46 protein-coding genes (1 of these 46 running past the window's edge) are annotated in these 57,671 nt (G+C 65.1%); 26 read left to right on the top strand and 20 right to left on the bottom strand.

The window, feature by feature from the left end; all coding sequences use genetic code 11:
• Together AWC31_RS02140 and AWC31_RS02135 are read left to right on the top strand one after the other, a co-directional pair.
• Positions 1-511, top strand: the 3' portion of a protein-coding gene (locus AWC31_RS02140; protein WP_085142322.1) for a succinic semialdehyde dehydrogenase. It extends 1,043 nt beyond the left edge of the window; only the last 511 of its 1,554 coding nucleotides appear in the window; the start codon falls outside the window, past its left edge; it ends in the stop codon at positions 509-511.
• Positions 508-1,017, top strand: a complete 510-nt coding sequence (locus AWC31_RS02135) for a DinB family protein (protein WP_085142320.1) — start codon at positions 508-510, stop codon at positions 1,015-1,017. Before AWC31_RS02140 ends, AWC31_RS02135 begins: the two co-directional genes overlap by 4 nt.
• Before the next feature lie 3 nt (positions 1,018-1,020).
• On the opposite strand, the gene AWC31_RS02130 is transcribed toward AWC31_RS02135, so the two are convergent.
• Positions 1,021-2,142 carry an NAD(P)H-dependent flavin oxidoreductase gene (locus tag AWC31_RS02130; RefSeq protein ID WP_067847006.1) on the bottom strand — a complete coding sequence of 374 codons (1,122 nt, stop codon included), beginning with the start codon at positions 2,140-2,142 and terminating at the stop codon, positions 1,021-1,023.
• Positions 2,142-3,794 (bottom strand): medium/long-chain-fatty-acid--CoA/3-oxocholest-4-en-26-oate--CoA ligase, encoded by a 1,653-nt coding sequence (locus AWC31_RS02125; protein WP_067846778.1) that lies wholly within the window; start codon positions 3,792-3,794, stop codon positions 2,142-2,144. Before AWC31_RS02125 ends, AWC31_RS02130 begins: the two co-directional genes overlap by 1 nt.
• A 69-nt stretch (positions 3,795-3,863) precedes the next feature.
• On the opposite strand from AWC31_RS02125, the gene AWC31_RS02120 reads away from it, so the two are divergent.
• The 3 genes from AWC31_RS02120 (at position 3,864) to AWC31_RS02110 (ending at position 6,047) form a co-directional block, all read left to right on the top strand.
• Complete coding sequence (locus tag AWC31_RS02120) at positions 3,864-4,664, top strand: crotonase/enoyl-CoA hydratase family protein (RefSeq protein WP_067846781.1); 801 nt, start codon at positions 3,864-3,866, stop codon at positions 4,662-4,664.
• 114 nt (positions 4,665-4,778) lie between these two features.
• Positions 4,779-5,351, top strand: coding sequence for an HD domain-containing protein (locus AWC31_RS02115; RefSeq protein WP_234816684.1), 573 nt, complete (start codon positions 4,779-4,781; stop codon positions 5,349-5,351).
• 42 nt (positions 5,352-5,393) lie between these two features.
• Entirely contained in the window at positions 5,394-6,047 is a 654-nt protein-coding gene (locus AWC31_RS02110; protein ID WP_085142318.1) for a nitroreductase, read from the top strand.
• A 444-nt stretch (positions 6,048-6,491) separates the two neighbouring features.
• Here the strand turns inward: AWC31_RS02110 and AWC31_RS02105 are convergent, their stop codons facing one another.
• From AWC31_RS02105 to AWC31_RS02095, 3 genes are read right to left on the bottom strand one after another with little or no spacing between them, the layout of a single operon-like run.
• A complete protein-coding gene (locus AWC31_RS02105; protein WP_085142316.1) occupies positions 6,492-7,703 on the bottom strand; it encodes a cytochrome P450 in 1,212 nt (403 codons plus the stop codon).
• Entirely contained in the window at positions 7,700-8,416 is a 717-nt protein-coding gene (locus AWC31_RS02100; protein WP_085142314.1) for an acetoacetate decarboxylase family protein, read from the bottom strand. The genes AWC31_RS02105 and AWC31_RS02100 overlap by 4 nt, the downstream gene beginning before the upstream one ends.
• Before the next feature lie 43 nt (positions 8,417-8,459).
• A complete protein-coding gene (locus AWC31_RS02095) occupies positions 8,460-9,491 on the bottom strand; it encodes an LLM class F420-dependent oxidoreductase (RefSeq protein ID WP_085142312.1) in 1,032 nt (343 codons plus the stop codon).
• 57 nt (positions 9,492-9,548) lie between these two features.
• Here AWC31_RS02095 and AWC31_RS02090 point away from each other — a divergent pair, with 57 nt between their 5' ends.
• Genes AWC31_RS02090 through AWC31_RS02070 form a run of 5 tightly spaced genes read left to right on the top strand, consistent with a single transcriptional unit; the run spans position 9,549 to position 14,113 of the window.
• Complete coding sequence (locus tag AWC31_RS02090) at positions 9,549-10,550, top strand: Zn-ribbon domain-containing OB-fold protein (protein ID WP_067846799.1); 1,002 nt, start codon at positions 9,549-9,551, stop codon at positions 10,548-10,550.
• A 12-nt stretch (positions 10,551-10,562) separates the two neighbouring features.
• Positions 10,563-11,633: a thiolase family protein gene (locus AWC31_RS02085; protein WP_067846802.1), complete on the top strand. Its 1,071-nt coding sequence runs from the start codon at positions 10,563-10,565 to the stop codon at positions 11,631-11,633.
• Positions 11,633-12,808, top strand: coding sequence for a thiolase family protein (locus AWC31_RS02080; protein WP_067846804.1), 1,176 nt, complete (start codon positions 11,633-11,635; stop codon positions 12,806-12,808). Before AWC31_RS02085 ends, AWC31_RS02080 begins: the two co-directional genes overlap by 1 nt.
• Before the next feature lie 5 nt (positions 12,809-12,813).
• On the top strand, positions 12,814-13,692 hold the full coding sequence (locus tag AWC31_RS02075; protein ID WP_085142797.1) for a TIGR03619 family F420-dependent LLM class oxidoreductase: 879 nt from the start codon (positions 12,814-12,816) through the stop codon (positions 13,690-13,692).
• A 1-nt stretch (position 13,693) separates the two neighbouring features.
• Entirely contained in the window at positions 13,694-14,113 is a 420-nt protein-coding gene (locus AWC31_RS02070) for a nuclear transport factor 2 family protein (protein ID WP_085142311.1), read from the top strand.
• Here the strand turns inward: AWC31_RS02070 and AWC31_RS02065 are convergent.
• A complete protein-coding gene (locus AWC31_RS02065; RefSeq protein WP_085142309.1) occupies positions 14,110-14,643 on the bottom strand; it encodes a gamma carbonic anhydrase family protein in 534 nt (177 codons plus the stop codon). The genes AWC31_RS02070 and AWC31_RS02065 overlap by 4 nt on opposite strands.
• Positions 14,644-14,705: 62 nt before the next feature.
• Between AWC31_RS02065 and AWC31_RS02060 the strand changes: the two genes are divergently transcribed.
• The 11 genes from AWC31_RS02060 to AWC31_RS02010 all read left to right on the top strand — a co-directional run bounded on the left by AWC31_RS02060 (position 14,706) and on the right by AWC31_RS02010 (position 28,569).
• Positions 14,706-15,335: a hypothetical protein gene (locus tag AWC31_RS02060; RefSeq protein WP_085142307.1), complete on the top strand. Its 630-nt coding sequence runs from the start codon at positions 14,706-14,708 to the stop codon at positions 15,333-15,335.
• Positions 15,336-15,439: 104 nt separating this feature from the next.
• Complete coding sequence (locus AWC31_RS02055; RefSeq protein WP_067846816.1) at positions 15,440-16,582, top strand: 3-ketosteroid-9-alpha-monooxygenase, oxygenase component; 1,143 nt, start codon at positions 15,440-15,442, stop codon at positions 16,580-16,582.
• Positions 16,579-17,076 carry a hypothetical protein gene (locus AWC31_RS02050; protein ID WP_085142304.1) on the top strand — a complete coding sequence of 166 codons (498 nt, stop codon included), beginning with the start codon at positions 16,579-16,581 and terminating at the stop codon, positions 17,074-17,076. Before AWC31_RS02055 ends, AWC31_RS02050 begins: the two co-directional genes overlap by 4 nt.
• Positions 17,077-17,622: 546 nt before the next feature.
• Positions 17,623-19,956, top strand: a complete 2,334-nt coding sequence (locus AWC31_RS02045) for a UDP-glucuronate decarboxylase (RefSeq protein ID WP_207626279.1) — start codon at positions 17,623-17,625, stop codon at positions 19,954-19,956.
• 34 nt (positions 19,957-19,990) lie between these two features.
• On the top strand, positions 19,991-21,436 hold the full coding sequence (locus AWC31_RS02040) for a sugar transferase (protein ID WP_085142301.1): 1,446 nt from the start codon (positions 19,991-19,993) through the stop codon (positions 21,434-21,436).
• Positions 21,437-21,462: 26 nt separating this feature from the next.
• Entirely contained in the window at positions 21,463-23,619 is a 2,157-nt protein-coding gene (locus AWC31_RS02035) for an acyltransferase family protein (protein WP_085142299.1), read from the top strand.
• Entirely contained in the window at positions 23,616-24,887 is a 1,272-nt protein-coding gene (locus AWC31_RS02030; protein WP_085142297.1) for an O-antigen ligase family protein, read from the top strand. The genes AWC31_RS02035 and AWC31_RS02030 overlap by 4 nt, the downstream gene beginning before the upstream one ends.
• Positions 24,881-26,074, top strand: a complete 1,194-nt coding sequence (locus AWC31_RS02025; protein ID WP_085142295.1) for a lipopolysaccharide biosynthesis protein — start codon at positions 24,881-24,883, stop codon at positions 26,072-26,074. The genes AWC31_RS02030 and AWC31_RS02025 overlap by 7 nt, the downstream gene beginning before the upstream one ends.
• 88 nt (positions 26,075-26,162) lie before the next feature.
• Positions 26,163-27,218 (top strand): glycosyltransferase, encoded by a 1,056-nt coding sequence (locus AWC31_RS02020; RefSeq protein ID WP_165765885.1) that lies wholly within the window; start codon positions 26,163-26,165, stop codon positions 27,216-27,218.
• Positions 27,219-27,289: 71 nt separating this feature from the next.
• Positions 27,290-27,715, top strand: a complete 426-nt coding sequence (locus AWC31_RS38105) for an acyltransferase (RefSeq protein WP_272937904.1) — start codon at positions 27,290-27,292, stop codon at positions 27,713-27,715.
• A gap of 38 nt (positions 27,716-27,753) precedes the next feature.
• A complete protein-coding gene (locus AWC31_RS02010; protein WP_165765884.1) occupies positions 27,754-28,569 on the top strand; it encodes a polysaccharide lyase family 20 protein in 816 nt (271 codons plus the stop codon).
• Here the strand turns inward: AWC31_RS02010 and AWC31_RS02005 are convergent.
• The 5 genes from AWC31_RS02005 to gmd are packed head-to-tail and all read right to left on the bottom strand — an operon-like array spanning position 28,504 to position 34,757.
• Positions 28,504-29,631: an FAD-dependent oxidoreductase gene (locus tag AWC31_RS02005; protein WP_085142288.1), complete on the bottom strand. Its 1,128-nt coding sequence runs from the start codon at positions 29,629-29,631 to the stop codon at positions 28,504-28,506. The two genes, AWC31_RS02010 and AWC31_RS02005, sit on opposite strands and share 66 nt — an antisense overlap.
• 3 nt (positions 29,632-29,634) lie before the next feature.
• A complete protein-coding gene (locus AWC31_RS02000) occupies positions 29,635-30,564 on the bottom strand; it encodes a Gfo/Idh/MocA family protein (protein WP_133060064.1) in 930 nt (309 codons plus the stop codon).
• A 10-nt stretch (positions 30,565-30,574) separates the two neighbouring features.
• Positions 30,575-32,779, bottom strand: coding sequence for an acyltransferase family protein (locus tag AWC31_RS01995; RefSeq protein WP_085142284.1), 2,205 nt, complete (start codon positions 32,777-32,779; stop codon positions 30,575-30,577).
• Between the two features lie 15 nt (positions 32,780-32,794).
• The gene (locus AWC31_RS01990; protein ID WP_110774873.1) at positions 32,795-33,760 is read right to left on the bottom strand and encodes a GDP-L-fucose synthase family protein; all 966 of its coding nucleotides are present in this window, start codon (positions 33,758-33,760) and stop codon (positions 32,795-32,797) included.
• Positions 33,753-34,757, bottom strand: a complete 1,005-nt coding sequence (gmd, locus tag AWC31_RS01985) for a GDP-mannose 4,6-dehydratase (RefSeq protein WP_085142281.1) — start codon at positions 34,755-34,757, stop codon at positions 33,753-33,755. The genes AWC31_RS01990 and gmd overlap by 8 nt, the downstream gene beginning before the upstream one ends.
• Before the next feature lie 247 nt (positions 34,758-35,004).
• On the opposite strand from gmd, the gene AWC31_RS01980 reads away from it, so the two are divergent.
• Both AWC31_RS01980 and AWC31_RS01975 read left to right on the top strand, forming a co-directional pair.
• Positions 35,005-36,528 carry a tyrosine-protein kinase domain-containing protein gene (locus AWC31_RS01980; protein WP_165765883.1) on the top strand — a complete coding sequence of 508 codons (1,524 nt, stop codon included), beginning with the start codon at positions 35,005-35,007 and terminating at the stop codon, positions 36,526-36,528.
• A gap of 5 nt (positions 36,529-36,533) precedes the next feature.
• The gene (locus AWC31_RS01975; protein ID WP_085142278.1) at positions 36,534-37,775 is read left to right on the top strand and encodes a glycosyltransferase; all 1,242 of its coding nucleotides are present in this window, start codon (positions 36,534-36,536) and stop codon (positions 37,773-37,775) included.
• Here the strand turns inward: AWC31_RS01975 and AWC31_RS01970 are convergent.
• The 5 genes from AWC31_RS01970 to AWC31_RS01950 all read right to left on the bottom strand — a co-directional run bounded on the left by AWC31_RS01970 (position 37,772) and on the right by AWC31_RS01950 (position 43,032).
• Positions 37,772-38,704, bottom strand: coding sequence for a CE1 family esterase (locus AWC31_RS01970; protein WP_133060063.1), 933 nt, complete (start codon positions 38,702-38,704; stop codon positions 37,772-37,774). The genes AWC31_RS01975 and AWC31_RS01970 overlap by 4 nt on opposite strands.
• A gap of 58 nt (positions 38,705-38,762) precedes the next feature.
• Entirely contained in the window at positions 38,763-39,872 is a 1,110-nt protein-coding gene (locus AWC31_RS01965) for a DegT/DnrJ/EryC1/StrS family aminotransferase (protein ID WP_165765882.1), read from the bottom strand.
• A 102-nt stretch (positions 39,873-39,974) separates the two neighbouring features.
• Entirely contained in the window at positions 39,975-41,123 is a 1,149-nt protein-coding gene (locus AWC31_RS01960; protein WP_085142272.1) for a sulfotransferase family protein, read from the bottom strand.
• Complete coding sequence (locus tag AWC31_RS01955; protein ID WP_085142270.1) at positions 41,120-41,902, bottom strand: SDR family oxidoreductase; 783 nt, start codon at positions 41,900-41,902, stop codon at positions 41,120-41,122. Before AWC31_RS01955 ends, AWC31_RS01960 begins: the two co-directional genes overlap by 4 nt.
• Before the next feature lie 2 nt (positions 41,903-41,904).
• Positions 41,905-43,032, bottom strand: coding sequence for a hypothetical protein (locus AWC31_RS01950; protein ID WP_085142268.1), 1,128 nt, complete (start codon positions 43,030-43,032; stop codon positions 41,905-41,907).
• Positions 43,033-43,129: 97 nt separating this feature from the next.
• Between AWC31_RS01950 and AWC31_RS01945 the strand changes: the two genes are divergently transcribed.
• Positions 43,130-44,047 (top strand): IclR family transcriptional regulator, encoded by a 918-nt coding sequence (locus tag AWC31_RS01945; RefSeq protein WP_085142266.1) that lies wholly within the window; start codon positions 43,130-43,132, stop codon positions 44,045-44,047.
• A gap of 20 nt (positions 44,048-44,067) precedes the next feature.
• On the opposite strand, the gene AWC31_RS01940 is transcribed toward AWC31_RS01945, so the two are convergent.
• The 3 genes from AWC31_RS01940 to htpG all read right to left on the bottom strand — a co-directional run bounded on the left by AWC31_RS01940 (position 44,068) and on the right by htpG (position 48,753).
• On the bottom strand, positions 44,068-44,871 hold the full coding sequence (locus AWC31_RS01940; RefSeq protein ID WP_234816683.1) for an alpha/beta fold hydrolase: 804 nt from the start codon (positions 44,869-44,871) through the stop codon (positions 44,068-44,070).
• Positions 44,872-44,921: 50 nt separating this feature from the next.
• The gene (locus AWC31_RS01935; protein WP_165765881.1) at positions 44,922-46,667 is read right to left on the bottom strand and encodes an AMP-binding protein; all 1,746 of its coding nucleotides are present in this window, start codon (positions 46,665-46,667) and stop codon (positions 44,922-44,924) included.
• Positions 46,668-46,803: 136 nt separating this feature from the next.
• Complete coding sequence (gene htpG, locus AWC31_RS01930) at positions 46,804-48,753, bottom strand: molecular chaperone HtpG (RefSeq protein WP_085142262.1); 1,950 nt, start codon at positions 48,751-48,753, stop codon at positions 46,804-46,806.
• Between the two features lie 520 nt (positions 48,754-49,273).
• Here htpG and pks2 point away from each other — a divergent pair.
• Together pks2 and AWC31_RS01920 are read left to right on the top strand one after the other, a co-directional pair.
• Complete coding sequence (pks2, locus tag AWC31_RS01925; RefSeq protein WP_085142260.1) at positions 49,274-55,603, top strand: sulfolipid-1 biosynthesis phthioceranic/hydroxyphthioceranic acid synthase; 6,330 nt, start codon at positions 49,274-49,276, stop codon at positions 55,601-55,603.
• A 73-nt stretch (positions 55,604-55,676) separates the two neighbouring features.
• Positions 55,677-56,480: a GAP family protein gene (locus AWC31_RS01920; RefSeq protein WP_085142259.1), complete on the top strand. Its 804-nt coding sequence runs from the start codon at positions 55,677-55,679 to the stop codon at positions 56,478-56,480.
• Positions 56,481-56,627: 147 nt separating this feature from the next.
• Here AWC31_RS01920 and AWC31_RS01915 read toward each other — a convergent pair.
• Positions 56,628-57,671, bottom strand: a 1,044-nt coding sequence (locus AWC31_RS01915) for a thioesterase domain-containing protein (RefSeq protein ID WP_085142257.1), incomplete at its 5' end; no start/stop codon positions are given.

Raw genomic sequence — 57,671 nt, 5'->3', positions numbered from 1 at the left:
CAAGGGCGCCAAGGTGATCGCGGGCGGCAACGCCCGGCCCGACATCGGGCCGCTGTTCTACGAGCCGACGGTGCTGTCGGGCGTCACCGACGAGATGGAATGCGCACGAAACGAAACCTTCGGCCCGCTCGTCTCGATCTACCCGGTCGATTCGGTCGACGAGGCCATCGAGAAGGCCAATGACACCGAATACGGGCTCAACGCCAGCGTGTGGGCGGCCAGCAAGGCCGAAGGTGAGGCGATCGCGACCCGGATCAACTCCGGCACCGTCAATGTCGACGAGGGTTACGCACTCGCGTTCGGCAGCACCGCGGCGCCGATGGGCGGCATGAAAGCCTCCGGCGTCGGCCGCAGGCACGGGGTCGACGGCATCCTCAAATACACCGAATCCCAAACGGTCTCGACGGCTCGCGTCCTCAATCTCGATCCGCCGCTGGGTATATCGCAGACGTTGTGGCAGAAGGCCCTCACGCCGATGATCCAGGCCGTGCAGAAACTGCCCGGGCGGTGAGCACGGTCGAACGCAGCACACCGCCGCTCGCCGGCGACGAACGCGCCACGCTGGAGAGCTGGCTCGACTTCTACCGCGCGACCCTCGCGGCGAAGTGTGCCGGACTGTCCGAACAGCAGTTGCGCACGGCCGCGGTGCCGCCGTCCTCGTTGACCCTCATGGGCATCGTGCAGCACGAGACCGAGGTCGAGCGGAACTGGTTCCGCCGGGTGCTGATCGGTGAAGAGGTGCCGTCGATCTACGGTCCGCGCTCGACGGAAGGCCATGACGGCGGCTTCGATCCCGCCATCGACATCGACTTCGAAACCGCATACGCCCGATGGCAATCCGAGATCGAGCAGTCGAAAGCCAACTGCGCCGGCCGCGCGCTCGACGACACGAGCCCGTTCATGGGCAGTGAGGTGACGCTGCGCTGGATCTACACCCACATGATCGCCGAATACGCCCGCCATTGCGGGCACGCCGACCTCATCCGCGAAAGCATCGACGGCGCGACCGGCGTCTGAACCTCAGCTTCCCGCGATTCCGTCCAGCCGCTTGGTGGCTTGCTCGAACCCGGCCACGAGTTCGCCGATGATGTCGGCGACCGGGCGGATCTCGTTCATGCGGCCGACGATCTGGCCCACCGGCATCGAGACGGTGTCGGGGTTGTCCGACTCGTTCATGCGCTGGTGTGCCTCGCTGACGAGGATGTTCTGCAGCGGCATCGGCAGCGGCTCAGGCGCGTCCGGGGCATCCCAGGCGTCGGTCCACTTGGTCTTGAGCAGCCGGGCCGGCTTGCCGGTGTAGATCTTGCGGCGCACGGTGTCGGCGGTGCCTGCCCGCAGCAGCGCCTCCTGGATCGTGGAGGTCCCGCCGGGCAGCCGGTGGCCGAGGTCGTACTCGGCCGAGGTCAGGAACGCCGATCCCATCCACACCCCCGACGCACCGAGCGCGAGCGCCGCCGCGACCTGCTTGCCGGTACCGATGCCGCCCGCCGCCAACACGGGCGCCTTACCGTCAAGAGCGTCAACGATTTCCGGCCACAGGACCATCGAGCCGATCTCACCGGTGTGCCCGCCGGCCTCATGTCCCTGTGCGACGACGATGTCCACACCGTTCTCGACGTGGCGCAGTGCGTGCTTGGCGCTGCCTGCCAGCGCCGCCACCGGGACACCGGCCGCGTGTGCCTGCTCGATGACGTCGTTGGGCGGTGAGCCAAGCGCGTTGGCGATCAGCTTGATCGGATGCTTGAGCGCGACCTCGACATGGCTGCGGGCCACCGAGTGCAGCCAGCCCAGCACGCCCTCGTTGCGTTCCTCGTCCTCGGGAAGCGGCGGAACACCAAGATCGGCAAGGGTTTTCGCGACGAAGTCGCGATGGCTCTGCGGGATGAGTTTGTTGATGTCGACGGCCGTGCCCTCGGTCGGCACCTTGGCGGGCATGACCACGTCGACGCCGTAGGGCTTGCCGTCGGTGTTGGCATCCATCCACTGCAGGACGTTCTCGAGGTCGTCGGCGTCGTTGAACCGCACGCAGCCGAGCACGCCGAGCCCGCCGGCCTTGCTGACCGCGGCGGCCACCTTCTCCGACGGGGTGAAGACGAAGATCGGGTATTCGATCCCGAACCGGTCGCAGAGTTCAGTACGCATTACGAATTCGCTCCCACGTGATTGGCGTGCACCTCATCGGCGGGGCGCTCCTCGGTGGTGTCCTTGGCCCACCGGTAGTCGGGCTTGCCCGCGGGCGAGCGCTTGACCTCGTCGACCAGCCAAAGGCTGCGCGGCACTTTGTATCCCGCGATCTCGGTGCGCACGAACGCGTCGAGCTCGGCCAGCGACGGGCGGGTGCCCTCCCTGGCCTGGACGACGGCTGCGACGTGCTGGCCGAACCGCGGATCCGGCACACCGACCACAAGCGCGTCGAACACGTCGGGATGCCCCTTGAGCGCGGCCTCGACCTCTTCGGGGTAGATCTTCTCGCCACCGGAGTTGATCGAAACCGAGCCACGGCCCAGCATCGTCACGCTGCCGTCGGCTTCGACCTCGGCGTAGTCGCCGGGAATCGCATAGCGCACACCGTTGATCGTCTTGAACGTCTCGGCAGTCTTCTTCTCGTCCTTGAAGTAGCCGACCGGAATGTGGCCGCGCTTGGCGATCACACCACGCACGCCCGAGCCGGGCTTGACCTCGTTGCCGTCCTCGTCGAGTACGACGGTGTTCTTGTCGATGGTCACGCGCGGGCCACCGGTGTGCGACTGCCCCTTGGCGACGATGCTCGTGCCGCCGAAGCCCGTCTCCGACGATCCGATCGAGTCGGTGATGACGCGGTTGGGCAGCAGCTCGAGGAACTTCTCCTTGAGGCTCGTCGAGAACAACGCGGCCGTGCTCGCGAGCAGGAACAGGCTCGACAGGTCGTACTCGGTGCCGTTGGCCTGCGCGGCGAGCAGCGCGTCCAGCAGCGGGCGGGCCATCGCGTCGCCGGTGAAGAACAGCAGGTTGACCTTGTGGTCGTGGATGGCCTGCCAGACCTCTTCGGCGTTGAATTCCGGTGTCAGCAGCACGGTTCCGCCGGAGAACAGTGCCATCCAGGTCGCCGACTGCGTCGCGCCGTGGATCATCGGCGGGATCGGGTAGCGGATCATCGGCGGCCCGGCGGCGGCCTGCTTGGCCAGGCCGTACTCGTCGGCGACCGGTTCACCGGTCGCGAAGTCGGTCCCGCCGAACAGCACCCGGTAGATGTCCTCGTGGCGCCACATCACGCCCTTCGGGAATCCGGTGGTGCCACCGGTGTAGAGCAGGTAGATGTCGTCCTCGCTGCGCGGTCCGAAGTCGCGCTCGGGCGAGCTGTCGGCGATGGCGGAGTAGAACTCGACGCCGCCGTAGCGCTGATAATCGTCATCCGAACCGTCTTCCACGACCAGGATCGTCTTGACGTTCGGGGTCTCGGGCAGGACGTTGGCCACCCGGTCGGCGTAGCGACGCTCGTGCACGAGCGCGACCATGTCCGAGTTGTCGAACAGATACTTCAGCTCGCCCTCGACGTAGCGGAAGTTGACGTTGACCAGAATCGCGCCGGCTTTGACGATGCCCAGCATCGCGATCACGATCTCGATGCGGTTGCGGCAATATAGGCCGACCTTGTCGTCCTTCTTGACGCCCTGCTCGATCAGGTAGTGGGCGAGGCGGTTGGCTTTCTCCTCCAACTGCCCATACGTCAGCTGTTCGTCGCCCGAGATCAGCGCGACACGGTCAGGCACCGCGTCGATGGCGTGCTCGGCAAGATCCGCAATGTTCAGAGCCACGGAACCTAAACTAGAACGTGTTACATTTCGTGACAAGTCTGGGGTTGGAAAGCATGGAGGCAGGTACCTGTGAGCGAGGCGAAAAAGGAGCCCGACGCACTCATTGAGCAGCGCGGACACACTCTGATCCTGACGCTGAACCGGCCAGAGGCGCGCAACGCGCTTTCGACCGAGATGCTCTCGATCATGGTCGCGGCGTGGGACCGTGTCGACAACGACCCGGAGATCCGAACCTGCATCCTCACCGGGGCAGGCGGGTACTTCTGCGCGGGCATGGACCTCAAAGGCGCGACCAAGAAGCCGCCGGGCGATTCGTTCAAGGACGGCAGCTATGACCCGTCGCGCATCGACGGCCTGCTCAAGGGCCGTCGGCTCACCAAGCCCCTGATCGCCGCCGTCGAGGGGCCCGCCATCGCGGGCGGCACCGAGATCCTGCAAGGCACCGACATCCGCATCGCGGGTGAGAGCGCGAAGTTCGGGATCTCCGAGGCCAAGTGGAGCCTGTACCCGATGGGCGGGTCGGCCGTCCGGCTGGTGCGCCAGATTCCCTACACCATCGCGTGCGATCTGCTGCTGACCGGACGCCACATCACCGCGGCCGAGGCGCTGTCCTACGGGCTGATCGGGTACGTCGTTCCCGACGGCACCGCGCTGGACAAGGCGCTCGAGATCGCCGAGGTGATCAACAACAACGGGCCGCTGGCCGTGCAGGCGATCCTCAAGACCATCCGCGAGACCGAGGGCATGCACGAGAACGAGGCGTTCAAGCCCGACACCGCCAACGGCATTCCGGTGTTCCTGTCCGAGGACGCCAAGGAAGGTCCGCTGGCCTTCAAGGAAAAGCGCGCGCCCAAGTTCCAGATGAAGTAGCCGACGATCGACTGGGGCGCCCCGACCAACACACCGCAGCGAACGTCCGAACGTCGCGCGACAAGTTGCTGAACCCGGCGGCGCCGCCAGTTTCCCGCGCGTAGTTTGGCGATTGTGTCGGGGACGCTCGCGGACAAAGCCCGCGGCCTCGCGACCTGTCTCATGCATGAGCAACCCGACCGCCTGAGCCACCTCACGGGCGTCGCGGCTCGGTGCGAAGCACTCAGCGCGGCGGTCCCGCCCGCCGCGGTCGATGCGCTCGTCGCCGCCGGTTGGTTGCACGACATCGGCTATCTGCCCCTCCTTGGCCGAACCGGATTCCATCCGCTCGACGGTGCGCTGTACCTCCGCGAGCACGGCTGGCGTGACGATATCTGCGCGTTGGTCGCTCACCATTCCGGCAGCCGGTTCGTGGCCCGTGTACGCGGTCTCGACGAAACGTTGGGCGTATTCGAGTTCGTCGAAGACGAGTCGTCCGATGTGTTGACCGTCGCCGACAACACCGCACTACAGGACGGGTCCTTCATCACCGTGTCCGAGCGGCTCCGCGAGAAGCTGGCCCGCCACGGACCGAACTCGCCGGGCGCACTCGCCAACCCAGCCCGCGATGACTACATCCGTGCCGCGTCGGTCCGGGTGCGCAGTCGCCTCGCGGGCCACGGCCGCAGCGATCCGTACCTCGCGTAAATGAGTGGGCATCGCGACGCGGTGTCGATACCGTGCTGACCCATGTACGACCTCGAAGAGGCCATCAACGAGCGACACACGACCCGACTGTTCCTGCCGGACAAACCAGTCCCGCGCGAACTCGTCGACGAAGCGCTCTCGCTCGCCATCCGCGCCCCGTCCAATTCGAACGTGCAGCCATGGAAGGTGCTGTTCACGTCAGGGGCGGCGCGCGACCGGCTGGTAGCCACCCTGCTCACGCAGGCCCAAGCCGCTGAACCTCAAATCCCGCCACTGCCCGAGCAATTCGAACACCACCGATTCGAGGTCGGTGCAGCGCTATTCGGCGCACTCGGCATCGCACGTGGGGACACCGAGGCGCGACGCACCGTGGTGCTGCGCAATTGGGAGTTCTTCCGCGCGCCGCTGGCCGGCATAGTCTGCATGCACCGCGACCTCGACTATGTCGACGCGATGGGTGTCGGGATGTTTCTGCAGACCCTGCTGCTGGCACTGACCGCCCGCGGTCTCGACACGTGCGTGCAGGTCTCCATCGCGGGGTATCCCGACGTGGTGCGCTCTCAACTCGGCATCGGCGAAGACCTGCGCATCCTGTGCGGCCTGGGCGTCGGGTATGCCGACCCCGACTTCCCGGCGAATTCCATACATACGCCACGAAATCCCCTCAGCGCCAATGTGGTGTTCATCGAGGACTGAGCATTGAGGCCGGCCGCGGCCTGACGTCAGGCTCACCGTGGTGTCGTTGCGCCCGCCTATGAGCGACAAAGTCGCGGAAATCGCCTCAGGCGCAACGGCGTGAGCCCGCGATTGTCACGCTGGCGTGGCTCTCGAGGCCCACAGCCACTCTGGCGTGACAATGGGGTGGCCGGCGACGACGCGACTGCCGCGCCAGTAACGCAGTGGCGGAAAGACGCGTCAGACCGCCGCCTCGTTACTCAGCGGCTAAGCTGCTCAGCGACAATGTCGCTCATAGTCGGGCACCCCGAATTACGTTGCGGAAGAGGAAATTGCGACACAAGCGACCGATGATGTCGCCAGCCTGGGGCCGAAGTGCCCGAAGGGCAACATGAGGCGATTTCCGCGACATTGTCGCTAACAGGCGGGCAGAACCACACCCACACACCTGCCTGGTAGCGGCGCCTAGTCCCCCACGCGAGCCGTCGGCGTGAACACCACCGGCATGGACTCCGGCCCGCTCACGAAGTTCGCCGGACGCAGCGGAACCGCGGCGTCGTCGGCAAGACGCAGGTCGGGCAAGCGCCGCAGTACCCGCTCGGTCATGAGCTTGAGCTCAAGGCGGGCCAGTTGATTCCCCAGGCAGAAGTGCGAGCCGAAACCAAAAGCCATGTGACCGTTGGGGTTACGGTTGATCCGGAAGTTGTCGGGATCGCCGAACACCGCCTCGTCGAAGTTGGCCGATTCGAACATCAGCATGATCTTCTCGCCGGCCTTCAACTCGGTGCCGTGGAACACGGTGTCCGCCGTGAGCGTGCGGCACATGTTCTTGACGGGCGAGGTCCAGCGCAGCATCTCCTCGATCGCGCCGGGCAGCAACTCCTCATCCGCAACAAGGGCATCCCACTGATCCCGGTGCCGCAGAAGCTGTTCGGTGCCACCCGACAACGTGTGCCGGGTGGTCTCGTCGCCGCCGATGAGGATGAGCAGCGTCTCGAAGACGATCTCGTCGTCACTCATCCGCTGGCCCTCGACCTCGGCGTTGACCAGGACCGAGAACAGGTCATCGGTCGGCTCGGCGCGGCGTTTGGCGATCACGTCCATCGTGAACGCGGTGTAGGCCGCGAACGTCTCCATGAGCTTCTGGATGGTCTGGTCGTCGACGTGTGACGACAGCCCGCACACGAGGTCGTCGGACCACTGCAGCAGCATCTCCCGCTCGGACGGCAGCACACCGAGCATGTCACCGATCACCGCCATGGGCAGCGGCGCGGCGATGTCGCGCACGAAGTCGCACTCGCCGCGCTCACACACGTTGTCGATCAAGGTGTCGCACAGCTTGCCGATCGAGGGCACCTTGTCCATGACGCGCTTGCGGGTGAAGCCCGCGTTGACGAGCTTGCGCCGCAACAGATGTTGCGGATCGTCCATGTCGATCATGTACGGCATGCCGGGCTGGTCGGGACGGATGCCACCGGTCGACGAGAACAGTTCGGGGTTGCGTTCGGCGTCGATGACGGCCTGATAGGTGGTGGCCGCCGCGAGTCCGTTGCGGTCCCGGAACACCGGTTCGTTGGCCCGCATCCATCGGTAGGCCTCGCGAGCCCCGCCGTCCGCGTAGAACACCCCGTTCACCAGATCGACGTCCGGCTTGGTCGCGGGCAGAACCTGGGTCATGCGATCTCCTTGGCGTCGCCGAACGTCATCTGCACATTGGCAGCGGAACTGGAGATGAATGCCCGCTTGGGCAGCCCCAGCGCCGCGAGTTCCCTCGCATAGGGGTGGTCGCCGAGCGTCAGCCGCGCGCCGCCCAGCCGATATCGCACCCCGGAAAGCCGCATCTGCCCGGCAGTTTCGCGGGTGACACCGTCGAGGTGCGAGTACGTCGGGTGCACCTGGGGTTTGGAGGTGAACACCGACGGCACCGGCAAACCGGGCCGGAACTCCATGCCCACCGCGAGCCGGCCGTCGATGCTCACGTCGAACCCGAACTGGCGTCCATCACGAACGGTGAAGTCCGCCATCACCTTTGGGTAACCCCAGATCTTGCGGCCGGCCTCGAGCGTGAAGGCCTGATCGACCGGAAGATGATGGATGAACGCACCCGCCGACTGCAGCGCACGCAACCCGGATGCAGTCGACCCGGGCGGGTTGACCATGACATTGGTCCCGTACTCGAGGTACTGGCCCAGATCGCCGTCCACGTACCGCATGAGCATCAGAATCACGACGGCCTTGCCGGGCCGGTAGCGGCACACCTGCAGGCCGCTGTAGTCGATCATCCGCTGCGCGGCGTCGGCATCCACGGAGAACATGGCCATGTGCTGGTCCGCAGTGCGGATCTGCACCGGCATGGTCACCGCCTGGCCGGCGATGGTGTGCTGGGTCACAGGCCAAATCTAGAACCTGTTCTAAACACTTTGCAAGAAGTGTCTACACGAGCGCGGCGAGCTCCTGGATCTGCTCGGCGCTGCGCCCACTGACCACCATGGTGGTGACGCCCGCCGCCTCCCACACCTTGATCTGCTCACGCACGTAGTCGACATCGCCGACGATCGCGGCGTCATCGACGACCTCGTCCGGGATGACCTTGGCCGCGTCGTCCTTTCGGCCGGACCGGAACAGCGCGGTGACCTCATCGACCACCTCGCCGTAGCCCATCCGCCGGTAGACGTCGGCGTGGAAGTTGGTGTCCTCGGCCCCCATGCCGCCCATGTAGAGCGCCAGGTAGGGCTTCATCGCGGCGAACGCGGCCGCGCGGTCCTCGGTGATGACGATGTTGGCCGTCGCGCAGATCTCAAAATCCTCGCGCGAGCGTCGCGCGCCCGGCCGCGCGAATCCCTCGTCGAGCCAGGAGTTGTAGGTGTCGGCCATACGCGGGGTGTAGAAGATCGGCAGCCAGCCGTCACAGATTTCCGCGGCCAGCGCGACGTTCTTGGGCCCCTCGGCGCCCAGCATGATCGGGATGTCGGCCCGCAGCGGATGGGTGATCGGCTTGAGCGCCTTGCCCAGCCCGGTCGTGCCCTCGCCGGAGACCGGAAGCGGATAGTGCGGTCCGGCGCTGGTCACCGGGGCCTCGCGCGCCCACACCTGGCGGATGATGTCGATGTACTCACGCGTGCGGGCAAGCGGTTTCGGGAACTTCTGCCCGTACCAGCCCTCGACCACCTGCGGACCCGAAACACCCAGGCCGAGGATGTGGCGCCCGCCCGACAGGTGATCCAGCGTCAGCGACGCCATCGCGCACGCGGTCGGCGTACGGGCCGAGAGCTGCACGACCGAGGTGCCCAGCCGCATCCGGCTCGTCTCGCGTCCCCACCAGGCCAGCGGGGTGAACGCATCCGACCCCCACGCCTCGGCCGTGAACACGGTGTCGAACCCGGCCGCTTCGGCAGCCGCCACCAATTCCGCGTGATTGGCGGGCGGCTGCGCGCCCCAATATCCGAGCTGCAGTCCCAACTTCATTAGCTGTCCTCTCGACCGCTTCTTGCCACGATTCTTAGAACCTGTTCTACTCGATGTGTGACAGCCAGCCAAAGCAGCCCGGCCTCGATAGATCGCCGCGAGCCGCCACTTTCTGCGCCACTGAAACTGTCTTTTGACTACACCCGTTCAGTTGGCCCTCTGCTGAGTCAGTTCTTCACCGCCCTGCGTGAGCGCCGCATCGTCGGCGTGCGGGGTTCGGACGGGCGCGTGCATGTGCCACCCGCTGAGTATGACCCGGTCACCTACGAAGCACTGACCGAGGTCGTGCCGGTCGCGAGCGTCGGCACCGTGATGTCCTGGACCTGGCAGCCCGAGCCGCTCGAGGGCCAGCCGCTTGACCGCCCGTTCGCCTGGGCGCTGATCAAGCTGGACGGCGCCGACACCCCGATGCTGCACGCGATCGACGCGGCGGAAGGCGCGGTGAGCACCGGCATGCGGGTGCACGCGCACTGGGTCGACGAGCCCGTCGGCGCGGTCACCGACATCGCCTACTTCGTGCCAGGCGAAACCCCGGAACCCGTGCCGGACACCGCCGATGACCGCGATCCGGTGACGATGCTGGTGGTCCCGACGGCGATCGAGATCCAGCACACCGCGTCACTCCCGGAGAGCACGTTCCTGCGGGCGTTGCAGGAGGGCAAGCTGCTGGGCGCGCGCACCGTGGGCAAGAACGGCGAGAAGGGCAAGGTCTACTTCCCGCCCAAGGAAGCCGATCCCGCGACGGGCAAAGAACTCACCGAGTACGTCGAACTGCCCGACAAAGGCACGGTCACGACGTTCGCGATCATCAACATCCCGTTCGCCGGGCAGCGCATCAAGCCGCCCTACGTCGCGGCGTACGTGCTGCTCGACGGTGCTGACATCCCGTTCTTGCATCTGGTGACCGAGATCGATGCATCCGAGGTCCGGATGGGCATGCGTGTGGAAGCGGTGTGGAAGCCCCAGGAGGAATGGGGTCTCGGCATCGACAACATCTCGCACTTCCGGCCGACGGGTGAGCCCGACGCCGACTACGACACCTACAAGCACCACCTGTAAAGGGATTTCGCAATGACTTCGGGGTCAAACAGACAAGTTGCAGTGGTGGGCTTCGCGCACGCCCCGCATGTTCGCCGCACCGACGGCACGACCAACGGCGTCGAGATGCTGATGCCGTGTTTCCATCAACTCTACGAAGAGCTCGGCCTGCAGCAGACCGACATCGGCTTCTGGTGCTCCGGCTCGTCGGATTACCTTGCCGGCCGGGCGTTCTCGTTCATCTCGGCGATCGACTCGATCGGCGCGGTACCGCCCATCAACGAATCGCATGTGGAGATGGACGCCGCGTGGGCGCTGTACGAGGCCTACATCAAGATCCTGACCGGTGAGGTCGAGACCGCGCTGGTGTACGGGTTCGGCAAGTCGTCGGCCGGCATCCTGCGCCGCGTGCTGTCCCTGCAGACCGACCCGTACACGGTGGCGCCGTTGTGGCCCGACGCCGTGTCGATGGCGGGGCTGCAGGCCCGCTTCGGGCTGGACGCCGGGAAGTGGACGGCCGAGGAGATGGCCCAGGTCGCGCTGGATTCCTTCGCCGTATCGGAACGAACCGACAGCGAGAAGCCGGCGAAGACGATCGAGGAACTGCTGGACCGGCCGTTCTTCGCCGATCCGCTGCGCCGCCACGACATCGCACCGATCGCCGACGGCGCGTCGGCGATCGTGCTGGCCGCCGGAGACCGGGCCCGCGAACTGCGGGAGAACCCAGCCTGGATAACGGGATTCGAGCATCGCATCGAGACCCCGGTCTTAGGTGCCCGCGATCTGACCACGTCGCCGTCGACCGCCGCGTCGGCACAGGCGGCAACCGGCGGCGACACCGGTTCCATCGAGGTCGCCGAGCTCTACGCGCCGTTCACCCACCAGCAGTTGATCCTCACCGAGGCGATCGGCCTTGGCGAATCGACCAAGATCAATCCGTCGGGTGGGGTGCTGGCCGCCAACCCGATGTTCTCGGCGGGACTCGAACGGATCGGCTTCGCCGCACAGCACATATTCGACGGATCAGCGGGGCGCGTGTTGGCTCATGCCACGAGTGGCGCTGCGCTGCAACAGAATCTGGTTGCAGTCCTGGAGGGCAAGTGATGGCTCAGAAAGCCGCGGTACTCGGTACCGGACAGACGAAGTACGTGGCCAAGCGCCAGGACGTTTCCATGAACGGTCTGGTGCGTGAGGCCATCGACCGGGCCCTGGCCGACGCAGGCGCCACGATGGCCGACATCGACGCCGTTGTGGTCGGCAAGGCACCGGACTTCTTCGAGGGCGTGATGATGCCCGAGTTGTTCATGGCCGACGCCGTCGGTGCGACGAACAAGCCGCTGATCCGCGTGCACACCGCCGGTTCGGTGGGCGGGTCGACGGCCGTGGTCGCCTCGAGCCTGGTGAAGTCGGGCAAGTACCGCCGGGTGCTCACCATGGCCTGGGAGAAGCAGTCCGAGTCGAATGCCATGTGGGCGTTGAGCATTCCGGTGCCGTTCACGAAACCGGTCGGTGCCGGTGCGGGCGGTTACTTCGCCCCGCACGTGCGGGCCTACATCCGTCGCTCGGGTGCGCCGAACCACATCGGCGCGATGGTCGCGGTCAAGGACCGGCTCAACGGGGCGAAGAACCCGCTCGCGCATCTGCATCAGCCCGACATCACGCTCGAGAAGGTGATGGCGTCGCAGATGTTGTGGGATCCCATTCGTTTCGACGAGACCTGCCCGTCCTCGGACGGCGCGGCCGCCATGGTGATCGGTGACGAGCAGGCCGCGGACGCCCGCGTCGCCGAAGGCCACCCGGTCGCCTGGATCCACGCGACCGCGCTGCGCACCGAACCGCTCGCCTACTCCGGGCGCGACCAGGTCAACCCGCAGGCCGGGCGCGACGCCGCGGCCGCGCTGTGGCGCGATGCCGGCATCACGAGCCCGATCGACGAGATCGACGTCGGCGAAGTCTACGTGCCGTTCTCGTGGTTCGAGCCGATGTGGCTGGAGAACTTGGGCTTCGCCCCCGAGGGTGAGGGCTGGAAACTGACCGAGGCCGGCGAAACCGCGATCGGCGGGCGCATCCCGTTCAACCCGTCCGGCGGCGTGCTGAGCTCGAACCCGATCGGCGCCTCGGGCATGATCCGGTTCGCCGAATCGGCCATCCAGGTGATGGGCAAGGCCGGCGACCATCAGGTGCCCGGTGCCCGCAAAGCACTCGGCCACGCGTATGGCGGTGGCTCGCAGTACTACTCGATGTGGGTTGTGTCGTCCGACAAACCGGGCAAGCCATGACCCGCATGAAGTACACCGTCAGCGTGGCCATGGGCCCGGTCGAGGAATTGGTGGATCTCGCCAGAACCGCCGAAGAGGTCGGGTTCGATTCCATCGCACTGCCGGATTCGCTGTTCTACATGGAGAAGCAGGCCGCGGACTACCCGTACACCCCGGACGGTTCGCGCATGTGGAATGCCGATACGCCGTGGGTGGATCCGCTGATCGCCGCGGCCGCGATGGGCGCGGTCACCTCGACGCTGCGCTTCTACACCAACGTCATGAAACTGGGTTCGCGCAATCCGCTGCTGCTGGCCCGCCAGGTCGGTTCAGTCGCGAATCTGACCGGGAACCGGTTCGGCTTCGGCGTCGGGATCGGCTGGGCACCAGAGGAATTCGAGTGGTGCGGCCAGGCCTATGCCAAACGCGGCGCACGCGTCGACGAGATGATCGAGGTCATCAAGCTCGTGCTCGGCGGTGGCATGGTCGAATTCCACGGCGAGTTCTACGATTTCGAACGGCTGCAGATGAGTCCGGCACCGAGTGAGCCGGTGCCGTTCTACGTGGGTGGCCACACCCCCGTCGCGCTCAAACGCGCGGCACGGGTTGGCGACGGCTGGACGAGCGCCATGATGACGGGCGCACAACTGGCCGAGACCGTATCCACGCTCAACAAGTTGAGAGCCGAATACGGCAGGGCCGACGAGCCTTTCGAGTTCCAGGCGGTGTGCATCGACAAGTTCGGGGTGGACGGCCACCGCGAGCTGGCCGCAGCGGGCATCACCGACAACATCGTGATCCCGTGGATCTTCGACGGCCTCGGTTTCGACGCACCGCTGGAGAAGAAGAAGGATTCGATGAAGCGGTTCGCCGACACCTACATCCATTCGGGTTGGCAGGACTGACATGCCCATCACCGATCCCCAGCACCCAGCCCACCTGGCAGGCAAGCGCTCCCGCGCGGCGGTGGCCGCGCGGGACAAGGAGGCCTGGCTCTCGGTGTTCGCCGACGACGCGGTCGTCGAAGACCCCATCGGCCCGTCGTTCTTCGATCCGGACGGCACGGGACATCGCGGCAAGGAGGCGATCGCGGCGTTCTGGGACAAGGCGATCGCGCCGACCGACAACCTCGAGTTCAACTTCGTCGACACGTTCCAATGCGGCAACGAGGAAGCCAACGTGGGCAGCATCGTCATCACGATGGGCGGGCATCGAATCACCACCGAAGGGGTGTTCACGTATCGCGTTGACGACGCGGGCCAGATGATCGCGCTGCGCGCCTTCTGGGAGGTCGACCGGGCTGCGGCGACCGCCAAGCCGGTCTAGGCGTCGGGCAGCGCCTCGAGCCCGCGCAGGTACCGCTCGGCCAGATCCCGGTAGGCCCGCGGGTTCGAGTTGACCCACATCTCGGCGCCGGTCCCGGCGATCGGGCCCCGAACCTTCGCGGGCGAACCCGTGACCAGCACCTCGTCGGGAATCTTTGTACCGCCGACGACGAGCGAGTGCGCCGCGATCAGACTGCGACGCCCGATCACGGCGCCGTCGAGCACTGTGCAGTGGTTGGCGATCAGCGCTTCGGCCCCGACATGTACGCCGTGTACGACACACATGTGCGCGATCGTCGCGCGCGGCCCGATGTCGACGGGGATCCCCGGCGGTGCGTGGAGTACCGAGCCGTCCTGCACGTTGGCGCCTTCGCGGATCACGATCGGCGCGAAGTCACCGCGCAGCACCGTGTTGAACCACACCGAGGCGCCCGCCTCGATCGTGACGTCACCGATCAGCGTGGCGGTCGGGGCCACGAACGCGGTCGAGTCGACTTTCGGCGTATGACCCTCGAACGAGTACAACGGCATCGTTCACATATACCGCAGCCGGCGCGGTCGCATCGCCGCGGCGCGTACGGTAACCAGTAACTATGTCGTTCACGTCAGCCGGTCGGCTGAAGTCCCTGCTCACCACCGCACTCGCTGCTGTCGTCGTCGTCACTGCCGGCGCCTGCGACGCAACCCAGACCCCGCCTGCGAGCGCCCCGGCCCCGGGGCTGCCCGCGGCGGCGCCGACGACGACATCACCGAAACCGCAGGCTTCCGATTACAGCCACCTGCTGCTGCAGGCCGAGGACGTCAGCATTCCGCCGAACACCTTCACCGCACGTTCGACGACGGTCAATCCCGACGGCCAGGACGGGGCCAGCGCGCTGTTCGTGAACGCCGACGACACCCGGGCGATCGCGGACACCATCCTCATCTACCCGGACGTCGCGACGGCGTCGGCGACCCTGCGTCAGGCCTCGGCGGCCGTGAGCACGATCGTGACCGGCGGACCGCCTCAGCCCGTCCCCGTCGGCACCGGCGGGACCGTGATATCCGGCACTGCCCCGGACGGGTCAAAGGCCGTCACGCTGTTGATGTTCACGCAGGGCCGAGCGTTGGTGCGGCTCGAATTCGACAGCACTCCGCAGGACCCGGTGTCGCCGCAAACGGTGGCCAGCGTGGGCCGCATGCAGCAGATCGCGCTGCGGATCGGCCTTCCCGAGCGGGAGTAATCGCCACCAGGCGTGGGTATGCCGCAGGTCACGTGGCTCGCGTTGCCAGACCTGACCCGAAAACTGTAACGTGTTCTAGTTAGAGAGCAAGGACTGGAGGCGTCATGGCTACCGAGAATGTCGGAGTTCGCGAGATCGACACCGGCGCACTGCCGGATCGATATGCGCGGGGCTGGCACTGCCTTGGCCCGGCGAAGGACTTCCTGGACGGCAAGCCGCATTCGATCGAGGCGTTCGGCACCAAGCTAGTGGTGTTCGCCGATTCCAAGGGCGAGTTGAAGATCCTCGACGGCTACTGCCGGCACATGGGTGGCGACCTGTCGCAGGGCACCATCAAGGGCGACGAGGTGGCCTGCCCGTTCCACGACTGGCGCTGGGGCGGCGACGGCAAGTGCAAGCTCGTTCCGTACGCCAAGCGGACGCCGCGGCTGGCACGCACGCGAGCCTGGCACACCGATGTGCGCGGGGGCCTGCTGTTCGTCTGGCACGACCATGAGGGCAATCCACCTCAGCCCGAGGTGCGGATCCCCGACATCCCCGAGTTCGCCGACGACGGGTGGACGGACTGGCGGTGGAACACGATGCTCATCGAAGGCAGCAACTGCCGCGAGATCATCGACAACGTCACCGACATGGCGCACTTCTTCTACATCCACTTCGGCCTGCCGACGTACTTCAAGAACGTCTTCGAGGGCCACATCGCGTCGCAGTACCTGCACAACGTCGGCCGGCCCGACATCGGCGACATGGGCACCGCGTACGGCGAGGCCCATCTCGATTCGGAGGCTTCGTATTTCGGGCCGTCGTTCATGATCAACTGGCTGCACAACAACTACGGCGGTTTCAAGGCCGAGTCGATCCTGATCAACTGCCACTACCCCGTCACGCAGGATTCGTTCGTGCTCCAGTGGGGTGTCATCGTCGAAAAGCCCAAGGGCATGGACGATGCGACCACCGACAAGCTGGCGAAGGCGTTCACCGACGGCGTCAGCAAGGGCTTCCTGCAGGACGTCGAGATCTGGAAACACAAGACGCGCATCGACAATCCGCTGCTCGTGGAGGAAGACGGCGCCGTGTACCAGATGCGGCGCTGGTATCAGCAGTTCTACGTCGACGTCGCCGACATCACGCCGGACATGACCGATCGTTTCGAGATGGAGATCGATACGACGGCTGCCGTCGACAAGTGGAACGTCGAGGTCGAGGAAAACCTCAAGCGGCAGAAGGCAGAGCAGTCGAGCTCATGACCAAGCGCGACGAGCGGGCACAGGCGCCAGACTCAGTTCAGATTGTCGGCCCCGCCGACGTCGACAGTCTGGCCCGCTCGATGCTGCAACTACTCGGCCACGACGAGGACGAGGAGCACGCCTCCAGTGGCGGGCGGAGCTCTGGAAGTTGGTCCAAGGCACCGGACTTCGCATCCGATCCGCAACGCGCCGCCGCGGTGCGGGAGGCCACTCAGCGCGATCGGGAACGCTATCTGACGTCGGGGCTGGTGTCGGTGGACTGCCGGTTCTGCCATGTGGCCGTTCAGGTGAAGAAGCTGGGTCCGCAGCACACGTCGGTGCAGTGGAACTCCGAGGCGACACAACGGTGTGCGGTGTTCAACGAGATCCGGGAATCCGGGGGCGATCCGGCCCGCGCCCGGTCGTGCCCACGACTGGCCGACAGCATCAAGCACGCCATCGCCGAGGGCTGCCTCGAGGAAGTCTCGAGTGCCCCGTCCCCCGGCGACGGCTGATTCCGCGGCACAACAATTTGTGACATTGCAATTTATCGTTCTTGATAAATAGCTGCACGCCCTGAATCACAGGCCAGTGATTACGTTTAGTCGGTAGTCGCACCGTCCGAGGGATCGCTGGACGAGACGCCAGCGAACAAACCGAGAACTCTGCGACCGGTTGTCGGCCGATCGGCCAGCCGTGGTCGATCCGGATGGGCTGCCCTGACCGGCACGATTTTCAACCAGATCTAGCCGCCGCGATGACCGTGAACCGCGCGCACATCGAGCCGATACAGCGACATAACAGCTGGTCATACGACATGGCCCCATAGGCGGTTCGTTCGATTTACCCCACACCGGGGAAATCAAGATATTTCATAAGTGAACCAACCGCCCTTCGCACCTCTCGCAAAGCCGTTCACCAGCTGCGGATACCAGCTACCTGCGGTAAATTTCCCTCAGCCGCGTCACAGTGGCCCGACAGCAACCACCAAGATTTCAACTCATTTCTGTTAATTCCCCGGGGGTATGCCGGGGTTTATTCGGCGTGCGCAGGAGGAGAAATTGCGTAAAAGAGCCGTACTGACAGGGGGTGCGGGGTTCGTCGGCTCGCATCTCGCGGAGCGTCTGCTCGCAGAGAACATCGACGTCATATGCCTCGACAACTTCGTGACAGGCTCCGCCGACAACGTGCTTCACCTACTCGACCATGACGGTTTCCGGCTTATCAAGGTCGACGTGAACGACTACGTCTCGATTCCGGGACCGGTCGACTATGTATTGCACTTCGCCTCGCCCGCGTCACCGATCGACTACGCGGAACTGCCGATTCAAACGATGAAGACGGGGTCTCTCGGCACGCTGCACACACTCGGCCTCGCCAAGGAGAAAGGTGCGCGCTATCTGCTGGCGTCGACATCCGAGGCCTACGGCGACCCGCTTGTCCATCCGCAACGCGAAGACTACTGGGGAAACGTCAACCCGGTCGGGCCGCGCGCGTGCTACGACGAGGCGAAGCGGTTCGCCGAGGCGCTGACGACGTCCTACCGGACGAAACACGGCGTCGACACCACGATCATGCGGATCTTCAACACGTACGGCCGGCGAATGCGCCCGAACGACGGACGGGCGATACCGACGTTCATCACCCAGGCGATCGCCGGAGTGCCGATCACCGTACATGGCGACGGCAGCCAGACCCGATCGGTGTGTCATGTCGACGACCTGGTGGAAGGTGCTGTGCGACTGCTCTTTTCGGACATGACCGGACCGGTCAACATCGGCAATCCGCACGAGATGACGACGCTGCAGCTCGCCGAACTGATCCGCGAACTGGCAGGCTCGACGTCGCCCATCGTGTTCACCGAGCGGCCGCAGGACGATCCTTCACAGCGCCGACCCGATATCGAGCTCGCGCGCACACGCCTGGGCTGGACGCCGGGTATCGACGTCGGCGACGGGCTGCGCGACACCATCGAATGGTTCCGCACTCAGTCGTCTGGTGCCGAATCCCGCTGGCCCGAGGCGCTTTCCGGGGGAACGCGGGCCCGCGTCGAGGTGCAGCGGACCAGACACAAGGTCGCGGTCATCGGCACCGGCTATGTCGGCGCGGTCACCTCGGCCTGCCTGGCCTCGCTCGGCCATGTCGTGTGCGGCCTCGACAGCGACCCGACGCGGGCCGGGCAGCTCAACGACGGACAGACGCCGTTCCACGAACCCGGGCTACCGGAGTTGCTGACCGAGACCTTGGCGACCGGGCGGCTCCGATATACCGAACATCCGGCCGAGGCGCTCACCGACGCCGACTTCGTCTTCCTCTGTGTGGGGACCCCGCCCGGGCCCGACGGGTCCCCTGACCTGACCCAACTGGAAGGTGCCATCCAGTCCCTGGCCGCGCATCTGCGGCCCGGGGTCATCGTCGTCAACAAGTCCACGGTGCCGGTCGGATCGGGGAACTGGGCTCGCACGATTCTCGAAGACGCGCTGGCCGGTTCGCGCCAACTCACCTTCCACGTCGTATCCAACCCCGAGTTCCTGCGGGAAGGTTCGGCCATCGAGGACTTCCTGTACCCGGACCGCATCGTGCTGGGCGGGGCACCGTCCGACGTCGCCCGAGTCGCCGAGCTCTACCAGCCGGTCCTCGAGCAGTCGTTCGAGGGCGGACGCCGCACGCGTCGGCCGGTGCTGATCAACACCGAACTCGCATCGGCCGAGATGATCAAGTACGCCGCCAACGCGTTTCTCGCGACCAAGATCAGTTTCGCGAACGAGATCGCGCAACTGTGCGAGGCGGTCGGCGCCGACGTGCGCGAAGTGCTGCCCGCCATCGGAGCGGACAGCCGGGTGGGCGCGGCGTTCTTGAATCCCGGTGTCGGATGGGGCGGTTCGTGCTTCGGCAAGGATCTCGCCGCCCTGATCTCGACCGGCCAGGAGTACGGGTACACGCCGACGATGTTGCAGGCGACCGTGCAGATCAACAGTGCTCAGCGCGCCACGGCGGTGCGCAAGCTGCAACGCGAACTCCACGTGCTCAAGGGCCGCAGAATCGCGCTGCTCGGCTTGACGTTCAAGCCCAACACCGACGACCTCCGAGACGCCCCCGCCCTCGATATCGCAAAGCGTCTCGTGTCTGCTGGCGCCGTGGTATCGGCATACGACCCCGCGATCAAGTCCCTTCCGCGCGAGTACGCCGCAGTGCGCGTCGCAACAGACGTCTACGGCGCCGCGGACCGGGTGGACGCCGTCGTACTCGTCACCGAATGGCCCGAGTTCCGCCAGATCGACGCGCCGGCACTTCGCCGGGTGATGCGTGGCGATCTGGTGGTTGACGGCCGAAACTTCCTGTCCGCAAGCGCCTTTGCCGGTTCGGGGTTACACATCGTCGGTTTCGGCTGCTGAAGCCGATCGCAGTCCAGCCATTCGAGGGGTCACCATGACCAACAGCACAACGACCTCCATTCCGCATCGCACACCGTCGACCGAGATCGCCCGCTTGCAGGCTGAGCCAGCCCCGGAGTTCGACCTGCGTCAGCGCAGCCTGCTGCGGCTCGCCGACGTTCTGGCACTGAGCGTTTCGGCAGTGCTCGGCGCCGTGCTCATCAACTTCATCAGCCCGATCCGAGCCGGCGACCTCGGCGCCCGTGAAGTCCTGCTCGCCGTGATCGCCATGATCGTGGCGCTTCACCTGCACGGTCAGTACCGCAGGCCGGCATCGGTGCTCCGCCCGAGTTCGTGGTGGCGTCCCACGATGGTCGCGCGCTGCCTGCCGACCGCAGCCCTCCTGGCACTCGGAATCGACGCGCTGATATCGCCTGACCGGAAGATGACCCTCACCGCCGCGGTCGCGATGACCCTGCCTGCCGTGTTGCTCGTACCGTTCGGGCGGCGTGTGGTGGTGCGAATCCTGGACGGGCCCACCGTGACCCGGATACTGATCGTGGGTAAGGGCCCGATCTCGGACCGGCTGACATCGCGGTTGCACCGGTGCAGGGACACCCTCATCGTCGGCACGGTCGACGACACGCCCGCACCGGACAGTTCGGTGCTCGGGCGTATCGCCGAACTTCCCGAGGTATGCGCCAGGCACCGCGTCGACCGCGTCATCATCGCCTACCCCAACGGCACCGACGCCGATGTCCAGGACGCAGTGCGTCACCTGAGCAGCCATGTTCCGGTGTCGATCGTCCCGCGGTTCTTCGAACTCCTGAACTGGCGCAGCGACGTCGAGGAGCTCCACGGGCTCACGCTCATGCATGTGCCGACGCCGTCGCTCGCTCAGACCGACCGGATCGTCAAACGTGCCATGGACATCGTCCTCGGTTCGTGTGCGGTCATCGCGGTGGCTCCGCTGTGGCTCATCATCGCCGCGGCGATCAAGCTCGACAGCCCAGGTCCGGTGTTCTTCCGTCAAGAGCGGATCGGCCGGGGCGGAAAGCCGTTCCAGATCTACAAGTTCCGGTCGATGACCGCCGACGCCTGGGAGCTCCGCAGCGCCGTCGCCCAGTACAACAAGGTCGACGGCCCGTTGTTCAAGGCCGAGCACGATCCGCGGGTCACGCGCGTGGGCGCACTCATCCGTAAGACGAGCCTCGACGAACTCCCCCAGTTCCTCAACGTGATCCGCGGCGAGATGTCACTGGTCGGCCCACGGCCCCTGCCGACGGAGATGGCCGACGGACTCGACGGTGTCGCGCTCACCCGCCTCGGCGTATCACCGGGCATCACAGGGCTCTGGCAGGTCTGCGGACGTAGCGACCTCACGTACGCCGATTTGCAGCACCTCGACTCCGTTTACGTCAGGTCGTGGTCGCTGATGTGGGACCTACGGATCATGTTGCAGACGCCCGGCGTCGTGCTTCAGCGCAAAGGCGCCTACTAACCAACCAGACGGGACCCGGGACACACATGACACAAGCAGCAACCGTCGAGAGACACCGCTCTTCACCGCAGGCCCCGGCGGGCTACCGTCCCGACGTCGAAGGGCTGCGCGCGGTCGCGGTACTGCTCGTGATGCTCACGCACGCCGGATTGCCGTGGACCGACGGTGGATTCGTCGGCGTGGACGTCTTCTTCGTCATCTCGGGATTTCTGATCACGCGCATGCTCGTCAACGAGGCCCGCACGAGCGGTCGGCTTCGGATGCGCCGGTTCTACGCGCGCCGGGCACGCAGATTGCTGCCTGCTGCCGCCGTGGTCCTGGTGGCCTCGGCAGTCCTCACGTGGGCGTTTCTACCCCAGAATCGATGGGTCTCCACCGGGCAGGACATCATGGCGAGCGCGGTCTACGCGATCAACTGGCGCTTGGCCGCGGAGAGTGTCAACTACCTGCGGGCGGACAGCGCGCCCTCTATCGTGCAGCACTACTGGTCGCTGGCGGTCGAAGAGCAGTTCTACATCCTCTGGCCGTGTTTGATGGCCGCCGCGGTTCTGTTCGCCAGGCTCGGCAAACGCCGAAACCTCAACGGCTCGATCACGTTCGCCCTCGCGCTGGTCGGGCTGCCGTCGCTGCTGTGGTCGATTTACTACACCCAGACCAGTCCCGAGCGCGCGTACTTCGTGACCACCACCAGGATGTGGGAGCTGGCGCTCGGCGCCGTCGTCGCGATGCTCGCCGTGAACCGGCGTTTCCTTCCGCGTGGACTCGCAGTCGTCACCGGCTGGCTTGGCCTCGCCGCGATCATTGCCGCCGGCGTGCTCTTCACCCCCGAGATCGCGTATCCGGGTTGGCACGCGCTGGTGCCCACCGTCGGTGCTGCCGCTGTCATCTGGGCAGGTCTGCATGCCGAGGCCCGGCCGAAGGGCTCGGCGGGTTGGGTGTTGGGCCAACCGGCGATGGAATGGATCGGCCGCCTGTCGTACTCGATCTACCTGTGCCACTGGCCGGTACTCATCGTCGCGATCGCGGTGATGGGCCCCCTCACCCCGGTCGAGGGTCTGATCGTCGTGTTCTCCTCGATCGTCCCGGCATACCTGCTCCACCACCACATCGAGAATCCCATCCGGTTCTCGAAATCGAGGCTGCAGCAATCGGTGCCGATGCTGCAGTTCGGCGCCATCACGATGGTCATCTCGCTCACCGCGGGAATCGCTCTGTGCCTTGCCAAATGGCCTCCGGCCCCGCCGTTCGTGCCCCCGGCCATCTCACAGCTGGCCGCCGGAACAGCAGACGCCGCCGTCGACGGCGCGTCGGCGGCGAAAACCGACCCGAACGCGATCCTCGGCGCGACGGCACTCGGCCCGAAACCGCTCGGCAACGAGGCCGGAAGCCCCAAGGACACCTCCCCGAAGATCGTGCCCGCACCCGACGTCGCCGAACAGGACTTCACGAATTGCACTCAGACGCAGGAGAACAGCGAGATCATGTCCTGCACCTACGGCAAGACGGACTCGCAGACGGTCGTGGTGCTTGTCGGCGACTCGCACGCCAATCAATGGGTGCCCGCGTTGTCGGAGATCGCCACCCGCCGGGGCTGGAAGCTCGTCGAGTACACGAAAGCCGCGTGCTCGTTCGCCGATGCGTTGATCACCACGAACGAGGGACATCCGTATCCGTCGTGCCATCAATGGGGCACGGCGCTTCGAGAACGGCTGATCGCCGAGAAGCCGACGCTGGTGGTCACGAGCCACATCAAGAAGCGTGTGATGCTCGGCGGCAAGGCGGAATTCGATGCGGCGAACGTCACCGCGCTGGCCGAGGGACTTCGCCGCAACTACGAAGCCCTCAACAAGGCAGGCATCCCGGTCCTCGTCATTCAGGACACCCCACGTCCGACGGTGAACATTCCCGAGTGCGTGCAAACCAATCCGACGAAACTCACCGAGTGCGCGGGTGACCGGTCGGTCATGGTTCCCGGCGACCTGGGTGCCGAGCAGTTCGAAGCCAAGGCGGGTCTCCCGGATGTCCGGATCGTCGATCTCAACGGCGCGATCTGCCCAACGGAGAAGTGCGCGGCGGTGATCGGCAATGTTCTGGTGTACCGCGACGCCAGCCACCTCACCGGGACATACGTCAGAACGCTCGGCCCGCGCCTGGAGGCAGAACTGGGACCGGCTCAGCGATGAGCCGACGCGCGCAGACAAGTCCGACCGACGACGGCATGCTCGCGGTCGGTCGAGCGCTGCTTTACCCCGGTCTCGCGCTGACCTCTCTACTCGTCCTGCGCGGGCCGATGGCATTGCCGTACGGCGACATGTTGATGGCGGGCGCAGGATTCTGCGCCTTGCTGTCGATGAACCGGCCGGCTCGGTCGCTTCCGGTGGCGTTGTACGTCGCCGCTCCGCTGCTCGTGGTGGGAACGCTGATCTCGTCGGCCGTGAGCATTGATCCGGTCGGCAGCGTCAGCATCGCCGTCCGGCTCATCTATCTCGTGGTGCTCGTCCCATGGATCCTGGTGAACCTGCTGACCGAGCGCAGACACGTGGTCACCGCGTTGGCGTGGTTCATGTCCGGCGCCGCATTGTGCGCTGTCGGCGCTGTCGCACAGCTGATCTGGGGTGACGTCATCCCCGGCGGCGCCATCACCGTCGACGGCCGGTTCACCGGCATGACGACGCATCAGAACGACCTCGCGGGCATCTCCTGCATGGCGGCCGCCGCGATGCTTGCGGCAGTGGGTGCGACGATCCCCCGCGGCGTCCGTATCGGCGCGCTGGCGATATTGTCGGCCAGCCTGGTGGGCCTGGTCCTCAGCGGCAGCGTCAGCGGTCTGTTGGGGCTGGGCGCCGCGGTCGCCTACCTGCTCATCAGGGGTACGGTCCGCGTCGGCAGGGCATTGGGCATCACCGCTGCCGGTGCACTGCTGTTGGCGATTCTGCTGCCCCAGCTGGACAGCATCGGTGCCCTCAATCCGATCGAGCGTTTGACCCGGACCACCGGATTCAGCGCCTCACAGTCCGAATACGACACCGCAGGAACGAGACTCGAGCTGATGCGGCTGGCTGTCGACGCGATCGGAGATTCGCCGTTCGTCGGCCGCGGCATGCTGATCGCCGACAACGTCCTGATGAAGCGGTTCACCGTACACAACAACTTTCTCGGCACCTGGACCGCGGGCGGCGTGCTGGTGTTCCTCGGCGTGGTCATCGCGACAGCCATCGCATTGCGGTTCTGTCTGAGCGGGCGATCCCGGCGCGATCCGCTGCACAACGCGATCGCCACCTCCGTCATCGCGGCGCTGGTCTTCGCCCAGACCGCTCCTGGGTTCTACAACCGCTACTACTGGATCCCGGTCGCCTTCGCGATCTATCTCGTGGTCGACTTGCGTTACACCCGTTCGGCTTCCGAACCAAGCCCGGCGTCGACGGAAACATTCGGGGTGGCGCGATGCTGAAGGCACTCGGCCAAGTCGGTGGTGCCCGGATGCTTGCCACCGCCGCACAGGCCATCACCATGTTGATCATGGCGCGCGGGCTCGGGCCATCGTCGTTCGCCCAATTCGCCGCGGTACTCGGCACACTCATGGCGTTGATCATGATCGCCGACGGTGGCGCCACCTACGCCGTCGGGCGTCATCACGAATCTGTGCAGACCGTGGCCGAGGTGTTCCGGGCCAACCGCCTTCTCACCTACGGTGTGCTGGCGATCTCGCTGCCGGTGCTGGCGGGGCTGGCCGGGGCTACGCAATCAACCGTCCTTGCGGCGTGCATTCCGCTGTGTTTCTGGGCTCCGCTCGAACGGCAGCTCGAGGTGATCAGCGCCTACCTCATCGCACGAGGCCGCCAGCAGATGGTCGGATTCGGATACTTCGTGCGACGGATGCCCACGTTGGCCGTGGTCCTGGTCGTCCCGGCGAATACCGCTCTGGTGTGGGCGTTCTCGTTGTCGATGTTGGTCGCTGCCATAGCGGCGCGGTTGATGTTCGCGCGGCATCTGTCGGGTTCGGGGCTCGCGTTGCCGGGTCGAGCACTGCCCGACCGCGCTACCTGGGCGATGCTGGCGCCGTTCTGGGCTGCGCTAGCGGGTCAAGGTATCCGGCAGGCAGACGTTGCGGTACTGACCATTTCGGCCGGCACGCCGGTCGCCGGCATCTTCGCCCCCGCGAGCCGACTCACGCCGGCGTTGATGTTGGTGCCGTGGACATACACCCAGCTTCTGCTACCGAGGCTGGCCACGACCAAGGAACGGCTGCCGCTGGTGACCATCCTGGTCGTCGGCGCGCTGTCGGGCGCGTTCTTCGTGCCGTTGGCGATCACCGCACCCTGGTGGATAGCGCTGCTCCTGGGAGAGGCATACGCACCGAGCACCGCGGTCGTCCGGATCATCGTCGTAAGCCTTGTTTTCGCGGCCGTGGCCTCGGCGATCGCGAGTGGTCTCAACGCCGTCGACCGGGCGTCGCTCGTGGCGGCGGTCGTCTGGACGAGTTCGATCGTCACCCTCGCCCTCATCGCGACCTTCGGACCACTGTTCGGCGCCGTCGGCGCGGCCTGGTCCGTCGCATTCGGATATGTCCTCCAATGCTCGCTGATGGGCGCGGCGTACCGGTTCAAAGTCAAGCCCGCTTCTGTCGTCAACGTCTGAGAGGTCCACCATGGTTGCCGAGGCGGTATCAACAAGCTGGCGCAGTCACACGACACGGCACTCCTGGCCGCGGCGACATGCGTTGGTCGTGCCCCAGCTCGCGATGCCCTCATACCGCCAGGAGTTCGTCCGCGCCCTCGCCGAATCCGGTGAAGACGTCCTGTTCCTGGTCGGCGACAGACAATTCGGTGACGGGGTGGTCACCGACGTCGACTCGCCGATAGTTCGCAAGACCGGCCACAACATCTATCTGATGGGCCGCAAGCTGGTGTGGCAACCGGGTTGCCTCATGCTCGGATTCCTCGCCAAGAACCTGGTCATCGAACTCAATCCGCGCAATCTCACGTCCTGGCTGCTGTTGATCAGTCGTCTCCTGACCTTCCGGCAGGCCTCGGCATGGGGTCATGCGCACTCACGGCGCGGATCGAAGCCCGAGTTCAACCGCCCACGCCGGTTCATGCAGGGGCTGTGCTCCGAATTGATCACCTATACCGAAACCGAAGCCGCCGAACTGAAGACGTGTTTTCCCGACAAGCCGGTCATCCCGGCCCGCAATTCGCTCTATTCGTCGGCGCAGTTGTCGGCGTACGACATTCGCGACGTCGCTCGATGCACCGATCTGATCATGATCGGTCGGCTCGTCGCCGACAAGAAGCCGTTGCTCGGCCTGGCGGCGTTCGAGCAGGCGCTTCCTCACCTGCCCGATCAGACCTCGCTGCACGTGGTCGGAGCCGGACCACAGGAAGACGACGTGCGCGCCTACCTCAGCGCCGCCGAGTTGACGGACCGGGTGCGGCTTCACGGTTGGGTGAGCGACCTCGCCGTGCTGGCCCCGATCTTCCAGCGGTGCCGGGCATTGTTGTCACCCGGCTACGTCGGCCTGAACGTCACGCAGGCACTGGGGTTCGGCCTGCCCGTCATCTACCCGAGGGATGATCCGCATGCGCCGGAGATCGAGGCCCTCAACCCGACGAACAGCATCGTGTTCGACACCGACGACGTCGACCAGTGCAGTCGCGCGATCGTCGCTGTCTACCAGGGCGACTGGCCGTTCGATTCGCGCCGTATGGCCGACGAGATCCGGTCGCAGTACTCGACGGAGCGAATGATCCAGCCATTCGTGGCGTTGGCGAGGCGCAGTTGACGACGACGGGTGAGAGGCGAATAGCGCATTGGCTCACACCGCTTCGCGCTGCCGTACGCAAGGTGCGCCTGTTGCGGCTTCAGGTCATGAGCGGTGGGAAAGTGCATGTCGGCCATCGGTTCTCGGTCGGCGCAAACGCCAGGATTCTGAGCCCCAATTTCTTCCGCGCCGGCAATGACGTCAGGATCGGCAGCGATCTGTTGTGTGAGGTCGATCTGACGGTCGGGGACGGAGTGCTGATATCGAGCCGAGTGTGCTTCATCGGCAACGATCACGTCATCCCGCCGGCCGGGCAACCGATCTACCCGGGCGGCGGGATGCCGGAGACACATATTCGGCTGGCCGGCGACAACCTGATCGGCAATGGAGCCATCATCCTGGGCTCCGTCGTGATCGGCTACGGGGCTGTGGTCGGCGCCGGAAGCCTGGTGCTACACGATGTCGCACCTGACACGATCGTCGCCGGCCGGCCGGCGCGGGTGATCCGGACCCGGTGATGCGCTTGCCGACGGCGATCGCCGCAACCGTTGCAGTTGTGTCGATTTCGGCCTCGACCGCATGTGGCGGCAACTCATCGGCAACACCGGTTGCCACGTCCTGTCCCATCTCGGTCCCGACCGCCGCAGGCACGTGCCCGGTCTCGCTGGACTCCGAGGTGGTATTCACCGGTGACTATGACACCGGCGATCTCACTCAGTGGGCCACGCTGCAGACTCGCGGATGGAACAATTTTCCGGGCAAGTACTGCGGCTACAACGCCTGTGTGCGCGACGGCGGGTCCGGCCACGCCACGGCCGCGCGGTTCGAGATCCGCGACGGAGACGTTCCGCCGTTCGGCGGCGGAATCCGTTCGGAGGTACGCACGGCAGGCGATCCGGCAGGCGGCGCATCGGTCCGCGAAGGCGACGAACGATGGTATGAGCTGTCGGTCAAGTTCGACGCGGACTTCCGCAACCCGAGAACCGGCGCGCACGACTGGTTCGTCATCATGCAGTGGCTTCCGGCCGACGATTCGATACCGGCACTGACGCTGCAGGTTTCGTTGGACGGCGAGCTCGAGTTGGGGGGCGATGCGCGCTCGGTTCAGTTCCGGCGGCCGATCGGTGATATCGCGCGCGGCATGTGGGTCGACTATGTCCTGCACGTCAAGTTCTCGGCGGATCCTCACGTCGGATTCGTCGAGGTATGGCGCAACGGACGGCTGAGCGTGCCCATGCACCACCGGCCGACGCTCGGTATGGCGGAGTCCAGCTATCTGAAACAAGGCGCGTATCGAAGCCCTGATTCAGTTGGCACACAGGTGCTCTGGCACGACGGCCTGCGCGTGGTCGCGCCCGGACCTCGCCCGTAGTTCGGTCACGACGGACTCAGCCGCCGTCACCGCGGTGACAAGCTTCCCCGAGAACAAGGTCATGACGGTCGGGGCCACCCAGTTGACGATCGTGGGTCGGGCGTCGGTCGCGTCCACGTCGGCGAGCACGGTGCGCACACTCCAGAGCGATCCGAAGTACTCGGCGTTGTCCAGCCCGTTGACGTATCGCCTTGCGGTCTTGATCATGGCTTCGAATGCGGTGAGTTCCGTTTGTTCACCCGCTGGATTGGACAGCAGTGCCCGGTACTGCTCAGGTGGTTCGAACGTCTCCGACACGAACCGGTGATGCACACTGTGCTCGACGTCGTAGAGGATGTGGAGACCTTCACGCCGACCGTATGGCGACAACGAGTTGAACGGGCCGTCCATGACGACGATGTCGGTGTCACCGAGCTCGGCGCCCTTCATGATCGCGACTTCGCAGACTTCGAATTGTCTGCGCGGCGGTGCGACACCCCACTGCCGCATGAGGGCGTTGGATTTGGCGTTCCCGCACAGCACGACGTAGTCGTAGTCGTCGACGACACTCGGTCCCGCTTCGGTTTCCAGGAAGAGTTCGACCCCCGCGGCCGCGATGTGGCGTTGGCCGATCGCGCGCAGATCCACGGGGTCCATCCGCCATTCCAGTGCTTCGATGACGAGCTCCACCGATTCGGTCTTCAACAGCGGCGAGGACACCACATCGACCTCGAGAGCCGCCTGACGGCAATGCTCGAGAAACTGCTGGGCGGTCACCCGGCTGCCGAACTTGCTGATCGCGTAGAGGTGCTGCTTCGAACGAATCACCGCCTCCCCGTACTCCCTTACGAAGGATTCGACGCTCTGCTTGGTCTCGCGAGCGGTGTCGAGGCTCCGTGGATAGTGATAACCACGGTGCAGCCGGAACACGTTGTTGCCGGTGGCGCCGACCATGATCGACCGTTGGGACTCGAAAAGCCCCACCTGCCAACCGTCGCGGGCCAGATGTACTGCCGCGGTGACGCCGAAGACCCCGGCGCCGATCACTGCGACTCGTCCGTTCGGTGGTGCGGTAAGTGTCACGTCTCACTCCTGTTTTTCCGTCAGCGCACGGTTGATCAGTTCGGTCACGCTCGACGAGAGCGCGGCGTCGGCCCGCATCGCCGACCGGTCTGCCCGATGCGCGAGAAACCACTTGACCTCGCGCACAAGCGGTTCCTTCCGCGAGTAGTCGATGGCGAGGTCGGGCTTGCTCGTCTCCGTGGCCGAATCCCACATGGCGAGGTGATTTCCGCGCCACTCCCAGACATCGCCGCGCTTGGTCACCACACGAACTCTCTTGTCCTTGGGACCCGAGCCGCCACCGTCGTGTTCGATCTGGACGATGCGGTTGTCGTCGAGGGCCCATCGGCACTGCACGCGGCCGCCGGTCACCTCGAGCCGGATCCGCGCCGGCGTCTGTCCGGTCAGACCGATCGCGATGGCCAGATCGTGCGGCAGCAACTCCCACTCGGTAGGGCCACGTAGTCCGGGCCGGTTCCAGGTAAACGTCAATTGTTCGATCTCATTGGCCGCGATGGCATCTCGTAGACACGCATACGCGCCGTGGTAGAGGTAGGTGAAGCCGGTGAAGAGGGCCACGCCCTCGGCATCGGCGATCGACGTCAGCCGTGTGCAATCCGCGGGTTCGGTCGCCATGGGTTTCTCGACGAACACGTCGCGGCGTGCCCGCAACGCCAGCTCGGCGAGATCGGCGTGCGTGTCCCGCGGCGTTGCGACCACCACGATGGGCGCGGCAACCGAATCCAACAGCTCGGTCGGATCGCTGCTGATCATGACTCCGGGAAACCTCGCCGAAAGCCAGTGACGGGTCTCGGGGTTTGCGCGCACCAAGAACCCACGCGGGTCACCTCCGCACGCGACGAAGGCCTCGATGACGTTGCGCCCCCACGCGCCCGCGCCGAAGAACAAGCATGCCTGCCCGTGCCCTCGCATCTGCGCCCTCGTCCGGTTCACTACGGCGACTTCACGGCAACGTGATTCGTTTTTGCATGACCGGCACCAAGGTCCGGACGTAGGTCCCCGTCAAATGGCTGTTGTCGCGATAGATCAGGACGTTGCCGATCACCGGGGCGCAGCGTTCGGTCGGGCAGATCGCATCGTTGAAATCGACGAGGCGGACGTTGGGCAGGCCGTTGGCGGCTCGGGTCTGTTCCGCGTTGTGGTCGGCGGGCAGCATCGCCGCCCGATCGGCCGAGCATTCCGTCAATTTCGTCGGGTGCTGCTCAACGCAGTCCGCGATGTCCTCCTGTGGTTCCGGGCTGTCCTGGATCACCAGGACCGGTATGCCCGCGTCCGCGAGCGCCTGGTAGTAGCGCCGCAGCCCGTCCGAGAGCACATCCTTGCCGACCGGGTCGTATCTGAGTTGGCCGTTGACGAAGACACCTTTCGACAGCTGTGTCGTGATGACCATGGTCGGGCGTTCTGTGGTCAGCAGCCGGTCGAGTACCGCGGCGCTCCATTCGTTGCACGACGGGTATGCCTTCTGGTCTTTCGTGGCCACCAGCACATCGGAGAACGAACACGCCGCCTTGGTGTATTCGACGAGGGCCCACCCGTTCGCTTCCGCCACTTTCGAGAGGCCGGGAATCCATTGATTGGCATGCGAATCGCCGACGACGGCGACGACGGTATCGGAGTCTTGTTTCCCGTAGGCGCACGTCCGCACCTCGCTGCTCTCGATGACCTGCGTGCACTGGATGTAGTCCTCGCCTGCGACGGTGGGGTCCGGCACGATCTGGTTGGACGTGTCCTTCGGCGCCCCGTTGGGATCTCCGAGCGGCGGGTCACCGAGTATCCCCGCGCCCAGAATCGAGTTCGGGTTGGAGCGCGGGTCGGGTTTGGCCACACCGCCGAAGGAACCGTCATCGGCGGTGCCGTCGTCGATGGCCAGGGTCGCGATCGTCGGCGCCACGAACGGCGGCGGGGGCGGCCAGTTGGCCATGTACAAGGTCATTCCCGACAGCAGCGAAACGCACGTCGCGACCGCGGCCGCCTTCAGCATGTGCGCAGAATCCCGGAACAGCGTGCGCGAGTATCGGATCGGGTTCTCGATGTAGCGGTGGAGCAGGTAGGCGGGAATGGCCGAAAGCGCCACCACGACAAGACCTTCGACCGGCGAGAGTTCGTGCCCGAGGGCAACCGCGGTCAGCGTCAGCACCGGCCAGTGACACAGGTAGAGCGAATACGACATGCGCCCGACCACCTGCATCGGCGCCGTGCCGAGCAATGCGACCGGACCGGCCCGTCCCGCGGTGAACCCGGCGGTGATCATCGCGCACGTCGCCAGGCACGGAATCAGCGCGAGATAACTCGGATAGGCGTCGGACGGGGTCAAGACCCTGGCGGCCACGAATATCGCGATCAGCCCGGCCCATCCGGTCACGATGGCCAGCCACCGCGGAAGCTTCCGATCGGTGAACGTGAGCATGGCCAACGCCCCGCCGAGCGCGAACTCCCAGGCGCGCGTCGTGGTGACGAAGTACGCGGGCCCCGGCTGGACCGCCGAGTAGTACACCGACCACGCGAACGACGGAATTCCGATGAGCGCGAACGCGATCAGCAGCGGAGGACCCAGACTGCGTCTGCCCTGTTGGAACGACCGCATCGCCACGTAGGCCAGCAGACACGGCCAGACCAGATAGAACTGCTCTTCGAGCGAGAGCGACCAGAAATGCTCGTAGATACTCTGCGTCGTGCTCTGGTTGAAATAGTCGGTGCTCTGCGCGGCCAGCCACCAGTTCATGCTGTAGAGCGCCGTGAAGATGATGTCGAATGCCGTGCTCATCCACTCACTGCGCGGCAGCACGAACAGTGCGATGAATGCGGTCACGATGATCACGACGGTCGGTGCAGGCAGGAGCCTCTTGGCACGTCGGCCGTAGAAGCGGCGCAACCGCAGCCGCCCAGTGGTCCGAAGCTCCTCGACCAGCAGCTGGGTGATCAAGAAGCCCGAGATGACGAAAAACACGTCGAGCGAGACGAATCCGCCGGGCAGGATGTTGAAGCCGGCATGCCAGACCATGATCATCAGGATCGACAGCGCGCGCATGCCCTCGATGTCTTTGCGGTGCCCGCCGATGTGCGCGCTTACCGTGCCCGCCTTGCCGACGGGCTTCGACTCGGCCTCGACGGCCTTGGTTTCCGCTGCTGGGATGGCGGTATCAGTCAACGGTATGCCCCCATCTCAGTGCCCAACGCAGGTTGTCGCGACGTTCGTCCGGAACCACTCGTAGGCGTCACGGATGCCGTCGGACAACGCGACCCGGGGCGCCCAGCCCAAGGCGCTGATCCGCGAAACATCCAGCAGCTTCTGGTATGTCCCGTCGGGGCGCTGGGTGTCCCACGCGATCTCTCCGGAGAAACCGACCACCTGCGCCACGTGGTGCGCGAGCTCGCGGATCGTCAGGTCCTGCCCGGTTCCGACGTTGATGATGTCGGGCCCGTCGTAGCGATCGAGGAGTTGGACGACCGCCCTGCCGAGATCATCGGCATGCAGAAACTCACGCCGCGGCCGCCCGGATCCCCAGAGGACGACGGTGCGCTCGTTGTGCTGTACGGCGTTGTGGAAGCGATAGATCATCCCCGGCAGTACATGCGAATTCTCGGGGTCGAAGTTGTCTCCGGGACCGTACAGGTTTGTCGGCATCGCCGCGATCCAGTTGAGGCCGTACTCGCGGCGCACCGCCCGAAGATGCGTGATCCCCGCGATTTTCGCGACGGCGTACGCGTCGTTTGTCGGCTCGAGGGCGCCACTGAGCAGGGCGGATTCCTGGATCGGTTGCGGCGCGTGCTTCGGATAGATGCACGAGGACCCCAGGAAGACCAGGCGTCTGACCTTGACGTCTCTCGCGGCGTCCATGACGTTGACCTGGATGCGCACGTTGTCGGACAGGAACTCCGCCGGATAGGCGTTGTTGGCGACGATGCCACCGACTTTGGCGGCCGCCAGGACGATGACGTCGGGCATCACCGAGCCGATGTAGTCGAACGTGGCGTCCCGGTCCCGAAGGTCGAGTTCATCGGACCCCACCCCGACGATGTCGGTGAACCCGGCGGCCTCGAAGGCGCGTTTGATGGCCGACCCGGCCAGGCCGCGGTGACCGGCGACGTAGATTCGCGACCCCCTGTCGATCGGATGCACGTCAGCCACGGCTGCGGACCTCGGCGAGCGCGAGCTCGTAGTCAGCGTCCACCATCAATTCCACCAACTCCGGCGTCAACACTTTTGCTTTCCATCCCAGCAGCTCACGCGCTTTGGATGGTTCCCCGATCAAACAATCCACTTCCGCGGGGCGGACATAGCGCTCATCGAACTTGACGTATTCATGCCAATCCAGGCCCGCATACGAAAACGCCATTTCGACGAAGTCACGCACGCTGTAGGCGCTCCCCGTGGCCACGACATAGTCATCGGGTTCATCTGCCTGCAACATGAGCCACATCGCCTCGACATACTCTTTCGCGTATCCCCAGTCGCGAACCGCATCGAGGTTGCCGAGGTAGAGGTCGGTGTCCAAGCCCGCCTTGATTCGAGCAACCGCGCGCGTGATCTTTCTCGTCACAAAGGTCTCGCCACGGCGCGGCGACTCATGGTTGAACAAGATGCCGTTGACAGCAAACATTCCGTATGACTCACGATAGTTGCGGGTGATCCAGTAGGCATACACCTTGGACACCCCGTACGGACTGCGCGGCCAGAACGGCGTCTGCTCGCTCTGCGGCGGCGGCGACGCGCCGAACATCTCCGAACTCGAGGCTTGGTAGAACCGGCAGTCCAATCCGATCATCCGGATCGCCTCGAGGATGCGGGTCGTCCCGAGCGCCGAGGTGTCACCGGTGTACTCCGGTTCGTCGAAACTCACCCGCACGTGAGTCTGTGCTCCCAGGTGGTAGACCTCTGCCGGCCGGATCCGTTGCAGCAGCGTCACCAATCGCGAACCGTCGGTCAGATCCCCGTAGTGCAGAAAAAATCGAGTGCCCTCGACGTGCGGATCCGTATAGATGTGGTCCAGCCGCCCGGTGTTGAACGTGGACGCCCGGCGGATCAGGCCGTGCACTTCGTACCCCTTGGCGAGTAGGAACTCGGCTAGGTACGAGCCATCCTGCCCGGTGATCCCAGTGATGAATGCCCTCTTTGCTTGAATCACGGGCCTCCCCTTTTCGCAACCTTCTCAGCGGGAGAATAAACGCCTTCGGACCGCACCGCAGCACAAACGCGAGGAACCGCACAACGGGTATTTGAATAGCGAAACAGCTAACCGTGAAGCACCATCGTGTAGTTCAGTTTTGCTTCGACATTGTTCGCTCAAAATGCTCCAGCACAGGTTATGCTGCTGCAGAATCACTGCGGGGAACACGCAGCGGGATCCAGTTCCGCGAGTAAGTGAGGGCCAAGTGGATCTTCGGGCATATCTAGCGATACTGCGTAAGCACCTCGGTGTCATCGTCAGTGCGGTCGTACTGTCGGTGGCGGCCGCGTCGGGCATGATCTTGTTGACGGAGCCGACATATAAAGCCGATGCGCAGATATTCGTTTCCACACAGATAAGTTCTGGCAATCTCAATCAAGAACTATTTCAGGGAAGCAACTTCTCGACCGACCGCGTCAAGTCCTACTCCCGGCTTGTCACCAGCCCGACAGTGCTCGATCCGGTCATCGAAGAACTCAGCCTGCCGGTGTCGGCAGCCGAACTCGCATCGCGGGTCAGCGCCGAAGTACCGCTCGAAACCGTGCTGATCGACATCTCCGCCACCGCTGATTCGCCGGAAACAGCTGCCGCCCTGGCCAATTCGGTCAGCAACAGCCTCACCAAAGTCATCGGGGAACTCGAATCCTCAGAAACCCGCGGATCGTCGCCGGTGAAGGCGACCGTCGTCACGCCCGCGGTGGCCCCGACTTCACCGTCCTGGCCGAGCATTCCGCTCAACTTGGGCGTCGGACTGCTGGCGGGCCTGTTCATCGGCGTGGGCCTGGCGGTGTTGTTGGAGAAGCTCAACACCTCGGTCAAGGACGCCGACGACATCGCCACGCTGTGTGACGTACCGGTGCTGGTGGCAGTCGCCCACGACAGCAGTCGCGGGGCCGCCACCATCGTCCCCGCCGGGGATCACGGGGCGCGCGGCGAGGCGTTCCGGCAGTTGCGGACCAACCTCCAGTTCGCCGCCGTGGACCAGACACCCAGGATCATCGTCGTCACCAGTGCAGTGGCGGGTGAGGGAAAGAGTTCTGTCGCAGGCAATCTGGCAGCCGCGCTGGCCCGGGTGGGTACGCGGGTCTGTCTTCTCGACGGCGATCTGCGCCGCCCGTCGGTGGCCAAGTACTTCCATCTCAAGGATGGTCTCGGACTCAGCGAAGCATTGGTGGGTCAGGCAAGTGTCGACGACATACTGCAACCGGTCCAGCCCGGCCTGACCGCACTGACCAGCGGTGCGGTTCCACCAAACCCGGCCGAACTGCTGAGTTCGCAGCGCTTTCCGCCGATCCTCGCCGCCCTCAGGGAGCGGTTCGACATCATCGTGGTCGACGCTCCGCCCATCCTGCCCGCCGCGGACGCCGCGGTGCTCGCCGCGCATGCCGACGCGGTCCTGCTCGTCGTCCATGCCGGCAAGACCACACAGAACCAGTTCGACCGCGCGCTCGGAAGTCTCGGGCAGGTACGCGCCCGCGTCTTGGGCGTGGTGTTGAACATGGTGCCCGCGCGGGCACTCGGCAAGAGCCGGTACTGGTACGCCCCCGGTAGCTACACCGCGCCGGCGAAGAACGGCTCACCGGTGAGTACACCCAAAACGGTTTCCCACAACGGCTCTCACGCTCTTGCGGCTGAGCCGATCGTGAACGGCAAGCAGCCGGTTCGGGTGGCGGGCGGCCCGAGCACCAACAACCATCACACGCGGCCGAACAACCGGCACGAAGACTGACCGCCGTGAGACCATCCGGATTGCACATCCTGATACTTGGCCTGTACTACCAACCCGAGCCGACCGGGATCGCACCCTATACCTCTGGGCTGGCCCGCGGACTCGTCGAACGTGGACACCATGTACGCGCGGTGACCGGCTACCCGCACTACCCGCAGTGGCGGATCACCCCCGGCTATCGCGGTCTACGCCGACACGAGAACATCGATGGGGTCGACGTCACCCGCGTTCGCCACCCGGTTCCGCGCAGTTCGACCGGTATCGGCCGGATCACCATGGAAGCGGCCTACGCCGCACATGCGTCGACCATCCGCAGCGGCCGGCCGGATTTCGTGCTCGCCGTCAGCCCGGCACTGCTGAGCGTCGCAACGGCACTGACGTGGCGTAGGTCCGGCCGAACCGCGGTGGGCGTGGTCTGTCAGGACATGTATTGCAAGGCAATTGACGAGACCGGAGCGTTCGGCGGGCGTATCTCGACGGCGGTGGCCGATCTGGAACGGCGTTTGTTGTCCCGCGTCGACGGTGTGTCGGTCATCCACGACACCTTCGCGGCCGCCGTCACCGCCCTCGGCGTCGATCCCGCGAAAGTGACGGTGATCCGCAACTGGTCCCACATCACGCAAGGCACCGGGGAACGAGCGGCGACACGACATCGGCTGTCCTGGCGAGACGACGAGGTCATCGCCCTGCACGCCGGAAACATGGGTGAGAAGCAGGGTCTGGAAAACGTCGTCGAGGCCGCCCGGATCGCCCAGACCGCCCACCTGCCGATACGTTTCGTCCTGCTCGGTGACGGTGCTCGACGGTCTGCACTGGAACACCTTGCGGCCGACGTGAGCACGGTGCAGTTTCTGGATCCGCTGCCGGACGGAGAATTCGAAAACGCCTTGGCCGCAGCGGATGTACTGATCCTCAACGAGAAGCCCGGCGTGGCCGAGATGAGTGTGCCAAGCAAGCTCACCTCCTACTTCGCGGCCGGTCGTCCGGTCGTCGCAGCCATCGACCCAAGGAGTGCGTCGACCCGTGAGATGCACTCGGCGGCCGCGGGAGTGTGTGTGGCGTCCGGTGATCCGCGGTTGCTCGTGGAGGCGGCACTGCGCACCGGACACGACAAAGCCGGTGCGATCAAGATGGGGGCGAAGGGGCGGCAGTACGCGCACCGAGTGCTCTCCGAGTCCGCGGCCATCGATGCATACGAGGACTGGATTCTCGAACTGACCGATGCGGTCACCGTCCGCACCCGCTAGCCCGCCGGGGTTTCCAGACCACGCAGTCGGCTGAAGACAAACCAGATGTAGCCGGTCGGGTCTGTCGGAGCGGTGCTCTTGCCGGAATTACCTCCGGATCCGGGCCATCCGTGTCCTTTTCCTTTGACGATGTCACGGATGATGACCCGGCCGTCCGGACATTTCCACATCGCGACCTCGGCTCCCGCGGTGTCTTGCACCTCGGGCCGAGGTGGGCAGGAGGCAGCGGCCAGAAATGGGGCAAGGGCTTCATCGAGCGACGGATAGCTGAGGTTGTTGCCCGGCCCGCCGACACTGAGGCCACCGGCGGGTGGTACCACCTCGTCATTCGATCCGTGCACCGCGACAACCGAAATCGGCGGCGGGTCGGGGCACGGCACCGTGAGCGCGCCCGACACCACGGCAATGCCGGCGAGATCGTCCGGCTTCGAACATGCCCACGCGTACGCCAGCATTCCGCCGTTCGACGCGCCCACCGCGTAGACACCCCGTGGATCGACATCGTCCTCGGCGATCAGCTTCTCTCTGAGCTCGTGGAGAAACCCCACGTCGTCAACCTCGGGTGTGTCCGAACGGCGGCAGCAGAATCCGGCGTTCCACCGCTTGTCCAAGGCTTCCGGGTAGGCGACGACAAATCCGTCGCGCTCGGCAAGAGCGTCCCACCCCAGCGACTTTCGCACGTCGGCGGCAGCGCCGTTGGCTCCGTGCATCACCACGACGAGCGGTGCCCCGGGCCGGGCGGTCGTGGGGTGGTAGACGATGGCCGTACGTTCGCCGTCGGCTCCGCGAACGGTCGCCGTACGTTCTGTCGGATCGGGGCCGCGGCATCCGGCGGACGTGGCGGCGATGAGCAGGATGAGAAGCGCCACCAGCGCTCTGGTTGTGTGTCGGCCCTGTCGGGTGGGCAGCGCCGATTGCGTCGTCTCCACTTGGCAGGAGCCTCCGTCCGGTTGAGCGGTGATGTTTGCTCGGAAGCTAACTAGATTCTTACATACCCGACGCGCGCGCGTCGTTGTGAACGCCGCGGATGATGCCCGAGATCTCGTCGATGTCGGCGGCGCTCAGGCCGGTGTGCACCGGTAGGCAAATTCCTTGCGAATACAACTTTTCGGCGTTCGGAAGCGGCGCGTCGGCGTACTTCTTGAGCGGCGGCTGCATGTGCAGTGGATAGAAGAAGCCACGGGTCTGGATTCCGGCCGCCTCGAGTGCCGCCACCACGGCGTCGCGATGTTCGCTGAGAAACGCGAACCGGAACGGGAGGTGATCCGATCCGGGTTGAATCCGCATCTGCCTGATGCCCTCGACACCGCGCAGATTGTCCACATACCGGGCATGGTTGCGTCGTTTGGCGGCGGCGATGTCGGGCAACTTGCGAAGCTGGGACAGCCCGACGGCGCACTGCAGATCGGTCACCCGGAAATTCATGCCGAGGGCGTCGTGCTTGAAGGTACCGCTGTTGAGCCGTCCTTGATTTCGGAGCAGGCGAAGGCGTTCGTAGAGTTCGGAGTCGCCGGTCAGCACCACTCCGCCTTCCCCGGTGGTGATGGTCTTGTCCGCGAAGAACGAGATGGCTCCGACGTCACCCCAGGTGCCCGCGGCGCGCCCGTTGAAGTTCACCCCGTACGCCTGCGCGGCGTCCTCGATCACCCTGATCCCGTGCTGCTCAGCGACATCCTGTATTTCGTCCAGAGCCGCGGTGTGACCGTAGACGTGCACCGGCATCACCGCCACGGTCCGATCGGTGATCTGCTCCGCGAGTGCATCGGCGGTGAGGTTGAAGGTCTCGGGGTCGACGTCGGCGAAGACGGGGCGAAGCCCCGCGAACACCGCGGCCGACGCCGACGCGTAGAACGTGAACGCCGGAATGATGATCTCACCGTCTCGCGGCAGATCGAGCGCCAGCAACGCGAGGAACAGCGCGAGGGTGCCGTTGGGTGCGAGCACGGCGTGCGGCGCTCCGGTTTCCTGTTTGATCGCCTCGAGAAACGAGGCAGCACACGGACCTTCGGTGAGCCAGTTACGTTTGATTACGTCTGTGACACCAGTCAACTCGTCATCGTCGATGAAGGGTTGCACCTGGGTGATTCGCCACTCCACTCGCTCCCCCTTACCAGGCAGAACGCCCGCACCGCTGCTACCCGGTTTTCTGGACGTTACCTGAAAAAACGCTGGGTGCCAGGGGAAGTGGCCGTAAAGCGGTCAGAGACCGGCGAACCGCTCCTTCACCGCCTCGGCGGTCAAGCCGTAGTCGGCGAGTGAGTACGTGTGTTTCGGCGCGCGGGGGCCCTTCTTGCTGGCGGCGTTCACGTCTTCGACAGCTGCGCGAGCCGCGTCGGTATAGGGCAACCCGAAGTGCCGGTACACGTTCTCGACGGTGCCCACCGGATCGGCGATGAACTCCGAGTAGTCGACATCGAGGAACTGCGCCGGATCATGCTTGGCACGTTCAGTATTGAACAGTTCCAATCCGCGCGACCAGGTGTCGAGCGCATCCGCACCGATCTGGGCGCCCACGAAGCTGTTCGACCAGCCGGCGGTGGTGTGCTGGGACAGTGAGCACATCGACGCCATGATCGTCTCGGCCGGTCGGTGGCATTGGATCACCAGGGCATCGGGGTAGGTCGCGAACACCGCGTCGAGCGCGAACAGGTGGCTGGGGTTTTTCAGGATCCACCGTTTGCCGGGGTCGTTGAGCCCGATCAGCTGCAGGTTGCGACGGTGACGCTGATATGGCTTGGTCCAGTTCTGCCGGGCCAGCCAACGGGCGTAGGTGGGCAGATGCGCCAGAGTTTCATAGGAGACCGAGTGCAGGGATTGGCGTAGCAGCTGCCAGCATTCCTCGACCTCGTCGGCGGTCATGAAGTGCAGGCCGGTGTAGTCGGGGTTCTCGTCGTGGTGCCGCGAGAACTGCGCATCGAGCTGTTGATACACCGGATTCGATGCCCAGGTCTCCCGAGGTGGGCGCGGTTGCGGGAACTCGGCCAGCCACATCTCCAGGCCCTGGTGCTGTGGATCGGCGGTCAGCAGCCGATGCAGCACGGTCGTTCCGGTGCGGGGCAAACCCGTTACGAAGATCGGCTTTTCGATCGTGACCTCGGCATGCTGCGGATACTGCTTCCACGCCGCCTCGGACACCAACCGCGCCACCAGCGCATTACGCACGAAGAACCGCTGCATCTTGCTGCCGAGTTCGGTGAGGTCGGCGTCGCGCTGATACGACTCGAGCAGCACGCCGAGCGCCTCACGGTAGTTGTCGTCGTCGGTACCGAAATCGTCGAGACCGCAGGCTTTCGTCGCCGAGGCGTGGAGGTCCTCGACGGTGCCCACATCAGTTCGCGCTGTACTCATGCTTTGTACTCCCCGCAGTTGACGTCGAGCGCCTGGCCGGTGATGCCACTCGCCAGATCGCTGGCCATGAACAGGATGGCCGATGCCACCTCGTCCTCGGTCGGGAGCCGCTTGAGGTCCGACGCGGCAGCGGTCGCCTTGTAGATCTCCTCGACCGTGGTGCCGTACTTGCCGGCCTGATGGTTGAAGTAGCTTTCCAACGTGCCACCCCAGATATAGCCGGGGAGAACGGAATTCACCCGGATGCCCTGCTCACCCAACTCCGTCGCCAGCGACTGTGACATGGCCAGCAGGGCCGACTTCGCCATCTTGTACGCACCGTACTTGGCCTGCGAGTGCCGCACGACCATCGAATTCACGTTCACCACCGCGCCGTTGGCCTCGGCGAGCGCCGGGGTGAAACCCTGGATCAGGCGCAGCGCACCGAAGACCGTCAGCTCGATCGCGTCGCGCATGTGGTCGAACGTGGTGTTGGCCAAAGGTTTCATGGACGGCACCCGAAAGGCGTTGTTGATCAACACATCCACCTTGCCGTACGCCTTGAGCGACTCCTCGACGAGGTTGCCGACCTGAGCCTCGTCGGTGATGTCGGTGCCCACCGTGATCGCGCGACGGCCGAGATCGGTCACCTGCTTCGCGACTTCTTCCAGGCGTTCGACAGTGCGGGCGGCCAGGACCAGATCCGCGCCCGCCGCGGCGCATCGGCGCGCGAGCGTGGTGCCGAGGGCCGGGCCTACGCCGCTGATCACCACAACTTTGCCCTGGAGCATACCGGTCATGTCTAGCCCACCATCCTGTCGGAGATCTGCTTCTGGCGCAGCGCGATTCGTGCGCGCCAGTCTTGTTCGGAGATCTTGTTGGATTCGTAGTACGGCAACTTCGCAGCGACCTGATCGATGCCGACGACCTCGACCGTCGGCCCGTCGGCCTCGGTCAGTTCCCGAGACAGCCGTTGCCACCGGAACTGCAGGTAGCCCTTGGAGTGGCCGAGGGTTTCACACCAGTTCGTCACGCCGGGATTCGCGTCGGATACCACGATGCGGATTTTGCCGTCCGGATCCGCTTGTGCCTGAGTACCATTCAGCGACGTCTGGTGGTTGATGTAGTCCAGCGAGATGTACCAGAGGCTGCCGAGTTGGAAGCCGAGATATGGCGCGTCGGTGACCGGCAGCGTGATGATCATGGCCTGGTCGGGTTTGAGGTCGAAGTGGCCGACGGACGAGTACTGCGTGGCCAGGCCGCCCGGGGTCAGGCGCGGCGACACCATGGTGTTGACGGGCAGGTTGTTGTAGAACCACTGCGGGAACTGCAGCCAGGTCTTGACCCGCTGTACCAGTTGCTTTCCCGCGACGGCATACCGCTTTTCGATCAGTTCCCGGGTCAACGGCGCAGGGGCAGTACCCGCGGTGTCGGTGCGGGCGATCGCGAACGTGCCGCGTCGGGCGGACCAGTCGTTGTAGACCTCGCGGATGACGAGCTGCGACGGGACTTCCGGCGTGAACCGCCACTCGAAAGTGCCGTCGGCCGCGATGTCGAGCTTGCGGTCGTCGAACGCCGTCTCGCTGTCGGGCACCACCTCGTCGGTGTACTCGCCCCCGAGCAGTTGGAAGCTCACATCGGTGGTGGTGCCCCGTGTGCCGGTGACCACGTACTCGTGGCCCGGTTGCACGCGGGTGCCGAAGTACAGGGTGTCGGGGTTGTCCAGCGCCATCTTGGTGAACGGGCCGGTGCCGCTGTGCAAGAACGGATGGTCGCGGTCGTAGTCGAACGCCACATGCGTGCACGCCGCGATACAGCCGGCAAGGTACTGCAGCCCCTCCAGCAGGTCTGCCTCGGACTCGATGAACGGTGCCTCGGCCACCAGGCGCTCGGCTTCGGCGATGGCGTCGGTCAACGGCTGTGAATACATCGGCTTCCAATCCCGTTCGGTCCAATATTGGACCAACGTGGTAGAGTTTCCGAAAACTGACACTAGAACGGGTTCTAATTTGAGTCAATCCGATGCGATGGCGGCTGCCGACCCGGCCGGACGTGCGTCCCCACCCACCGCACGCGTCGTCGCGATCCTCGACTTCCTCGCGCGCCACCCGCACGACCGGTTCGGCCTGTCCGAACTCGCGCGCCGGGTGGGCCTGAGCAAGCCGACCTGCTTGGGCATTCTCACGACGCTGACCGATAGCGGATACCTGGTGCGCGAGGCCGGCGAGAATGGCAGAGACAAGTCGTATCGCCTTGGTCCGGCACTGATTTCGCTCGGCCATGTCGCTCAGGAGTCGATGCGGGTGAATCCCGCGGGCCGGGCCGAGCTGCGCAGGATATCCGCGGCGTTCGACACCACCGCTGCCATATCGGCGGTGGTCGACGACCGGATCACGGTGCTCGAGCTGGTCGGCCCGCCGGGCAGTGACGTCGGCGTGCGCATCGGGCAGAGTTACCCGTTCGCGCCGCCCGTCGGCCTGATGTTCGTGCTGTGGGACGAGGCGGCCCTGCGGTCCTGGCTGGCCAAAGCGCCGACGGTGCCGTTGCGCACCGAATCCGAACGTCTGGCCCAGGTGGTGGCCGAGTGCCGCACTGCCGGCTATCTGGTCGAGCGACTGACGCCGGCGGGTCAGCGCCTGTACGGCCTGATGGCAGGTATGTCGAGCACGCTGCCCGACGAGCTGCAGGTTCTGCTGCGGGAGTTGATCTCCGACATCGGCGAACGCGTCTACCTCCGAAGCGAGGCGCAGACCCGCGGGCGCCATGACGTAAGCGTCATCTCTGCACCGGTTTACGACCACCACCACCGCCAGGTGATGGTGGTGTCACTGCATATCGGCCGGGCTCTCACCGATACCGAGATCACCCAGCGCGCACGGGGTGTCGTGGCCTGCGCCGACTCCCTCACCGCCCAGTTGCGCGGGTCGAAGCCGAGTCCGGCTTGATGCCGTCCAAACGTGCCGTATCAGCCCGCAGACCGGCCGAAGAAATCGAGGATCGCCGAGTTCACCGCTTCCGGCCGCTCCAGGAAACCGAGATGTCCGGCGTCGGCGATTTCGCGGTACTGCCCGTTGGGTAGTGCCGCTGCCACCTCCGCGCCGAGATGTGGGGGCATGACGAGGTCGTCGGCGAATCCGATGACCAGTACCGGGGTTTCGATCGACCGGTAGGCCGGCAGACGGTCGCCCTGCGGGGCGACGTCGTACTGCGCGCGCATCCCCGGGGTCGACTTTGTCGGCCACATGGTGAACGTGTCGATCCAATCGCCGGACAGTCGGTCGTCATTCAGGGTCTTCGGTGAAAAGTTCTCCAGCAGACGGAGTTTCGCCTCATACGTGGGCGGGAGTCGCACCTCGGAACGAACCAGGTCCTCTTCGGCCCGGCGAAAGAACTCGCGGGTGCGATCGTGGCGCCCCCTCGTGGCCAGCAGCGCAGCCTGGGTCACCAGTTCGGGCCGGGCCAGCATCAACTCTTGCGCGATGAACGATCCCATCGAGACGGCAACGATCCGTACCGGCGCGCCCACCACGCGCTCGATCAGTTCAGCGGTGTCGGCCACCATGGTCTCGGTGGTGAAACCGTCGCAGTGCGCCGTCGCGCCGACCCCTCTGTTGTCGAACGTGATGACTCGATAACCGACGGACCGAAATGCGGGTACCTGATGCAACGCCCACGTACGGCCTACACCGCCTTGGCCGGCGATGAACAGTACCGGGTCTCCGCTTCCCTGATCTTCATAAGCCAACTCAAGAATTGCCGTATCCTCCACGCGCTCAGGGTATCTGGCGACAGACATCACACATCGGGAAACAGCCGATACTAAGCGTCCAAGCGGGCGAACTCACCTTCCCGGTACTTCTCGACGCACGCCGATCGCCTGACCTTGCCACTCGTGGTGATCGGAATCGAACCCTGCGACACCAGTACCAGATCCGCGACACTCAGACCGTGCGAGCTCGAAATCGCCGAGGTGACTTCGCGTTTCACGACGGTGAGCTTGTCCGCTATCTCCTGGTGGCTCTCGCCGCGTTTCCTGGCTTCCACGATGACCACCAGTTGTTCGGTGCCGCGGTCCGGAATCGCAATCGCCGCACAGCGTCCGTGGGTGATCTCTTGAATGGTCGCTTCGATGTCATCCGGTGAGTGGTTACGCCCGTAGACGATCAGCAGGTCCTTGATGCGGCCGATGATGAACAACTCGTCATCGAACAAGAAGCCGGAGTCCCCGGTCCGCAGCCACGGCCCTTCGGGCGTTCCGTCGGAGGGTTCGACAATCTTCGCGCCGAACGTCTTTTCGGTCTGATCCGGTTTGTTCCAGTAACCGGCAGCGACGTTCTCGCCGTAAACCCATATCTCGCCGACGGTTCCCGCCGGGCACTGGATGCCCGTGTCGGGATCGACGATACGGACCGTCGGCGCGGTGGGCACGCCGTAGCTCACCAGTGCCGTACCGGCCTTGCCCTCAGCCGGTTCCGCCGTACCCATGGTCAGCTTCGTGGAATCGAAGCGCACGATGGACGGTGGATGACCCACGGTGCTCGTCGCCACGTAGATCGTTGCTTCGGCGAGACCGTAGGACGGTCGGATCACCGACTCCCTCAGATTGAACGCGGAGAAGCGCTGGGTGAAGCGCTGCAGTGTTGCCGGATGCACCCGCTCGCTACCGGTGGCGACGACGAGGACATCGCCGAGGTCGAGCCCGGTCATGTCGTCGTCGGAAGTCTTGCGTACCGCGAGCTCGAACGCGAAGTTCGGTCCTGCCGTATACGCCTTGGGGTGACTGGCGGTCAATTGCATCCAGCGTGCCGGCCGCTGCAGGAACGCGACCGGGCTCATCAACACGGCGGGGATGCCCAACAGTATCGGCGCACATATCCCCAGGTAGAGGCCCATGTCGTGGTAGAACGGCAGCCACGACACCACCGTGGCACCCGGCGGTGGAACGTTTCCGTTGTCCGCGAAGAAGCCCGCCGCCCACTGCTCGAAATTGGTGATGATATTGCGGTGCGACATCATCACACCGGCGGGTGAACGGGTGGAACCGGACGTGTACTGCAGATAGGCGAGGTCTGGGATCTCGTCGGCTCCGCCGGACCCGAGCGGTCCATCGAGATCGAGCAGGTCGACCTCGACGACCGTGGGTGTCGACCCGTCCGGGTGCGGCCGCACGTACTCGGTGAGTGTTTGGGCGGCTGTCGACGTGGTGAGAACAACCGAGGGCAGAGCGTCGCTCATCACCGACGCGACCCGCTCGTCGCTGACCCCGCCCAACGGTACCGACAGCGGCACCGCGAGCATGCCGGCCTGCATCGAACCCAGGAACGCGACGATGTACTCCAGTCCCTGGGGTGCCAGGATCACCGCCCGATCGCCCACCGAGCCGAGGCCTTCCAGGTGCCGTGCCAGGTTGACTGTGCGTCTGAACAGCTGCATCCACGTCAGGGATTCGACGGCGTCGCCGTTCCAATCTCTTTCGTAGTCAATAAAAGTGAATGCCGTGTCATTGGGCTGCAGGCTGGCACGCTCGCGCAGAACGGACAGCACAGAGGTGTCGCTCACGAGCATCACGGTACCGTGCGGTCGCCGTTGTCCTCCGGGAAATCGTCAAGCTGCCGATCACCGACTTCCACACGTTCGTTACCAGCTTTGCTGTGCGCCTTACGAACTGGAGTTGTGGGCAGTCGGCGGCACCGGGGCGAGGTCACAGCGAGTTGCCCTGGACCGTCCGGACCAGACGATCCGCGATCAGGCCGGCGAATCGGGTGGGGTCTTCGGGTACATCACCTTCAGCGAGAAGTGCGGTCCCGTACAGCAACTCCGCAGTTTCGTCGAGGGACGAATCGTCGTCTGTACGGTTTTCCAGCGCTTGCTGCAGTCGCTGGATCAGTGGGTGTTTCGGGTTGAGCTCCAGGATCCGTTTCCCGATCGGGACGGTCTGCCCCGAGGCCCGATACATGCGTGCGAGAGCCGGAGTGATCTCGAAGTCGTCGGTGATGAGGCATGCCGGTGAATCGGTCAGGCGGGTGGACAATCGCACGTCCTTGACCTGTTCTGCCAACGCCTCCTTGAGCCAGGCCAACAAGTCCGCGAGATCGCGTTCCTGCTCCTCGCGTTCCTGTCCGCGCGCCGCCTTGTCGTCATCGGAGCCGAGGTCCACCTCGCCTTTGGCGACCGATTGCAGCTGTTTGCCATCGAACTCGGGCACCGAGCCCACCCAGATCTCGTCAACCGGATCGGTCAGGAGCAGCACTTCGTATCCTTTGGCGTTGAACGCCTCGAGGTGCGGCGACTTCAGCAGGAGGTCACGCGACGGTCCGGTGGCGTAGAAGATCTGTTCCTGCCCTTCCTTCATTCGCCCGACGTACTCCGTCAGCGTCGTTGCTTCCTCGTCACCATGCGTCGAGGCGAACGATGCGATCTGCAGCAGGGTTTCCTGATTGTCGGGATCCGACAACAAGCCTTCCTTGAGCACCGCCCCGAACTGCGTCCACAACGTGCGGTAGTCGTCCGGCCGCTCGGATTGCAGGTGCTTGATCGTCGACAGCACCTTCTTGGTGAGGCGGCGCCGGATCGCGGCGACTTGCCGGTCTTGCTGCAGGATCTCGCGTGAGACGTTGAGCGACATGTCCTGCGCGTCGACGACACCCTTGACGAATCGCAGGTAACGCGGCAGGAGTTGGTCACATTCGGCCATGACGAAAACGCGCTTGACGTACAGCTGAACGCCCGCGCCGACGTCTCGACTGAACAGGTCGAACGGCGCGCGCTGCGGGATGAACAGCAGCGCCTGATATTCGATGGCGCCCTCGGCCTGCATCGCGATGACCTCGAGCGGGTCGTCCCACGCATGCGCGACGTGCTTGTAGAACTCCCGGTATTCCTCTTCTGAGACTTCGGCTTTCGGTCGGGCCCACAGAGCCTTCATCGAGTTGAGCGTCTGTGTCTCGACCGTGACGCCTTCGACATCACCGTCTTGGGCGGGCGGGGTCCGGCGCTCGACCTGCATGCGGATCGGCCAGGCGATGAAATCCGAGTACTTCTTGACCAGCTCCCGGATCTTCCACTCCGAGGTGTAGTCGTGGAGCTCATCCTCGGCGTCTTCTGGCTTGAGGTGCAACGTGATCGACGTTCCCTGCGGTGCATCGGCAACCGTTTCCACGGTGTAGGTGCCATCGCCGTTCGATGCCCAACGGGTGGCGGAGGTTTCACCCGCCTTGCGTGTCAGCAACTCGACGGTATCGGCCACCATGAAAGTCGAATAGAAACCGATGCCGAACTGGCCGATCAGTTCCTCCGAGGCCGCGGCGTTCTTGGCTTCGCGCAGTTGACGACGCACCTCGGCGGTGCCCGATTTGGCCAGAGTGCCGATCAAGTCGATGACCTCGTCCCGGGTCATGCCGATGCCGTTGTCACGAACGACCAGCGTGCGGGCGTCCGCGTCTGCCGCGATCTCGATGTGGAGGTCCGAGATGTCGGAATCCAGATCTTTGTTTCTCAACGCTTCGAGCCGGAGCTTGTCGAGTGCATCGGAGGCGTTCGAGATCAGCTCACGAAGAAAAGAGTCCTTGTTGGAGTACACCGAATGGACCATCAAATCCAGCAGTTGGCGTGCCTCCGCCTGAAACTCCAGTTGCTCGACGTGTGCAGTCATGTCGTCCCGTTCGATCCGAGGTTTCCAAAAGCAGACGGGCCGGAATAATACCCAACCGTTCGTGACGTCAGAGAGTTGCGATACATATTTACGCAGGTGTTGGCAACCGTCGCGATGACCAATCAAGATCGAAGTGTACGGACTCTACACGAACAGAATCGACGCCCGGACCAATGAAAAGTGGCAACATCTGCACTCAGTGTTCACCAGAGTGCGTGGCACGCGTCGACTCACCTTGGTAGGCGGTACCCGTAGGCGCCCTGTATATCTGGAGATGCAGTGGCCAAGCCCCGAGGACACCGGAAGTCAGCGACTCGAGCGGTAGGCAAACACGAATAAATTCACATCGCGCTGTTGCGCGAAGTGGATTACACGGAACTTGAGACAACTTACTCGTGCACAATTAACGTTTCCTGCAACGCCTCTTGCGCTGCTTGCCAATGATCTTGATGGGGGGCCACATGGCGCAGGATGTCCAGCATGCCTGCGGTTTCACGACCGCACCAATCGGGAGGGGAATATGACGACAATCGGGAGCACCAATCGTTTTCTGTCGGAGTCGGAATCGACCGTTTCCGCACCATTCGACGGTACGCAGGTGGTTACTCCGATTGCTGTGATTGGCATGGCGTGTCGACTTCCGGGCGATATCGACTCCCCAGAGCGCCTGTGGGAAGCGCTGGTTCGCGGCGACGACCTCGTCACGGAGATTCCGGCTGACCGCTGGGACGCAGGCGACTACTACGATCCCGAGCCGGGAGTGCCCGGCCGGTCGGTTTCGAAGTGGGGTGCGTTCCTCGACGATGTCGCGGGTTTCGACGCGGAGTTCTTCGGGATGGGCGAGCGTGAAGCCACCCTGAGCGACCCGCAGCACCGACTGCTCCTGGAGACCTCCTGGGAGGCGATGGAACATGCCGGTCTGACCCGCGAGGCGTTGGCCGGTTCGGCGACCGGCGTCTTCATGGGATTGACCCACAACGACTATCAGCTACTCGCGGCCGACGCCGGTGCCGTGGAGAAGCCGTATGGATTCATTGCCAACAGCTTCAGCTTGGCGTCTGGGCGGATCGCCTACGCACTGGGGCTGCACGGCCCCGCACTCACGGTGGACACCGCGTGTTCTTCGGGCTTGACCGCCGTGCACCTGGCGTGCCGCAGTCTGCACGAACGTGAATCCGATCGCGCCCTCGCCGGCGGCGTCACGGTCGCCCTGGATCCACGCAAGTGGGCAGCGGGGTCCGCCGAGGGCATGTTGTCACCGACCGGACGTTGCCATGCCTTCGACGCCTCGGCGGACGGGTTCGTCGCAGGCGAGGGTTGCGCGGTCGTGATGCTCAAACGGTTCGAAGACGCGCAACGAGACGGCGACCGGATACTCGCCGTCATCCGCGGGACCGCCTCGAACCAAGACGGCCGCACCGTGAACATTGCGACGCCGTCGCACCGCGCTCAGGTCGCCGCCTATCGCGACGCGTTGACTGCCGCCGGGGTCGACCCCGACAGCGTTGGCATGGTCGAGGCGCACGGAACCGGCACTCCGACCGGCGATCCCATCGAATATGCCAGCCTCGCCGAGGTTTACGGCCGTGGCGGTCCATGCGCGCTGGTGTCGTCGAAGACCAACTTCGGACACACCCAGTCGGCCTCAGGCGCCATCGGGCTGGTCAAGGCGGTACTGGCGCTTCAGGCCGGCGTCGTTCCGCAGAATCTGCACTTCGAGCGGCTGCCCGAGCAGATGGCCGAGATCGACACCAAACTGTTTGTGCCCCAAGAGAACATCGACTGGCCGACCAACGGCAACGCGCCCCGACGGGCGGCGGTGTCCTCGTACGGTGTGTCGGGAACCAACGTGCACGCCGTTCTGGAGCAGGCCCCGCGCCACACTGCGACCGCGGCGCAGGAAGGCGGATCCGAATCCCCGGCGCCGTTGCTGTTTCCACTGTCGTCCACGTCGGCCGACGAACTGCGCCGCACCGCAGGACGACTGGCGAACTGGTTGAGCACCCGCGAAGACGTAACCCTGCGAGATCTGGGATACACGCTGGCACGTCGGCGCGCCCACCGTCCAGTACGCACGGCCGTCATCGCGAGCAACATGTCAGAGCTGCTCGACGCACTGCGTGAAGTGGCCGAGGGCGACACGCCCTATCAGCCGGCAGTCGGCCGCGACGAGAGCGGCCCGGTGTGGGTGTTCTCCGGACAGGGCTCGCAGTGGGCGGGCATGGGCACCCAACTGTTGGAGACCGAACCGGTGTTCGCCGCCACTGTCGCACAAGCCGAGTCGGTGATCGCCGAGGAGTCGGGCTTCTCGGTAACCGAGGCGATGACCGGGGCGCAGACGGTGACCGGACAAGAACAGGTGCAACCGACGCTGTTCACCATGCAGGTCGCGATGGCCGCCACATTGCAGTCGTATGGTGTCCGACCGGCCGCCGTGATCGGCCACTCCCTCGGTGAAGCGGCAGCAGCCGTCGTCGCGGGTGCGCTGTCGCTGGAAGACGGCGCACGCGTGGTGTGCCGGCGTTCTCGGTTGATGTCCAAAGTCGCAGGCACCGGCGCCACCGCATCGGTGGAATTGCCTGCCCAACAGGTGCTTTCCGAGCTCATGGCGCGTGGGATCAAGGATGTCGTGGTAGCAGTCGTGGCCTCACCGGAGTCCACGGTCGTCGCGGGGGCCGCCGCGACGGTACGCGATCTGGTGGCCGCCTGGGAGGAACGGGGTGTGCTGGCTCGCGAGGTCCCGACCGACGTCGCGTTCCATTCGCCTCAAGTGGATCCGATTCTCCCCGAGCTGAAGGACTCGCTCAAAGACCTTCAGCCCATGACTCCGACGATTCCGTTCTACTCGGCCACCTCGTTCGACCCACATGAGCTGCCCGCCTTCGACGCGCGCTACTGGACGGACAACTGCCGACGCATGGTGCGGTTCGCCACGGCGGTCCAGGCCGCTCTGGAGGACGGTCACCGGGTCTTCGCCGAGCTCTCGCCGCATCCGCTGCTGGTGCGCGCGCTAGAGCAGACCGCCCGCAGCGTCGACGTGCCGCTGGCCGCTGTTGCCGGCATGCGCCGTGAGCAACCGCTACCGCACGGGCTGCGCAACTTCGTGGCCGACACACACAGCACCGGCGCTTCGGTCGACTTCTCCGTCCTCTACCCGCAGGGCGAGCTGATCGACGCTCCACTGCCCACGTGGACGCATTCGCCGCACTGGCTCAGCGGCAGCGGGCAGGATTCGTCGACCCGAGGCGCCTGCAGTGTGGTGGTCCATCCGTTGCTGGGCGAGCATGTCCGGTTGCATGAGGAGCCGGAACGCCATGTGTGGCAGGGGCAGGTCGGTACCGCCGTCCACCCCTGGCTGGGCGATCATCAGGTACGGAATGTGGCTGTGCTCCCCGGCGCGGCCTATTGCGAGATGGCGCTGGCTGCCGCGCACACCATGTTGGGTGAGGCCGTCGAAGTCCGAGACATTCGCTTCGAGAACGCGCTGCTGTTGGACGAGCAGACCACGATCGGCGCTTCTGCCGAGCTGATGTCGGCCGGAGCGGGCTTCACGGTGGAGTCCGCCCAGGAGGGTGAACCGGTGCGACATGCCGTGGCGACGCTGCATACCGCGCAGGCGGCGCGGCCGCCGGCCTATGACATCACCGCACTCCTGGCTGAGCATCCCGGCAGCGAGGAGGGCCACGACATCCGCGCGCGGATGGATCAGCGCGGCATGCAGTACGGTCCGGCCTTCTCCGGGCTCGGCGTCGTGCACACCGGTGACGCATGCGACACCGTGGTCGCCGAGGTTGCCCTTCCCCGCCAGATCCGTTCACAGCAGGATGCCTACCGGGTTCATCCGGCACTTCTCGATGCCTGCTTCCAGTCCGTAGAAGCCCATCCGAAGGTCCGGGCCCTCGGCGAAGGGATGCTGGGCCTGCCGTTGGGCATCGGCGCACTGCGCTCCTACGGCGCGGCGCGCAATGTGCACTACTGCCTCACGCGAGTGACGAAGGTCGACGCCGCCGGTGTCGAAGCCGACATCGACCTGCTCGACGACCATGGGGCCGTTCTGTTGACCGTGACAGGCCTGCAGTTGGGCACCGGTGTCTCGGAGGCCGGTCAGCAGGAGCGAGTTCTGGCAGAGCGGCTGCTCACCATTCAATGGCGGCCCCGCGATCTGGCCGAGGCCGAATACGCCGAGGGCGGTAGCTGGCTGCTGATCAGCACCACACCCACCGCCGAGGCAACGGCCACCGCCTTGACCGAATCGCTCAAAGCCCGTGGCGCGCACTGTGCCACGATGTCCTGGCCGCAGCGGGGCGAGGTCGGGCCGATCACCGAGGAGGTCGAAAGCCACCTGCGTACCGGCAGATTCAGCGGCCTCGTGGTTGTCACCGGACCGCGCAACGGGCACTCGCCGGACGAGTCACCTTCGCTGGGCCGCGAATACGTGCAGCGGGTGGTGCAAATCACCCGCAAGCTGCCCGAGATTTCCGGTGAACCGCCCCGCCTGTACATCATCACCCACGACGCCGAGGCGGTGCTTCCCGGCGACCAGCCCAACCTGGAGCAGGCGGGGCTGCGCGGTCTGATGCGCGTGGTCGGTATCGAACATCCGCACCTGCGTGCCACCCAGATCGACATCGACGAAGCCACCGAGGCCGACCGATTGGCACAACAACTGCTCGGCGGCTCCGAAGAGGACGAGACTGCCTGGCGCAACGGGCAATGGTATGTCGCGCGGCTGTCTCCCACTCCGCTGCTCCCGGAGGAGCGACGCGTCGTCGACGCCGATTTCGACCAGGCGGGTATGCGTCTGCAGATCCGGACGCCCGGCGACCTCGAATCGCTCGAACTGGATGCATGCGAACGGATTACGCCGGGGCCAGGGCAGATCGAGGTCAAGGTCAACGCCTCGAGCATCAACTTTGCCGACGTGTTGGTCGCGTTCGGCCGCTACCCCGCCTTCGACGGTCGGCTGCCGCAGCTTGGTATCGATTTCGCCGGCGTCGTCGCCGCGGTCGGCCCCGACGTGACCGACCACAAGGTCGGCGACCGCGTCGGCGGCCTGTGCGCGAACGGCTGCTGGGGCACCTACATCACCGCCGAGGCCAAGCTGGCCGCACCGCTGCCCGACGACCTCGACGACGCGCACGCCGCCGCACTGACCGTCGCGACCGCCACCGCGTGGTACGGGCTCAACGACATGGCCCGCATCCAGGCTGGTGACAAGGTGCTCATCCACTCGGGCACCGGCGGGGTGGGCCAGGCGGCCATCGCCATCGCACGTGCCGCCGGCGCGGAGATCTTCGCAACCGCCGGCAGTGAACAGCGCCGACAAACATTGCGCGACATGGGTATCGAGCACGTTTACGATTCGCGCAGCACCGAGTTCGCCGATCAGATCCGCCTCGACACCGACGGCTACGGCGTCGACATCGTGCTGAACTCGGTCACGGGTGCCGCCCAGCGGGCCGGCCTGGAGTTGCTCGCATATGGCGGGCGCTTCGTGGAGATCGGCAAGCGCGACATCTACGGCGACACCAAGATGGGTCTGTTCCCGTTCCGACGCAATCTGTCGTTCTACGCCGTGGACCTGGCCCTGATGTCGGTGAGCCACCCCGAACGGGTCCAGAACCTGTTGAGCACGGTGTATCGGCTCACCGCGGAGGGCGCGCTGCCGGTGCCGGCGTGCACACGGTACCCACTGGCCGACGCAGCCAATGCAATACGCGTGATGAGCGGGGCGCACCACACCGGCAAGCTGGTCCTGGACATACCGCACAGCGGCAAAGGTCGTGTCGTGGTGCCGCCGGCGCAGGTTACCGTGTTCCGCGGCGATGGCGCCTACATCATCACCGGCGGCCTGGGTGGTCTCGGATTGTTCCTCGCCGAGAAGATGGCCGCGGGCGGATGCGGCCGGATCGTGCTGACCTCGCGTTCCGAACCCACCCCCGAGGCGCTGTCGACCGTCAATCGATTGCGTGCGTTCGGCGCGGATGTGGTCGTGGAGCCCGGTGACATCGTCGAACCGGCAACCGCCCGCCGCCTGGTTGCCACCGCGACCGCCACCGGGCTTCCGGTCCGGGGTGTCCTGCATGCGGCGGCGGTGATCGAGGACGCCACGTTGCCGAACATCACCGACGAACTCTTGGAGCACGATTGGGCGCCAAAGGTCGAGGGCGCCTGGAATTTACACACGGCCACCATCGAGCAGCCGCTGGACTGGTTCTGCTCGTTCTCCTCGGCGGCCGCCCTCGTGGGTTCGCCCGGCCAGGGCGCATACGCCGCGGCCAACAGCTGGCTGGACGCCTTCACCCTGTGGCGGCATGCCCAGGGCCTTCCCGCCACAGCGATCGCCTGGGGCGCCTGGGGCCAGATCGGGCGCGGCGTCGCGCTGTCCGAGGAAACCGGTGTGGAGATCGCCCCGGACGAGGGCGCCTACGCCTTCGAGGCGCTGTTGCGTTACGACCGTGCCTACACCGGATACGCACCGATCACCGGCGCGCCCTGGCTGACTGCGTTCGCCGCGCACAGCCCCTTCGCCGAGGCATTCCGTTCGACCAGCCAAAATGGCTCGGGCACAGCAAAACTCCGCGCCGAGTTGGATGAGTTACCTGTCGAAGAGTGGCCGGTGAGGTTGCGCAGGTTGATCGCCGATCAGGTCAACCTGATCCTGCGTCGCAGCGTCGATCCCGACCGTCCACTTGCCGAATACGGCATGGATTCGCTTGGTGCGCTGGAGTTGCGGACCCGAATCGAGGCTGAGACGGGTGTGCGGATCAGCCCCAAGGACATGACGGCGACGGTACGCGATCTGGCCGGGATGCTGTGTGACGAGTTGTTGCCGGCGAAGGCCGCCTGATGGCACGTTTGCCGGTCACCCCACACGCCGTACGCGGTTGTTACTTGCCGGATCCCAGGACAGGCTTTCGCTCATGTGGGGCATAGTCGTCCTGTCATCGTTGATGACGGCCTTCAACCCGGTGCGCGTCGGCATCGTCCTCCTCATGGTTTCTCGCCCGCGCCCCATGCGGAACCTGTTCGTCTACTGGATCGGTTGCCTCATCGTCGGTATTCCGCCAGTGGTGGGATCGCTGATGGTGCTGAACTACACCGCGGAGAGTTTGACGGGGTCGAACTCGAATCCCGTCATGCGGCACGTACAGGTGGGGTTGGGCGTCCTCGCGTTGGCCATCGCGCTCTGGGTTGCCCTGCGGCCACTGTGGCAGAAGCGCTTTGGCTCATCTGTCAAAGCCAAACGCAACAACAGGGCCACCCGGCTCAGCCGAGACGTACCTGCCGATCCGGGCGCCGAAACGCCTGTGGTGGTGTCCACCTTGCCCAGAACCGAAACCGCCGGGCAAGGCGGCAAGGATCCGTTGTTCCGGCGATTGTTGAACCGAATCCGCAGGATTTGGGAAGGCGATTCGTTGTGGGTCGCCCTGTTGATGGGATTGGGTACGGGCCCACCGGCCGACGGCATGTTCATCGTGATAACCACGATCTTTGCCGCGGGTGTCGGGCTCGGGACCCAGTTCACGGCTGGAATCGTCTATCTTCTCGGCACACTGCTCGTCATCGAACTCATTCTGGTCTGTCACGTCATCTCGCCCACGAGGACTCAGCAGATGATGCAACAACTCCATGACTGGACCCGTGCCCATTTCCGCCCTCTCATCGTGGGCCTGTTCGGAATGATCGGAACCTTCGCCGTGGTCACCGGGCTGGGCTTGCTCTAACGGCCGGCCGTATGTTCGCAATCACAGGTGAACACCCGATCGGCCGGCGCCCGCCTGCTTGTAGGTGAGCAGGCGGGCGGAGGTGTGCTCGACAACGATCCGGTCGTGGGTCTTGACCAGCTCGCCTGATGCGGGCTCACCGAGAATTCAGCCGAGTGAACGCTTGAGGTCCTCGCCGTAGTGCTTCAGCGCGTCAGCAGCCAACATCGCATAGTGGGTGCACTTGACCGGATACGCGGCAATGGCGCCGGTGACATTGCGACGCCAGCGGCGGACCTGAGTCTTAACCGCCATCCTGGAACTCGATGTGGGCCATCTGGTATCGGTCGCTACGCGCTGACCTGCGACGAACAAGACGATATCGCCGTTGAATATGCCCGCCCGGTACCCCCGAAGGCGTCGACGGTTGGCCTCGATGTTCCGCGCCATTTGATTCACCAGTTCTTCCAATGGAAGCGGAGCGTCGAGACCGGCATTCTCATCGTTACCGACCAGGTCGGCCACGCGCCGGCTGACGATGTCCTTGGAGTGGGCCGACATTCTTATGCCGCTGTTCGACATCAGCTCATCGAGTATCCGTCGATCGTGCGACGAACGTCGCGTCAGAAGCGGTTTCACGACCGTGCTGGCGGGGTCGAGAAGCACCAGGCGGTCCACCACACACCGGCGCCGTTGAAGCTCGATGGCGACCTCATGAGCGATGACGGCACCTACCGACCAGCCCAAGAGCTTGTAAGGGCCGTCCGGGTATGCGGCTTGGATTCTGTCCGCGTACCGCACGGCCATGCTGTGGACGGAGTCCGGTTCACCTTCGTCATCTGACTCGATCTGGTTGATTCCGACGATCGGGCAGTCCAGATAGTTTGCCAGCGTTCGATAGGACCAGCTGAATCCGAAACCGTCATGAATGCAGATCAGAGGAGTGCCGACGCCGTCGTGCAGCAACTCGACAGGCGCGACCGCAGCGTCGGCGCGTGTTCCGAGTTGGCGGCTGAGGCTTTCGACTGACGGGGAGGTGAACATACTGCTCACCGGAATCCGGGTGTCGAATGCTCTATTGACCGCCGCGACCACCCGCATCGCCGACAACGAATTACCACCAAGATCAAAAAACGAGTCATCGACACTGACCTGATCCAGACCCAACACCTGGGCATAAATCCCGGCCAAAATCTCCTCAGTGGCATTCGA

The organism is Mycolicibacterium wolinskyi, assembly GCF_002101965.1.
In the GTDB taxonomy this organism is placed as follows: domain Bacteria; phylum Actinomycetota; class Actinomycetes; order Mycobacteriales; family Mycobacteriaceae; genus Mycobacterium; species Mycobacterium wolinskyi.
The sequence above is the reverse complement of the archived record's forward strand: the minus strand, read 5'-3'. Positions and strand labels throughout refer to the sequence as shown.

Bases quoted from the DNA above. Each gene is read 5' to 3' on its own strand.
- AWC31_RS02130 (WP_067847006.1), bottom strand. From the start codon at position 2,142: ATGCGTACTGAACTCTGCGACCGGTTCGGGATCGAATACCCGATCTTC.
- AWC31_RS02110 (WP_085142318.1), top strand. From the start codon at position 5,394: ATGTACGACCTCGAAGAGGCCATCAACGAGCGACACACGACCCGACTG.
- AWC31_RS02105 (WP_085142316.1), bottom strand. From the start codon at position 7,703: ATGACCCAGGTTCTGCCCGCGACCAAGCCGGACGTCGATCTGGTGAAC.
- AWC31_RS02095 (WP_085142312.1), bottom strand. From the start codon at position 9,491: ATGAAGTTGGGACTGCAGCTCGGATATTGGGGCGCGCAGCCGCCCGCC.
- AWC31_RS02085 (WP_067846802.1), top strand. From the start codon at position 10,563: ATGACTTCGGGGTCAAACAGACAAGTTGCAGTGGTGGGCTTCGCGCAC.
- AWC31_RS02080 (WP_067846804.1), top strand. From the start codon at position 11,633: ATGGCTCAGAAAGCCGCGGTACTCGGTACCGGACAGACGAAGTACGTG.
- AWC31_RS02075 (WP_085142797.1), top strand. From the start codon at position 12,814: ATGAAGTACACCGTCAGCGTGGCCATGGGCCCGGTCGAGGAATTGGTG.
- AWC31_RS02070 (WP_085142311.1), top strand. From the start codon at position 13,694: ATGCCCATCACCGATCCCCAGCACCCAGCCCACCTGGCAGGCAAGCGC.
- AWC31_RS02065 (WP_085142309.1), bottom strand. From the start codon at position 14,643: ATGCCGTTGTACTCGTTCGAGGGTCATACGCCGAAAGTCGACTCGACC.
- AWC31_RS02060 (WP_085142307.1), top strand. From the start codon at position 14,706: ATGTCGTTCACGTCAGCCGGTCGGCTGAAGTCCCTGCTCACCACCGCA.
- AWC31_RS02055 (WP_067846816.1), top strand. From the start codon at position 15,440: ATGGCTACCGAGAATGTCGGAGTTCGCGAGATCGACACCGGCGCACTG.
- AWC31_RS02050 (WP_085142304.1), top strand. From the start codon at position 16,579: ATGACCAAGCGCGACGAGCGGGCACAGGCGCCAGACTCAGTTCAGATT.
- AWC31_RS02040 (WP_085142301.1), top strand. From the start codon at position 19,991: ATGACCAACAGCACAACGACCTCCATTCCGCATCGCACACCGTCGACC.
- AWC31_RS02035 (WP_085142299.1), top strand. From the start codon at position 21,463: ATGACACAAGCAGCAACCGTCGAGAGACACCGCTCTTCACCGCAGGCC.
- AWC31_RS02030 (WP_085142297.1), top strand. From the start codon at position 23,616: ATGAGCCGACGCGCGCAGACAAGTCCGACCGACGACGGCATGCTCGCG.
- AWC31_RS02025 (WP_085142295.1), top strand. From the start codon at position 24,881: ATGCTGAAGGCACTCGGCCAAGTCGGTGGTGCCCGGATGCTTGCCACC.
- AWC31_RS01960 (WP_085142272.1), bottom strand. From the start codon at position 41,123: ATGAGTACAGCGCGAACTGATGTGGGCACCGTCGAGGACCTCCACGCC.
- AWC31_RS01955 (WP_085142270.1), bottom strand. From the start codon at position 41,902: ATGACCGGTATGCTCCAGGGCAAAGTTGTGGTGATCAGCGGCGTAGGC.
- AWC31_RS01950 (WP_085142268.1), bottom strand. From the start codon at position 43,032: ATGTATTCACAGCCGTTGACCGACGCCATCGCCGAAGCCGAGCGCCTG.
- AWC31_RS01945 (WP_085142266.1), top strand. From the start codon at position 43,130: ATGGCGGCTGCCGACCCGGCCGGACGTGCGTCCCCACCCACCGCACGC.
- AWC31_RS01935 (WP_165765881.1), bottom strand. From the start codon at position 46,667: ATGCTCGTGAGCGACACCTCTGTGCTGTCCGTTCTGCGCGAGCGTGCC.
- htpG (WP_085142262.1), bottom strand. From the start codon at position 48,753: ATGACTGCACACGTCGAGCAACTGGAGTTTCAGGCGGAGGCACGCCAA.
- pks2 (WP_085142260.1), top strand. From the start codon at position 49,274: ATGACGACAATCGGGAGCACCAATCGTTTTCTGTCGGAGTCGGAATCG.
- AWC31_RS01920 (WP_085142259.1), top strand. From the start codon at position 55,677: ATGTGGGGCATAGTCGTCCTGTCATCGTTGATGACGGCCTTCAACCCG.